48 protein-coding genes, 1 other RNA gene and 1 pseudogene (1 of these 50 only partly in view) are annotated in these 50,459 nt (G+C 46.2%); 13 read left to right on the forward strand and 37 right to left on the reverse strand.

Annotation, left to right across the window (positions count from 1 at the left end; all coding sequences use genetic code 11):
• The 6 genes from ACO03U_RS09430 to ACO03U_RS09455 form a co-directional block, all read right to left on the reverse strand.
• On the reverse strand, positions 1-27 hold the 5' end (the start) of the coding sequence (locus ACO03U_RS09430; RefSeq protein ID WP_204686748.1) for a gluconate:proton symporter. Its footprint begins 1,257 nt before the window's first position; only the first 27 of its 1,284 coding nucleotides appear in the window; the start codon lies at positions 25-27; the stop codon falls past the left edge of the window.
• A 259-nt stretch (positions 28-286) separates the two neighbouring features.
• Entirely contained in the window at positions 287-835 is a 549-nt protein-coding gene (gene hxlB, locus ACO03U_RS09435) for a 6-phospho-3-hexuloisomerase (RefSeq protein WP_423104650.1), read from the reverse strand.
• Positions 832-1,452, reverse strand: a complete 621-nt coding sequence (locus tag ACO03U_RS09440; protein ID WP_204686747.1) for an orotidine 5'-phosphate decarboxylase / HUMPS family protein — start codon at positions 1,450-1,452, stop codon at positions 832-834. The genes hxlB and ACO03U_RS09440 overlap by 4 nt, the downstream gene beginning before the upstream one ends.
• The gene (locus tag ACO03U_RS09445; RefSeq protein WP_204686746.1) at positions 1,453-2,418 is read right to left on the reverse strand and encodes a sugar kinase; all 966 of its coding nucleotides are present in this window, start codon (positions 2,416-2,418) and stop codon (positions 1,453-1,455) included.
• Positions 2,419-2,477: 59 nt separating this feature from the next.
• Positions 2,478-3,212: a TIM barrel protein gene (locus tag ACO03U_RS09450; RefSeq protein WP_204686745.1), complete on the reverse strand. Its 735-nt coding sequence runs from the start codon at positions 3,210-3,212 to the stop codon at positions 2,478-2,480.
• 128 nt (positions 3,213-3,340) lie between these two features.
• The gene (locus ACO03U_RS09455) at positions 3,341-4,321 is read right to left on the reverse strand and encodes a LacI family DNA-binding transcriptional regulator (protein ID WP_204686744.1); all 981 of its coding nucleotides are present in this window, start codon (positions 4,319-4,321) and stop codon (positions 3,341-3,343) included.
• Between the two features lie 321 nt (positions 4,322-4,642).
• On the opposite strand from ACO03U_RS09455, the gene ACO03U_RS09460 reads away from it, so the two are divergent.
• A complete protein-coding gene (locus ACO03U_RS09460) occupies positions 4,643-7,312 on the forward strand; it encodes a serine hydrolase (protein ID WP_204686743.1) in 2,670 nt (889 codons plus the stop codon).
• A gap of 153 nt (positions 7,313-7,465) precedes the next feature.
• On the opposite strand, the gene ACO03U_RS09465 is transcribed toward ACO03U_RS09460, so the two are convergent.
• Positions 7,466-8,416, reverse strand: coding sequence for an AraC family transcriptional regulator (locus tag ACO03U_RS09465; protein ID WP_204686742.1), 951 nt, complete (start codon positions 8,414-8,416; stop codon positions 7,466-7,468).
• A 148-nt stretch (positions 8,417-8,564) separates the two neighbouring features.
• Positions 8,565-10,487: a right-handed parallel beta-helix repeat-containing protein gene (locus tag ACO03U_RS09470; protein WP_204686741.1), complete on the reverse strand. Its 1,923-nt coding sequence runs from the start codon at positions 10,485-10,487 to the stop codon at positions 8,565-8,567.
• A gap of 135 nt (positions 10,488-10,622) precedes the next feature.
• Here ACO03U_RS09470 and ACO03U_RS09475 point away from each other — a divergent pair, with 135 nt between their 5' ends.
• Positions 10,623-11,378 carry a helix-turn-helix transcriptional regulator gene (locus ACO03U_RS09475; protein ID WP_204686740.1) on the forward strand — a complete coding sequence of 252 codons (756 nt, stop codon included), beginning with the start codon at positions 10,623-10,625 and terminating at the stop codon, positions 11,376-11,378.
• A gap of 90 nt (positions 11,379-11,468) precedes the next feature.
• On the opposite strand, the gene ACO03U_RS09480 is transcribed toward ACO03U_RS09475, so the two are convergent.
• The 6 genes from ACO03U_RS09480 to ACO03U_RS09505 form a co-directional block, all read right to left on the reverse strand.
• A complete protein-coding gene (locus ACO03U_RS09480) occupies positions 11,469-12,080 on the reverse strand; it encodes a metallophosphoesterase (RefSeq protein ID WP_161870714.1) in 612 nt (203 codons plus the stop codon).
• 40 nt (positions 12,081-12,120) lie between these two features.
• A complete protein-coding gene (locus ACO03U_RS09485) occupies positions 12,121-12,969 on the reverse strand; it encodes an aldo/keto reductase (RefSeq protein ID WP_204686739.1) in 849 nt (282 codons plus the stop codon).
• A 220-nt stretch (positions 12,970-13,189) separates the two neighbouring features.
• On the reverse strand, positions 13,190-13,534 hold the full coding sequence (locus tag ACO03U_RS09490; protein ID WP_161870712.1) for a DUF1831 domain-containing protein: 345 nt from the start codon (positions 13,532-13,534) through the stop codon (positions 13,190-13,192).
• A 116-nt stretch (positions 13,535-13,650) separates the two neighbouring features.
• A complete protein-coding gene (locus ACO03U_RS09495) occupies positions 13,651-14,793 on the reverse strand; it encodes a cysteine desulfurase family protein (RefSeq protein ID WP_161870711.1) in 1,143 nt (380 codons plus the stop codon).
• Positions 14,794-14,982: 189 nt separating this feature from the next.
• On the reverse strand, positions 14,983-15,420 hold the full coding sequence (locus tag ACO03U_RS09500) for a universal stress protein (RefSeq protein WP_161870710.1): 438 nt from the start codon (positions 15,418-15,420) through the stop codon (positions 14,983-14,985).
• A 33-nt stretch (positions 15,421-15,453) separates the two neighbouring features.
• Positions 15,454-16,452, reverse strand: coding sequence for a YeiH family protein (locus tag ACO03U_RS09505; protein ID WP_161870709.1), 999 nt, complete (start codon positions 16,450-16,452; stop codon positions 15,454-15,456).
• A gap of 375 nt (positions 16,453-16,827) precedes the next feature.
• Here ACO03U_RS09505 and ACO03U_RS09510 point away from each other — a divergent pair, with 375 nt between their 5' ends.
• The 3 genes from ACO03U_RS09510 (at position 16,828) to ACO03U_RS09520 (ending at position 20,650) form a co-directional block, all read left to right on the forward strand.
• Positions 16,828-17,379 carry a hypothetical protein gene (locus tag ACO03U_RS09510; protein WP_204686738.1) on the forward strand — a complete coding sequence of 184 codons (552 nt, stop codon included), beginning with the start codon at positions 16,828-16,830 and terminating at the stop codon, positions 17,377-17,379.
• Between the two features lie 83 nt (positions 17,380-17,462).
• Positions 17,463-18,434: a ribose-phosphate diphosphokinase gene (locus ACO03U_RS09515; protein ID WP_161870707.1), complete on the forward strand. Its 972-nt coding sequence runs from the start codon at positions 17,463-17,465 to the stop codon at positions 18,432-18,434.
• Positions 18,435-18,745: 311 nt separating this feature from the next.
• Positions 18,746-20,650, forward strand: coding sequence for a M13 family metallopeptidase (locus ACO03U_RS09520; RefSeq protein WP_204686737.1), 1,905 nt, complete (start codon positions 18,746-18,748; stop codon positions 20,648-20,650).
• Positions 20,651-20,803: 153 nt separating this feature from the next.
• On the opposite strand, the gene ACO03U_RS09525 is transcribed toward ACO03U_RS09520, so the two are convergent.
• The 5 genes from ACO03U_RS09525 to ACO03U_RS09545 all read right to left on the reverse strand — a co-directional run bounded on the left by ACO03U_RS09525 (position 20,804) and on the right by ACO03U_RS09545 (position 23,679).
• Positions 20,804-21,109: a hypothetical protein gene (locus ACO03U_RS09525; RefSeq protein ID WP_161870705.1), complete on the reverse strand. Its 306-nt coding sequence runs from the start codon at positions 21,107-21,109 to the stop codon at positions 20,804-20,806.
• A gap of 149 nt (positions 21,110-21,258) precedes the next feature.
• Positions 21,259-21,804 (reverse strand): cysteine hydrolase family protein, encoded by a 546-nt coding sequence (locus tag ACO03U_RS09530; RefSeq protein ID WP_204686736.1) that lies wholly within the window; start codon positions 21,802-21,804, stop codon positions 21,259-21,261.
• Between the two features lie 184 nt (positions 21,805-21,988).
• Entirely contained in the window at positions 21,989-22,684 is a 696-nt protein-coding gene (locus tag ACO03U_RS09535; RefSeq protein ID WP_204686735.1) for a 5'-methylthioadenosine/adenosylhomocysteine nucleosidase, read from the reverse strand.
• Between the two features lie 49 nt (positions 22,685-22,733).
• The gene (macP, locus tag ACO03U_RS09540; protein ID WP_204686734.1) at positions 22,734-23,108 is read right to left on the reverse strand and encodes a cell wall synthase accessory phosphoprotein MacP; all 375 of its coding nucleotides are present in this window, start codon (positions 23,106-23,108) and stop codon (positions 22,734-22,736) included.
• A complete protein-coding gene (locus ACO03U_RS09545; RefSeq protein ID WP_161870701.1) occupies positions 23,101-23,679 on the reverse strand; it encodes an NUDIX hydrolase in 579 nt (192 codons plus the stop codon). The genes macP and ACO03U_RS09545 overlap by 8 nt, the downstream gene beginning before the upstream one ends.
• 386 nt (positions 23,680-24,065) lie before the next feature.
• Here ACO03U_RS09545 and ACO03U_RS09550 point away from each other — a divergent pair, with 386 nt between their 5' ends.
• The 3 genes from ACO03U_RS09550 (at position 24,066) to ACO03U_RS09560 (ending at position 26,975) form a co-directional block, all read left to right on the forward strand.
• Complete coding sequence (locus tag ACO03U_RS09550; protein WP_161870700.1) at positions 24,066-24,743, forward strand: 5-bromo-4-chloroindolyl phosphate hydrolysis family protein; 678 nt, start codon at positions 24,066-24,068, stop codon at positions 24,741-24,743.
• 157 nt (positions 24,744-24,900) lie between these two features.
• Positions 24,901-26,115, forward strand: coding sequence for a toxic anion resistance protein (locus tag ACO03U_RS09555; protein ID WP_423104658.1), 1,215 nt, complete (start codon positions 24,901-24,903; stop codon positions 26,113-26,115).
• Between the two features lie 233 nt (positions 26,116-26,348).
• Positions 26,349-26,975 (forward strand): sugar O-acetyltransferase, encoded by a 627-nt coding sequence (locus ACO03U_RS09560; RefSeq protein WP_204686789.1) that lies wholly within the window; start codon positions 26,349-26,351, stop codon positions 26,973-26,975.
• Between the two features lie 102 nt (positions 26,976-27,077).
• Here the strand turns inward: ACO03U_RS09560 and ACO03U_RS09565 are convergent, their stop codons facing one another.
• Positions 27,078-27,560 carry a DUF2798 domain-containing protein gene (locus tag ACO03U_RS09565; RefSeq protein ID WP_161870698.1) on the reverse strand — a complete coding sequence of 161 codons (483 nt, stop codon included), beginning with the start codon at positions 27,558-27,560 and terminating at the stop codon, positions 27,078-27,080.
• Positions 27,561-27,849: 289 nt separating this feature from the next.
• Between ACO03U_RS09565 and ACO03U_RS09570 the strand changes: the two are divergent.
• Both ACO03U_RS09570 and ACO03U_RS09575 read left to right on the forward strand, forming a co-directional pair.
• Positions 27,850-28,661, forward strand: a pseudogene (locus tag ACO03U_RS09570) (ABC transporter ATP-binding protein).
• 107 nt (positions 28,662-28,768) lie between these two features.
• Entirely contained in the window at positions 28,769-29,350 is a 582-nt protein-coding gene (locus ACO03U_RS09575; RefSeq protein ID WP_204686733.1) for a helix-turn-helix transcriptional regulator, read from the forward strand.
• Between the two features lie 52 nt (positions 29,351-29,402).
• Here ACO03U_RS09575 and ACO03U_RS09580 read toward each other — a convergent pair whose 3' ends face one another.
• From ACO03U_RS09580 to sapR, 4 genes are all read right to left on the reverse strand, one after another.
• Positions 29,403-30,779: an APC family permease gene (locus ACO03U_RS09580; protein ID WP_204686788.1), complete on the reverse strand. Its 1,377-nt coding sequence runs from the start codon at positions 30,777-30,779 to the stop codon at positions 29,403-29,405.
• Between the two features lie 55 nt (positions 30,780-30,834).
• Positions 30,835-31,707 carry a GRP family sugar transporter gene (locus ACO03U_RS09585; protein WP_161870695.1) on the reverse strand — a complete coding sequence of 291 codons (873 nt, stop codon included), beginning with the start codon at positions 31,705-31,707 and terminating at the stop codon, positions 30,835-30,837.
• Between the two features lie 793 nt (positions 31,708-32,500).
• The gene (gene sapS / locus ACO03U_RS09590; protein WP_204686732.1) at positions 32,501-33,526 is read right to left on the reverse strand and encodes a two-component system sensor histidine kinase SapS; all 1,026 of its coding nucleotides are present in this window, start codon (positions 33,524-33,526) and stop codon (positions 32,501-32,503) included.
• Between the two features lie 36 nt (positions 33,527-33,562).
• Entirely contained in the window at positions 33,563-34,237 is a 675-nt protein-coding gene (gene sapR / locus ACO03U_RS09595; RefSeq protein WP_161870693.1) for a two-component system response regulator SapR, read from the reverse strand.
• A 282-nt stretch (positions 34,238-34,519) separates the two neighbouring features.
• On the opposite strand from sapR, the gene ACO03U_RS09600 reads away from it, so the two are divergent.
• Positions 34,520-36,100, forward strand: a complete 1,581-nt coding sequence (locus ACO03U_RS09600) for a DUF4097 family beta strand repeat-containing protein (RefSeq protein WP_204686731.1) — start codon at positions 34,520-34,522, stop codon at positions 36,098-36,100.
• A gap of 268 nt (positions 36,101-36,368) precedes the next feature.
• Here ACO03U_RS09600 and ACO03U_RS09605 read toward each other — a convergent pair whose 3' ends face one another.
• From ACO03U_RS09605 to ACO03U_RS09660, 12 genes are all read right to left on the reverse strand, one after another.
• Positions 36,369-36,608, reverse strand: a complete 240-nt coding sequence (locus ACO03U_RS09605) for a hypothetical protein (protein ID WP_204686730.1) — start codon at positions 36,606-36,608, stop codon at positions 36,369-36,371.
• A gap of 342 nt (positions 36,609-36,950) precedes the next feature.
• Complete coding sequence (locus tag ACO03U_RS09610) at positions 36,951-38,600, reverse strand: phosphoenolpyruvate carboxykinase (ATP) (protein ID WP_204686729.1); 1,650 nt, start codon at positions 38,598-38,600, stop codon at positions 36,951-36,953.
• A 109-nt stretch (positions 38,601-38,709) separates the two neighbouring features.
• The gene (locus ACO03U_RS09615) at positions 38,710-39,231 is read right to left on the reverse strand and encodes a methylated-DNA--[protein]-cysteine S-methyltransferase (protein WP_423104661.1); all 522 of its coding nucleotides are present in this window, start codon (positions 39,229-39,231) and stop codon (positions 38,710-38,712) included.
• A gap of 77 nt (positions 39,232-39,308) precedes the next feature.
• Complete coding sequence (locus ACO03U_RS09620; RefSeq protein WP_204686728.1) at positions 39,309-40,796, reverse strand: PH domain-containing protein; 1,488 nt, start codon at positions 40,794-40,796, stop codon at positions 39,309-39,311.
• Positions 40,789-41,280 carry a PH domain-containing protein gene (locus ACO03U_RS09625; protein ID WP_204686727.1) on the reverse strand — a complete coding sequence of 164 codons (492 nt, stop codon included), beginning with the start codon at positions 41,278-41,280 and terminating at the stop codon, positions 40,789-40,791. Before ACO03U_RS09625 ends, ACO03U_RS09620 begins: the two co-directional genes overlap by 8 nt.
• 417 nt (positions 41,281-41,697) lie before the next feature.
• On the reverse strand, positions 41,698-42,150 hold the full coding sequence (gene dtd, locus ACO03U_RS09630) for a D-aminoacyl-tRNA deacylase (RefSeq protein ID WP_161870687.1): 453 nt from the start codon (positions 42,148-42,150) through the stop codon (positions 41,698-41,700).
• A 3-nt stretch (positions 42,151-42,153) separates the two neighbouring features.
• Positions 42,154-44,364 carry a RelA/SpoT family protein gene (locus ACO03U_RS09635; protein WP_161870686.1) on the reverse strand — a complete coding sequence of 737 codons (2,211 nt, stop codon included), beginning with the start codon at positions 44,362-44,364 and terminating at the stop codon, positions 42,154-42,156.
• Positions 44,365-44,693: 329 nt separating this feature from the next.
• On the reverse strand, positions 44,694-45,365 hold the full coding sequence (locus ACO03U_RS09640) for a deoxyribose-phosphate aldolase (RefSeq protein ID WP_204686726.1): 672 nt from the start codon (positions 45,363-45,365) through the stop codon (positions 44,694-44,696).
• Positions 45,366-45,398: 33 nt separating this feature from the next.
• On the reverse strand, positions 45,399-46,154 hold the full coding sequence (locus ACO03U_RS09645; protein WP_204686725.1) for a 16S rRNA (uracil(1498)-N(3))-methyltransferase: 756 nt from the start codon (positions 46,152-46,154) through the stop codon (positions 45,399-45,401).
• A 37-nt stretch (positions 46,155-46,191) separates the two neighbouring features.
• Entirely contained in the window at positions 46,192-47,166 is a 975-nt protein-coding gene (gene prmA / locus ACO03U_RS09650) for a 50S ribosomal protein L11 methyltransferase (protein ID WP_161870683.1), read from the reverse strand.
• Positions 47,167-47,249: 83 nt separating this feature from the next.
• Positions 47,250-47,738, reverse strand: coding sequence for a DUF3013 family protein (locus ACO03U_RS09655; protein WP_204686724.1), 489 nt, complete (start codon positions 47,736-47,738; stop codon positions 47,250-47,252).
• Positions 47,739-47,791: 53 nt separating this feature from the next.
• On the reverse strand, positions 47,792-48,433 hold the full coding sequence (locus ACO03U_RS09660; RefSeq protein ID WP_204686723.1) for a DNA-3-methyladenine glycosylase: 642 nt from the start codon (positions 48,431-48,433) through the stop codon (positions 47,792-47,794).
• 178 nt (positions 48,434-48,611) lie between these two features.
• Between ACO03U_RS09660 and ACO03U_RS09665 the strand changes: the two genes are divergently transcribed.
• Both ACO03U_RS09665 and ssrS read left to right on the forward strand, forming a co-directional pair.
• Positions 48,612-49,907: a replication-associated recombination protein A gene (locus tag ACO03U_RS09665; protein WP_161870680.1), complete on the forward strand. Its 1,296-nt coding sequence runs from the start codon at positions 48,612-48,614 to the stop codon at positions 49,905-49,907.
• 111 nt (positions 49,908-50,018) lie between these two features.
• Positions 50,019-50,213: non-coding RNA, 6S RNA (gene ssrS / locus ACO03U_RS09670), on the forward strand.
• Positions 50,214-50,240: 27 nt separating this feature from the next.
• Here the strand turns inward: ssrS and ACO03U_RS09675 are convergent.
• A partial coding sequence (locus ACO03U_RS09675) for a hypothetical protein (RefSeq protein WP_423104666.1) occupies positions 50,241-50,459 on the reverse strand: 219 nt, incomplete at its 5' end.

Here is a 50,459-nt window from a genome sequence, read left to right on the forward strand (position 1 = left end):
TAAAATGATACCAATTGCAAAATCCATTAGTGTTTCCTCCTTTTTTTAAAGCCTGTCAATAGGAATTTGATTGCAGTAAGTTGTTTAGATAACGCTTTAACGGTGCCAAAAGTTGTAAGGAAGTGCTCAGTCGGAACAGCTTGCGCCTTACCAGCCCCCCTTTACCCCCTGTCCCCAAATCGGTAGGCTTTTCTGCCTCTGATTGTTTCACCAAACAGTGAATCGCTTACATTTAGCGGAAAGTTGACAACCGCCTAAGTGTTAGCGTCTGTCTTTGAATCTGCCTTTACTCCATATTGCTGTGTTGCGCTTTGGCACGTTCATTTGAAATCGCCAATTTTTGACTCAAATCCAGGCAGACATAATCCAAAACGATGTGCAAAGTCTGATCAAACAACGAGCTCAACAACTGAATCGAATGAAGACCATCCCCTGTTTTCGTTGCTCCGGGAATGATGACTTTGTTTTCCGTCACTTGGGCGAGAGGGGAAGCAGGCGAACTCGTCACTGCTACCACCGTCACGTCATTACCCGCAGCTTTTTGGGCTAGCGTCAAGACTTGACCCGTTTTGCCAGAACCAGAGATGGCTACCAGCACATCGCCAGCTTGAATCGATGGTGTGATGGTTTCGCCAATGACGTAAACCTCGCGACCGATATGCATCAAGCGCATAGCAAAACCTTTTCCTTGTAAGCCACTGCGCCCTTCTCCTAAAACAAAGATGCGCTTGTCTTGGGCCAGGATATCCACCAAAGCAGTCAGCTGTGATTCGTCCACTCCGTCGATGACTTGATTGATTTCCCCTAAAATAGTAGTGATCATCTGATTTTTCATTGTGCTTCCTCCATAAAGTTTTGCAAGGCTTGAGCGGGGTCTTCAGCTCCGGTGATTCCTGAGCCCACGATGGCGATTTCCAAACCCGCTGCTTTCAAAGCAGGGATATCGGCGAGTTGTAACCCGCCAGCCAAGGCGACTCGCTGAATTTCCGGAAACTGTTGCCGAAATGCGGCTACTTGTCCTGCCACATCAGCTACCCGTCCAGCATCTTTGGCAAAGTGCATCCCGTAGATGGCGTTGGGATAAGCACCGGCAATCGTGGCAATCCGTTCTTCGCTACATTCCAATAAATCAATCAGCATCTCTTTGCCAAATTCTTCTGCCACTTGATAGCAGACATCCAAGGTTGCTTTGGCGCCGGCTCCCATCACCGTGAGAATATCCGCTCCCGCTTCAAAATAGCGACGAAACTCATACTCCCCTTCATCGATGGTTTTGATATCCACCAACAATTGACCTGCCCGCGGAATCCCTCTAGTCTGGACTAAACATGCCAAACCAAAATCCTTCGACAATGATGTCCCCAACTCGATAATGTCAGCTGCAGCAAGTTCTTCAATTAACGTCACCGCTTTTTCCAAGGGTACCCGATCGATGGCCGCTTGGATTTTCATCTACTCCCCACTCCCTTCATAAGCTGCGATAAACTCTGCCAAACGCTGAGGCGTCGGCAAGTTCTCATTGTCAGAAATGTGACTGACTTGGATCGCGCCAATGGCATTGGCCCGTTTTAGGATTGCAGGCCATTCTAAGCCTTCCAACAATCCAGTGATGACCCCTACTGCAAAGCCATCGCCAGCCCCGACGGTATCCACGACTTCTTTTAATTTAAAGCCAGGAATGACTTCTTCCACCAAACCCGCTGCCGTTTTCACTTTGACATAAGCGCCAGCTGGGCCCAACTTGATGATGACCCCTTGCGACCCTTGCCCCAAGTAAAAATCGGCAATTTCTTCTTTGGTTTCTTTCCCGGTCAAACGTTGTCCTTCTGAAAGACCAGGCAACACGTAATCCGCCAAAGCCGCCATTTCATTGATGCGAGCCACCATGGTTGCTTCATCCGGCCAAAGCGTCGGTCGCAAGTTGGGATCAAAGGTAACGAGGGCACCGGCTTGTTTGGCATCGGCAATCAACTGTTTCACATAAGCGTAGGTATTTTCATTAAGCGCCATGAAAATCCCCGTCACATGTAACAAATCCACCTCACTAAAATCAATCGTCGGCGTCGGTGCATCCCCTAAATGGGAAGCCGCTGAACCTTTGCGGAAGTACACCACTTCCGGATCGTTTTCTTGATCTTTGGCTTTTAATTGGAAGCCTGTGGGAAAGGCCTCGCTTGTAAAAACTTGATCCGTGTTGATTTTTTCTGCCGCGATAAACTCTTTGATGTACGCGCCAAAGGGATCATTGCCTACTTGCGTGATATACGTCATATCATGTCCCAAGCGTTTCACTCCGATAGACACATTGATTTCCGCCCCGGCGATAAACCGATCATAGGCTGCTACGTCTTTCAAGGGGCCTTCTGTCTGGGCCACAAACATAATCATCGGTTCCCCAATCGTCACTACTTTTGCCATACTTTGCTGCCTCGCTTTCTTTGTTTTCACTCTCTTTTGGGAAAGATTCTTACCTGCTTTTATCGCAGGGCTTGCCGGAGTTTTGCTACTTCCGCTGCAATCTCAGCAAAAGCCATCGGGTACTCCAACACCACCGGAATCTCGGGTAATAAATACGACTGCCACTGCACACTGCCTTCATCCAACAAGGTGGTTTGCCCAGCATCATCGATATTTTTCAAATGCAACACCGTCGTCTGAGGAGCCAAGGTTTCATAAGCCTGTGCTAAATCTTCTTTCATCACCAACCAATTGCCCACATCAAAGGTATAACCCAAAGGTAACTCCGCTGCTTTGACTGCTGCCAAGGCCTCAGCTACTGGTTTGTAGCGACCATTGGCTTCGGTTTGATCATTTTCGATGGTCAAGTTAACTTGGTAACGTTGCAACAGCGCCAATAACTGCTCTTTATTGGCCAGCGGGATTCCCGCCAAATCACCAATATTCACTTTGACATTTTTCGCATGAAAAGCGGCTGCTTCTTGTAGCCATTCTTCCAACGACGGATTCAAGCCCGTCGCCGTAAAAAGGCTTTGCGGAACCGAATAGAAATACTGCCACTGTTTATGTGTACCGGTTTCTAAAAGTTCCAAAAAAAAGGTTTGCCGTTCTTCTGCCGCTACTGGCAGAAGCTCTTGTCGCAATTCCACCCCATCGATTGTCACAGAAGCCTGCGCCAGTTCTTGCACGAAACGTCGCTGATCGAAAGCCGGCTCTCCTAGCATGACGATGGTGTTAATTAAAATAGGCTGCATGTCATTTCGACTCCTTTTCGTATCCCTCGATTGCTTTTTAAGTCGGATACCATTGGACTAGTTCACACTTCCAAGTCCAATCGGTATCCTTTACGACTTAGTCCACCAATTACAAATGAATCCTGGGCTTAAATTGACTTGCCTTGAAAAATCGATGCCGCAATCTCCAGCCGTCCCGCAAAGGCCTCGCCATTGATAGCTTCTAGTAAATACTCTAGCGATTGACGGCCAATCTCAGCAGGTTGTTGGTGAATACTAGTCACCGTGGGGGTCAATAAGTCGGCCCAAAACCAATCATCAAATCCAGTGAGTCCGATTTCTTCTGGATAGCGAATCTCACCTTTTTTGCAGGCAGTTACCAACTCCTGCAAAACATTCCCGTTGGCGCCAAAAAACATCGTCCGGCCGTTGATTTCTTGGCGAATTTCCTCTGGTGTGATGCCACGCCCAATCGGTGATTCGATCAACTTCAGCTCCATCTTAGCTTCAAAGGCCGTCAGCATCATGGCATCGTAGCGGTGTTGCCGCACGGTTTGTCCACATAAAGGATGGGTGACATGCACTAGCTTGTCATAGCCTGCTGCCGCGATTTGCTGCCCTAAGCGACGCGTCACGGTAAAGTTATCCGTCACCACACTTGGCAAAGGGACCGTTTCTAAATAACGGTCAATCAAGACTACCGGCACTTGCAACGTGGTCAAAATCTCATAAGGAGAATCCGCTCGTCCCACCGGTTGCAAAATCAATCCGGCGATATCCTGACCAGCCAATTCCTTCAAAGCATGGGTCTCTTTTTCTAAAGAGTTATCCGTGCTCATCACCACTAGCTGGTACTTGGTATCGGACAGGGCATCTTGCACGGCTTTGATCAAATACATGGTATAGACATTTCCGATATCGGCTACGATCAAGCCGATCAAATACCCCTGCTTAGACTTTAGGGAACGAGCCTGCTTGCTTGGTACATACTCAAGCTCAGCGATTACTTGCTCAATTTTATTACGCGTCTCTTCTGACATGTACTGGTACTTTCCATTTAAAAAGCGCGAAACTGTCGTCTTGGAAACCCCTGCCGCCATTGCCACATCTTGAATCGTAATATTATTCATCAGGGCACTCCTTCTCTCGGCAACGAATGACGAAGCGCAAGAATAATAAGCGTTCGTTTTAGAAACCGATTAACTAACTATATAGTAAACGCTTACAGACGATGTGTCAATAGAAAACCGATAAAAATGCTAATTTTTTTCACGAGCATTGACCGTATTCCGATTCTAAAGCATTTTTCGATGTGTACCGGTTACTACACTTTTTATCATTACAGGAAAGAAGGCTTATCTGACAGTTCTCATACCGTGTTTTCTCATATTCTTTGTTATAATAAAAGTAAACACTAATTTGTCGATTCAGTTTCGACCTAGGAGGAAAATATGAAAAAGTTGGTTCTTTTTTCGGTAGGCTTGTTGCTTACCATGTCTAGCACCCCGTTGGTCACGGTGGCTGCGACAACAAACACAAGCACGGCAGAAACCGTAGTCGCTTCTCCTTTGACAGCTAATCCCTTAGCCACCTCTTCAGCAACTACGGAAGACATCAGTGAGGACAGTGACTTGGCGCCAGAGGACACACAAACAACAACTGCCACCAAAGAAAACCCACCCGCCTCAGAAAGTAGCTCCAGTTCCTCAGATTCTACAAGCGCCACGACGCCAAGCTCCGAAGCGGACGCCAAGGATACGCCACCTACAACAGCGGCTGAGCCCTCTGATACAAGCGTGGATTCCACAACAGCCACCGATCCTAGTGATACCGGCAATACCAGCAATACCGGCGCGTCCACTACTGGCACAGAGCCATCAGCAGCTGACACGACTGACTCAGCAGACGCCTCAGCGACTCCTACTACGCTAACCCCTAGCAGCACTAGTACTAGCGATTCGCCCGCTACGACAGCGCCACAGCTGACTTGGAATGAACGTCAGGACTACCTCACTGTCACCCAAGCCGACCAACTCTGGCAAGATGTCGCAATGACACAAGTCGCCACGGGTATCAGCGCTGGTACCACCTTGAAGATTCTGCGTAGTACCCAGCTACCCGATCAAGCCCAGCCACTCCTAGAACTTAGGACTGCCAAAGGTCAACTGCTTTATGGTTGGGAAACTTGTGGCAAGCTAGCCCCTGATGCATTTGGTGCCGCCACTGCTCAAACAGGTTATTTGGTGATTACCAACAGTAGCGCCCGTATTTTGCAACAAGCAGCTGGTAGTAAATTCCTACCAGCAAAATCTTACCTCAACGCTACCTTAACCATCAAAGCGCAGGCTCGTCATTATGATGGCACTGACTATTATCAAGTAGCAAATAGCCACAAAATATTGGGCTGGCTTCCCAAAAAGGCTGCTAAACTCACCAACGCTCAAGGAACATTCCGTGAGATGCATCGTTACTTACACCTAAAAAATAGCAAAAGCACCCTTTACACTGGCTTCACCTTTAAAACCAAAAGCAACCAGAGCTACTTAAACCGCACCCTCCTAGCCAAAGGTGCTTATTACCACGCCAATGGCAAAAAATATCTCAGTCTCTACGAAAAGCGCAACACGCAAGAAGTCTGGGTAGGCTATGCCTTAGAAACAGCCGTCAGTTATAGCAGTGGCGCCCAAGGAAATTACCTGACAGACGGCCGCTATGCTACCATCAAAAGTGGCAACTACAGCATCTGGAGCAGTTTCAAATGGACCCAAAAACGCACCTCGAAATCCGTTCTCGGCAAAACCTATCGGGCACGGGGCCGCTATCGCCATTATAGCGGTGCCACTTACCTCAGCCTTTACGACAACAAAGGCGTCTGGATTGGCTACATCAATGCGACCGCCGTCAATTTAAAAAACGGGCCTCAAGGTAGCTGGCAAGCCTACAACAAATACGTCACCGTCACCAGCAAAGGCTACAATCTCTGGAGCAATTTCAACTGGTCGGTCAAGCAATCCGCCAGCCAGCTCAAAGGCAAAACCTACCTCGTCAAAGGCTTGTATCGCCACTACAACGGTGCCACCTATTACAGCCTTCACGATAAAAACGGCAAATGGCAAGGTTACCTCAATGCCGGCGCTGCCAAAGTCGCTAAAGGCAAACAAGGCATCTGGCAAAAAAGCGGACAACAAGTGATTTTAACCAAGCAAAACCAACCCCTTTGGCAAAACTTCAGCTGGCAGAAAAAAGCTAGCAGTACCCAATACCGGAGCAAACTCTTCACCGTCAAAGGCTACTACCAACATTACAACGGCTCCCGCTACCTTTCGTTACACGACAGCAACGGCAAATGGTACGGCTATATCAACGCCTCAGCCACCAAAAAAGCCGCCTCTTCAGCTGCTAAGCTGAAAGAAGTCCAAGCCTTGCTAAATAAGAAATACAAAAATGCCAATATCGGCGTCCACGTCATGAGCCTGACAGACGGCCAAACCGCCCAAGTCAACGGCAGTAAAACCTTCATGGCCGCCAGCACCGGTAAGCTGCCTGTCTTGTATTACACGCAAAAACTGATCAATGAGAAAAAACTTGATCCCAATAAAAAATATACCTACACGGACAAAATCAATACCATGAGCCTCTCCTATATGCGTGGAGGCGCGGGGATCCTGCAAGGCAAAGCATACGGCAATAAATACAGTCTCGACACCATCATGAAATGGACTTGCCAATACTCCGATAATCAAGGCGCAAACTTCCTTGGCTATTACGCTGCCAACAAATACGATCAAAAGATGAAAAATGAAATCAGCCGTATCTTAGGGCGCAAGTGGGATCGCTTCCGCTATGTCACCGCCAAAGAAAACACCCTCTTACTAAAAGAGATGTATCACAACGGCGGCCAAGTGCTAAACTATCTCTCCCACACCACCTACGACAGCCAGCGCCTACCGAAATACCTGCCCGTCCGAGTCGCCCACAAAATTGGCGACCTCTACGGCTACGCCCACGACTGCGGAATCGTTTATACGAAAGAACCTTATGTGATTTCGGTGATGACCAATCAAATCGGCTATGAAACGATTTCTAAGATTTCCAAAGACGTGTATGAGATTATGAAGTGAGAAAAGTGCCACCCTCGGTAAGTTGGATGACCGAGGCGTGGCACTTTTCTGTTACTAATAATCCCATATATTCGTATGATAAAATAAAAGATTTCAATGCTTGAATTTCAAGATAAAAACTTTACGTTGAATACGACTATACAGCTTTATGGGTCAGTTTCTCTCTTTTTCCCCCGCCCCCATCCGAATCCAATGCCAATCCTGTTCCAAACGGTATTGCCCACCTGAGTCATCCATCTTTTTTTCCCCTTGATGTAACTTGCGGTAATCCCGTGGCGTCATGTCGAAAAATTTGCGGAAAGTACCAGCAAAGTGTTGGCGACTATTAAAGCCACATTGGAGGGCGATTTCGACTAAGGGCAGATCACTCGTGGTTAACAAATAACAGGACAGTTTGATGCGTTCCCGATTGATATAGTCATTGACGGTAATATTTAGCTGCTTGGAAAATAGCAAGTGTAGGTAGGATTTATTGATGCCAATCGCTTCGGCAATCTGCTGCACTCGCAAGTTTTCCGTCAAGTGCTCCCGGATGTACTTCAAGGCAGCATTCAAGTGTTGACTACCCTGGGGTTTTTCATCACTATTTAGACAATGACACAGCTCCAATAACATGCGATTAAATAACAGCTCTCCAGTATAAGCCGTCTCCTCATCCCAACCGGCTTGAGGTGGATAGGTGGTCAGCAGATGGATCAGCGCCTTGAGGCTACTGCTCAAACTACGGCTGTCTTTTGCCACTAGGGGATATTTTTCCGGGTGACGACAAAGCTGTTGAAAACTCTCGGAAACCTCAGTCGCCCGGCAAATCGATAGACTGTCTGAGGCAAGATTTGGTGTAGGCAAGAACTCAAGATTCAAAAGATTGCAAGGCTCGGTTTCCTTGATGGTCAGCTGGTGTCGGATATTTTGGTCAAGAAAGACAAACTCATTGGGATGCAGCTCGACTTCGGTTTCCCCTACCAACACCTGGCAGTGGCCTTTCGTCACCAACATAATCTCACAAGCCTCATGATGATGAGGCGCCATGGAAAATTCTCTCAATGAAATCGCATAAAAAGCCGTGATGCGAACACTTTCTTGTTGTGGTGTAAAGAGGGTCATCTTTTTTCCTTTCTCTCACAAACAGATACGATGGTTTACAGTTGTCATTTTACTAAGGCGAGGATTCTTTCCTTAGTTTACCACTGGAAAAATCAATAAAACACTATAAAAAATAGACGTCAGATAAGTTTCTGGCGTCTATTTTCAGCTACTTCCAAATCGTCACATGGTTTTCCCCACCTTGCAAGTGTTGCAAAGGCCCACAAATTTGTTGAAAGGCTTGGTCCAAAAGGTCGGTGTCGATGACTACTGGACGACCATCGGGATTTTCGTATTCCCCATCTGTCAGACGAGTGCGGGGCAAACTAGCGCTTGTTTGCCTTTCGACTTGGTGTTGGCGGAAGTTTTCTGGCAAAGTAACCGACAGTTGAACAGTCCCTTCATCGTCTCGGCAAATCTCCAGTTTAGTAGCAAAGTCCGTCATCAATACAGGCTCCGTTTCCTTCTCAAAGGCCGTGGCTCCAGCCAAATAAAGGTTATTGCCAATGTAGACCGGTTCTTTGATTTGTTGGAAACGTTCCACATCCACTGGACCATAGGATTGGACCTCATCGATAAAGGCTTGCAAAGAAGTGGGATGGCCGTCGTATTTACTTGTCCCTACATAATCAGCATCCGGGCGTCCAATGAAGAGGTTATTATACCAGCGATCATCCCCACCATAAACCACGGCATAGCCTTTGACTTTGGTGCTGTGGGGCAGATGATAAGGCGTAGCTCGATCCCGTACATCCTCCCAATCGATGTTGCCGGCGATCAAATTATTGACATAGGCTCCCCCTTGAGAGAAATTCCGCAGAGCAAAGCGCGAACCGAAGACATTATTAGCCACTAAGTAGGGACCGTGACTGACTTCTACAAAGAAATCCAGCCCATTATCGTAGTAGATATTTTTGGTAATCTGGGTACCTTGCGTTTGCCAATCCAACCAAGTGCCGCAAGAACAATCATGGATATGGTTGTGGCAAATTTCTACGTCAATCGCGGCATGAAGCTTGATTCCTGCGATTTCCCAGCCACGGTACTCCCGTTTCATGGAAATATCGTGGATGTGGTTGTCATAGATTTTCGAGAAAACACAGCCTAAGTGACCGACAATCCCATTTTGACCGCAATCGTAAATCTCGTTACGGCGGATAGTATGGCTGCCGATACGCTCTTTGCTCCAGCCTTGGTCTTCGGCGGTAAAGACGGATTCCAACTGATAGGTGTAACCCGGTTTATCTTTCCGACGACTGTAGTAATTATCCCCGGATTCCGCAACTTTCCCGAGACTGATGGCCGAACATTTGGCATCATGAAGCAGGTTATCCTCCATCAGCCACCCGCGACTCCAACGCGGTCCCACCATTCCCGGTTGATCACCAGAAGGAGGGGCCCATTTGCAGGCAGCTTGACTGATTTCAAAGCCTCGCAGGACGATATAATCCATGCCATTGGTTTCTGGATAGAAACACGCTGGTCGCACATTGATTTCCACGAGGGCTTCGGCAGGATTCACCTCTTGAAAATTAGCGTAAATCGTCGTGTTATCCTCATCCACCTCGGCATACCAGGTGTATTGAAGCCTTTCGGGATAGCGCTCGGCCACATCCACAAAGACGAAAAATTCTTCCACCGTTGCTCGTGAGACAGGCGTGTGGACACCCGCCAGACTAGTGGCTTCGTACATCGCTTGGCCGTTGAGGTAGACCTCTCCCAGATGGGCGGCGCGGGTGGTTTCCGTCATCCAGTCACCCCAGACTACTTCTTTATATGGATTGAACTCGCCAAAGAAGGTGTTGGGGATGACTGCTTGATAGACACTCCCTGTGACTTGTTCCCATTGGCTAATGATTTCTGAGCCTTTGATCTGCACTTTTTCGCCGGGAGCCGCTTGATAAGTAATGGGCCGAAACTCGCTGATTCCCGCTTGCCGAGGCCGGACCCATTCCCGGTAGATGCCTTCGTGAACCAAGACAGTGTCTCCTGCTTGAGCGACTTCTGCCGCTTGTTGAATCGTCAAAAACGGGGCCGCCGAGGTACCTGGATTGGACAACCTGCCATTTTTCGCAACATGATAAGTTTGCATAGGATCTTCCTCTTTTCGTCTAAACATGATTTTGCTAGTCTTATTTTACGAAGAAAGCGGTATAATAAACAGGGTAAAAATCGTTCTCCACTAGACACTATTCGTCATTTGGACAGTTGAAAAAAGGAGGAGCTTATGCATTTCTTTCAAAATTTTGGTTTGGAACCCAACATCTTGTATCACCAACTCCATCTCACCGGTGAAAGTTTTCCTTCCCATTTCCATCGAGCTTATGAAATCTTGGTGGTACAAGCCGGTACCCTAGCATTGACGGTAGAAGAACACACAGAACAGCTTGTCCCGGGGGATTGTGGCTTTATCTTTAGCAATCAAATCCATAGTTTTCAAGCACAACCGGACACCGAGCTGGCCGTCTTGATCCTTTCTCCTGAACTACTGCCAGACTTTCATCAACAAGTACAACAGCAAGTCCCCCTGACCAATCGCCTGCCAGCTGTTGCCCGAAAGCGCCAATTGCCTGCTGCCATGAGCTTATTTCAAATGAAAGCCTGGGCCTATGATCTGTGTCATCAGCTGCTGACCACCTGTGAGTTCAAGCCCGCTCTCACCACCACTAGCGGGGAATTATTGCCCCAGATGCTAAGCTGGCTGATGGCCCATTATCAAGAACCGGTCACTTTGCAACAGCTCGCCCTTCAGCTTAATTATGATTATAAATACCTCTCGAAACTGTTCATCCAAAAAACTGGCATGGGATTCAATGACTATCTGAATTACCTGCGCATCAGTCAGGCGCGGGATTTATTGGCTAACACCCAGCTAGCGATTGCCGAAATTGCTCACCAATGTGGCTACGAGTCTTTGCGGACCTTTAATCGCAATTATCGAAAAGTTTGTGGTCAGCCCCCTTCTGCCCAGCGTCAATCCTAACTGCAAAAAGCTACCGATCCCCTAATTTTCTAGGAGTTCGGTAGCTTTTTGGTAGGTCTTTCCAAACTTATTCGCTTAGCTGGTCCTTTTTTACATGCGCAATTTCGCTAGTTCCTCCGCCTTGGCTTTGGCAATGATTCCGATTTGATTTTCCGAAATCGGTGCGCCAAAAGGTTGTGGCTCCGGTAGATACGCCAACTCTGGCGCATCCACGCCGACATTTAAGTCTTCTTTAATCGGGACACTGGCGTGGTGAATATGCCCATGAAGGTTGCGGATATTTTTCGTGATGCCTAAAAGCATTGGATAATGGGTCAAATAATACTGATGGTGGTCAAACTTCAACAAGACCCCCACATCATGAAAGAAAAACTTGGGGCGGCCTGCCTTGACTCCTCCTGGATCATGGGCGGCCAAGTATTTGAGAAAAGCTCGATTATCATGATTTCCTTTGACAAAGTGAATTTCCCCATTCAGACGAGTCAACAAGTCCAAAATAGCGGGAAAGCCCTGCTCGTAGTCAGGATGCATAGCGATATCCCCCAGATGATAGACGATGTCGGTGACTTTCACCACCTGATTCCAATGGGTAACGATAGTCTCGTTCATTTCCATCACCGTCTTGAAGGGGCGTGGCGCGAAATCGTGACTTCCCAAGAGGTCTTCATGAAAGAAATGGGTATCTGACGTAAAAAATTTCATCGGTTGGACCTCCTTATGGTTGTCGATGATTGGCTGCCGATTAAAGCATGGCTAACGATTGTTTTTGGGTCGGTTTTGGATAGGCTTTGGCAAGGGCCTGCCACTCTGCTTCGGTCAATACCAAATCCGCTGCTTTTAGATTGTCCAAAACATGGTCCGCGCTGCCGGATTGGGGAATCGCCAAAGTTTGACCCTCGCGAATACACCAGGCCAGCAACAATTGAAAAATCGAGACGTGATGTGCGGCTGCGATATCTTGCAACAATTTATTCGCCAAAAAATCATCTCCCAAACTATCCCCTTGAGCAATGGGAGAATAGGCAATCACAGGAAGCTGTTGCCGTTGCATCCAAGGTTTGAGATCATACTCGATCCCCCGCGACCCCAAGTTATACAGGACTTCATTCGTCACACACCGATCACCACCAGGAATCCGCCACAAAGCTTCCATATCGGCCGTATCAAAATTGGAAACACCCCAGTCACGAATTTTTCCCGCCGCTTTCGCCGTCTCTAACGCCAGCACTGTTTCTTCCAAAGGGACGTCGCCAGACCAATGCAACAAATACAAATCCAAATAATCGGTTCCTAAGCGTTTCAGGCTATAATCCAAACTGATGGGTAGTTGCGTTTTTGAAGCATTCCAAGGATAAACCTTCGAAATCAAGTACAAATCCTCTCGTTTAAAAGGCTGTATCGCCTCTCCTACCAAACTTTCTGAGCGTCCTTCCCCATACATCTCCGCCGTATCAATCACAGTGATTCCCGCGTCTAATCCCGTTTGCAACGCCTTGATTTCTTGACTTCGGATTTGTGGCTGGTCCCCCATATGCCACGTTCCTAAGCCAATCGGTCCCACCTGCCGGTCACCAATTGTCACTGGTTTCATCTGCTCACTCCTGTATCTTCATTCTTGCTGTTCTTTACTTTAAGTATAGAGGAGGCTGACAGCGGTGACAAACGTTTTGTCAAAAAATTGGCCGACACATTGCTCTAATAAGAAAGCAAGGCAAACGCGTTCAGCGCTCGAGAATGAAGGCGGAACTGACACATGAGGTTCTTTATCATAAAAAAACACCCCGAGAAAACTCTCGCGGTGTTCATTTGCTTTAGTCTACTTTGACAAACAAGCCCCGGCTAATAAAGCCATCCATCAAGAAATAAAACTTATCTTGCAGCATTTTGTGACTGTCATCTTTGAAGATATTGACGGATTTCAAACCGTTGGCAGTGGTGATAGACATTTTTAAAGTCTTGATGTCTTGGTCCACTGTAATTTTTAGTTTAAAGCCTTCTTTACTTTGAGGCGTTGCTTCTAAGGGACGAATCAGTTGGTAATTGCGGCCGTTGGTTTCCGTAAAGCCGTTGTCTCTTAGGGTATAGCGCTTTGCCTCTGGTGCCAGTTGGTAGTTGACGGGGCAACCTAATACTGTTGCCTTTTCTTGAAATGCCATTGTTTTCACCTCGTGTATGTTCTAGCTAACAGCTTTGCTTTGCACAAGCTTGCAAGCGATTTAGTTGCTTACTGATAATTATATAAGTTGCTAGTGATTTTTGCTAGCCAAAATCGCTAGTTTTGGACATCCAAGACTAGTTTCACGAGATTGTCAGCCAACTCTAGCACCGCTTCTTCCGTGTTGCCATAGCCAAAGCTGATACGAATGGATTCTTTGGTAACTTGACTCTTTTCACCATGCATCGCCTCTAGCACGTGAGACGGTTCGACATTGCCGGCGGTACAAGCTGAACCTGTAGAAATCGCCATCCCCAGCAAATCCAGTTTCATCAGCAACAAATCATTGCTGACACCAGGAAAATGCAGATTCAATGTCTGGGGTAATTTATGTTCAAAATCACCATTTAACGCCCATTTCACACCAGCTTCGGTCAAACGATTGGTCAATAGCTTACCAAAATGGTCATAGGTTGCCCAATTTTCCTCTTGTACAGCGGGTGTCAAATAGCTAACAGCCTTAGCCATCCCGCAAATTCCCGGCAAGTTTTCGGTACCCGCGCGGCGTTTTTCTTCCTGCTCGCCACCATGAAGCAGCGCCGGTAACATCGTCTGATCACTTTTATACAGGAAACCCACGCCTTTTGGTCCGTTGATTTTGTGGGCGGAAACACTCAACAAATCAATTCCTAGCTCTTTGGGTGCAATCGCGACTTTGCCATAAGCCTGCACCGCATCAGTGTGGAAGACCGCTGGATGATCTTTTAACAACTGGCCGATTTCTGAGATAGGTAGTAAATTGCCTGTTTCGTTGTTGGCATACATGATGGAAACAAGGGTCGTATCTGGTCGCAAGGCTTGTGCCAAATCTGATACTTGCAGCTGACCTTTTTCATCCACAGGCAAATAGGTCACTTCAAAGCCCCGCGTCTCTAGATAATGCATCGTTTCTAGCACTGCCGGATGCTCGATAGCGGTGGTGATCAAATGACGACCTTGTTGACGATGGGCTTCTGCCACACCGATGATTGCCGTATTGTCCCCTTCTGTCCCGCCACTGGTAAAAATAATTTCATGGGATTTTACCCCCAATGAGTGACTGATGACATCCCGCGCCAGCTCCAGTTCCATGGCCGCTTGTCGTCCGTAGCCATGGATACTTGAGGGATTGCCAAAAACCTCAGTCAAAATCCGTTGCATCTCAGTGATGACTTCTGGCCGTAGTGGCGTCGTTGCCCCGTGATCAAAATAACCGTTCATGTTTACGTCCCCTTTTTGCCCCTGTCGTGAGCCCTTGATCTGGTTACTAAAACTAGTGTTACTTTCTTAATCATTCTAGCATAGGGGAAAAGTTCTTGGCAAAATATTGGTGGTTTGAGCAGGTGCTTATGGTAACAAAAAGGGCCTACAATGACAGTCGTCATCGTAAGCCTCTTTTTTTGCTTACACTTATACTTCACCCTTCAAAATCAGCAAATCGCAAGGCAAATGTTTTGCCAAGTAAGCTGCCACCGAACCATGAGACAACAAATATTCTAAGTTCGAGTATTGATGGCTACCACTAATCACTAGCTCCGCATTTAACCGTTTGGCCTCATCGATAATCTTGCGTTTGGGATTACCGGTTTGAAGACTAGCTTCAATCGCCACCTCTGGATAGCGGGTTTGCAGTTGGGCCAAAAGTGCTTCTAGCGCTGCTTCTTTGGATTTTTCCAGGGCTGGCAAGAAATCGTCATCTTGCGCCTCAGCTAGTTCCAATTCAGCTGTATCCAAAATATCCAGCAACAAGACGTTTTCTCCTTGCAATTTTTGGATCATTTCAAAGCTTTTTTCCAAATAGCTGGTCACACCAGCTAACGAATCTAACGTCAGTAAAATCGTTGACATGACAATTGCTCCTTTCTCGTAGTAAACACTTTATTAAAAGAACAAGTAGGCACCGGCTCCGGCTAACAACAATAAGCAAACCGAACCCAAAAATGATGCGATAAAGACGTTGCGGCCGCGAGCGATGATGACTTTGAAGTTGACACTCATCCCCAAGGCAGCCATCGCCATCCCCAAGAAAATGTATGCCAAAGCGACGAGTTGATCGATCACGCCTTGTGACAAAGGACCAAAACTTCCAAAGGCGCTGGTCAACAAGAAGCCCACCATAAACCAAGGAATTGGTAATTTTTGCTTTTCATCGGTGTCCTTTTTATGACGTTTTTGATAGAGGGCACCGACAATCATAGCAGCTGGGGCTAACAACAAAACCCGCGATAATTTCATGATGATGGCATTGTCCAAAGCCACCGTCCCACCGGCCCCACCAGCAGCCACGGCATGGGCGATTTCATGCAAGGAGGCACCGTTCAAAATCCCAAATTGGACATCCGTAAAAGGCAAGACTTTTAATAACGCTACCTCGACTAAAGTAAAGACCGTACCCATGATACAAACGACTGCCACCGCCAGTACGGAGTTGTCCTTGTCGGCTTTGACTTGTGGGGAAATCCCCATAACCGCAGCGGCGCCACAGATGGCACAACCAAAGCTAGCTAAGAAACTCAATTCTTTGTCCACCTTCAACAAGCGACAGAAAAAGTAAACCACGGCAATCGTAAATGACACGACGACAAACGCCATGACGATGGTTTTGATCCCGGATTCCGCTAAGGATACCAGATTTAAACGAAACCCTAATAAAATAATACCAAGACGCAAAAACTTATTAGAAATAAAGCCAATCCCATCCACACTGGCATAAATCAATGGTGAACTAATTTGGCACAACATCCCGATTAACAAAGCAATAACCAATGCGCCAATCAGGCTCAACCCAGGAAGTAAGGATAAATATTTTCCTAGCAAGGAACAAACCAACGTGCTAGCAAAGGCAATCCAAAATCCCCTCTTTTTAAAAATTTCAAACATACAAGTGCTCTCCTCCTTCTAAATGGCTGAAGACTTACAGAAAAAAGCAGTGCCAATAACTCATAGCTTACCTTCTACTCCGATGGCACGCCTCTGTTTTTAGTCAGCCACAATCAGTGTAGAGCAAGGCTTTCCCCTCTGTACAATGAATTAATTCAATAGCTGGTATTAGCTTTCTAAATACCTCGCCATTTTTGCACAAGCTTTTTTCCCAAAAACAAAAAGGCCTTAGTAAGCCACCTCATAGGAAATAAATAGCAAGAAAGTCGTTTGCCAAGCCTTTGATTTCAGCTAAAGGCCTTTGATATCGGTTTTCTATGATTTCCGCTATAATAGAAATAACTTGAAGTTCCAAAGCCAAAGGAGGCCTTGACTGTGACTACGAACTATCCAAAAGATCAATGGATTGGGATTGATGAACAGCTTTTTAAACCTTATAAAGATTGGATTACCCATGCTGGTTATTTGTGTGGGACCCATGCCACGGCGGTTTTGTTGGCCTATTATCAAGATCATGTGGAGGAAAGCATGATTCCCTCCACCCTTCGCAAAAAAGGTGAGCCAGATGGCAAGACTTTGTCAGAGTTTCTGCGGATTTTGATACAGCCCCACGAAATGCCGACAATTGCTTATCAAGTTGCTCATGGCCTTTCGAAATATTTTAGTTATTTTCATCTACCCTATCGTCCCCGCGCCACCATGGTAGGTAGCTGGTATCGTACCACCAAACGCCTGCAACAAGGCAAGCCTGTCGTCGTGGGTTTACTCAAAGCAAAAGGCTCCACCTATGGCAATCATTGGGTCACTGCCTACGCATTTATGGAAACAACAGCAGGCAAACGCTATTACAAAGTCCATGACAATTGGGGCAATTACCGCAAAGTGATTCCCGCTGATTGGGGCAATGGCACCGTTTCCTTACCTTAATTACGAAAGTTTCAACACATTTTCAGGTTATTTTGTGTTAGAATAAAGAAAATTCACGATTATTTGGGAGGACGATTGACAAAATGGGCGTTAATTACGAAGAAAAGCCACTGAAAATTTTTAGCTTAAATGGGAATACCCCGTTAGCTGAAAAGATTGCTGCGACTTTTGGGGTCAAGCTAGGGGATTGTGCCATCAAACAATTTTCAGATGGCGAGATTTCCATCAGTATTGAAGAAACGGTACGGGGGGTTCACGTCTATCTCGTGCAAGCCACTAACCAACCCGTCAACGACTATTACATGGAACTATTGATCATGATCGATGCATTGAAACGGGCCAGTGCCAAGACAATCAATGTCGTTTTGCCCTACTACGCCTATGCCCGCCAAGACCGCACAGCCAAACCTCACGAACCGATCACAGCTAAATTGATCGCCAATCTCCTCCAAGAAGCTGGTGCGACTCGGGTCTTGACCCTCGACCTCCATACCGTCCAAGTCCAAGGATTTTTCGATATTCCAGTGGACAACCTCTTCACCATGCCGTTATTTGCGCGCTACTACCGCGATCAAAAGATGACCGGTGATGACTATGTTGTGGTGTCACCGAAAAACTCCGGTGTTCAACGCGCTCGTAGTCTCGGGGAATACTTAAATACCACCCTGGCGATCGTTGACCAAGAAGAAAGCGATCCAAATGGCGGCTACGTCATCGGGGATGTCAAAGGCAAGACTTGTATCATGGTGGATGATATTTTAAACACCGGGGCGACTTTAGCTAAAGCCGCCAAGTTTTTGAAAGATGCTGGTGCCAAAGAAGTCTACGCTTGTGCCTCCCACGCTTTGTTGTCCCCACCTGCCAAAGAACTGATCGAAAACTCCGAGATCAAAACCTTATGTGTCACCGATTCTTGTTTGACGGCTGAAGAACGCCACCCAAGCAACATGGAATACATCAGCTGTGGCGAATTGATGGGGGACGCAGTCAAAGTCATCCACGAAAACAAACCCATGAGTCCGTTGTTTAAACTAGAAGAAAAATGTTTCGATTGATTGCTACTAAATAAAAAGTAGAGCCAGCAAGATGATCCACAAAAACACCAATCCTTCCGATGTGTCTAATCTCTCATCGAAAGGATTGGTGTTTTTGATTTGGTTAGTTTTTTCGCGTATTTTTCTGTTTGATGCCACTAGTTGCTCCAGCAAACTACCGCAACCATCATTTAGCAGAAACAGCAAAATCTTTGTAGAATAATGAAACCTGTACGATAATGGGGGTAATTGGCACAGGAGCTGGCGCTTATCCGACTTCCGAGGAATAATCACAAGCTCGCGTGTGAGCAAACAAGAAAGAAGGAATTTCCATGACTTCATTACAAAAACAAGATTTTTACGAATATGTCAACGGTGACTGGCTGAAAACCGCTGAAATCCCGGCAGACAAACCGGCGACTGGCGGCTTTCAAGATTTGGTGGATGGTATCGATGAACAATTGATGGCGGAGTTTGACCATTTTGTCGCCCATCCAGAAACAATCCCCGCTGGTCGAATGCAAGACGCCATCGCTTATTACCAACTGGCTAACGACTACGAGATGCGGGATCAATTGGGAGCCACCCCGATTCAACCACTATTAGACCGGGTTGTGAGCCTGTCAAATTTAGCCGATTTAGATGGGCAACTGGCTGATTGGGTCTTATCCGGCCTGCCTTTACCTTTTGCGGTAGAGGTCGACCAAGACATGAAAAACACCAAGTTTAACACGTTTTTTGCTGCACCAGCTGGGACGATTTTGCCAGATAAAACTTACTATGAAGCTGACCATCCCCAAGGCCAAAACTTAATGGAGGTCTTCTCTGAGATGACGGTCCAAGTGCTAAACAAGATGGGCTATGAGATAGCAGAAGCCAAAAAAATCATGGCAGATGCGCAAGCTTTCGATGCCTTGATTGTCCCCCATGTACGCAGTTCTGAAGAAAATGCCGACTATAGCAAAAACTACAATCCTCGAAGCTTTGGCGAATTTCGTGCCTACTCTAGTCAATTGGATTTAGGCAAACTCACCGAAACCCTAGTCGGCACCCAACCAGAAAAAATCATCATCACTGAACCGGAGTATTTTAAAGCCTTGGACAGCATCGTGACGCCAGAAAACTTTGTATTACTTAAACATTGGATGCTGATGCAAGTCGCTCTTGGCTATACTGGCTATCTAAGTGAAGAGTTGCGCCAACTTGGTGGTACCTATGGCCGTTATCTCTCTGGTATCACTGAAGCCAAAGCACCTAAAAAAGCCGCCTTTTACTTAGCAAATGGGCGCTTCAGTCAGGTGGTGGGCAGTTATTATGGTCGCAAATATTTTGGACCAAAAGCCAAAGCCGATGTCGAACATATGGTGCACACCATGATTAGGATCTATCAAGAACGTCTGGAAAAAAATACTTGGCTTTCTTATGAGACCCGTCAAAAAGCCATCACAAAACTAAACACGCTAGGCATTCATGTGGGGTATCCCGAAAAGATTCCCGCTTATTATGACAAGTTCATCACCAAAACCAAAGAAGCTGGCGGCACGCTGATCGAAAACGCCCTGGCTTTTTCTCGGATCGTGCGAGAAGACAACTTTAGCAAATATGGTCAAGAAAAAGACCGGGATGAGTGGGAAATGAGCGCCGCTACCGTCAATGCCTACTATCATCCCTTCTTAAACGTCATCGTCTTTCCGGCAGCGATTCTGCAAGCACCCTTTTATAGTTTGGAACAATCCGCTAGCGCCAACTACGGCGGAATCGGTGCCGTTATCGCCCACGAAATCTCCCATGCCTTTGACAACAATGGCGCCAAATTTGATGAGTTTGGCAATATGAACAACTGGTGGACTGAAGCTGATTTGCGCCACTTTGAAGAACTATCAAAAGGCATGATTGCCGAGTTTGATGGGATCGAATTTGCAGGTGGCAAAGTCAACGGGACCTTGACCGTTTCAGAAAATATCGCTGATGCTGGCGGTTTGAGCTGTGCCCTAGCAGCTGCCAAACGCGACGGCGATGTTTCCTTAGATGATTTCTTCACCAACTGGGCCAAAATCTGGCGCACCAAAGCGCGGGAGCAATACCAACAACTCCTCTTGGCCATCGATGTCCACGCTCCGGCTAAGTTGCGAGCCAACGTCCAACTGGCAAATATTGACGATTTCTACAGCACCTACCAAATCGAACCAACGGATAAAATGTACTTGCCACCAGAAAAACGCGTGCATATCTGGTAAACTAGCAGCTGGCTACCAACTAGCTGGCAATATACGAAATAGCCTCTCAACTCAGACCCTTGTATCAAGGCTAGGTTGAAAGGCTATTTTTCAAGCGATAAAAAACGTCTCTCAACTAAGGGATTACCAACAGTTGAGAGACGTTTATTCGTCTTATTTCTTTTGCAACGCAGCTTTGACCATTTCCGCCATATCAGAAAATTGACTGTTTTCATCAACAACTTTGTCTGCTTCTGCTTTTTTCGATTTGTCTTGCAACAATTCGGTAATTTGGCTAGCATCGCTAATGCCTAATTTGCCAAGCATATCACCCATATTTGAAAAGTTGGTGAATTGTTTCAAGAAATCGCCACTCATCAAAGAACCTAAATCTACGCCACCATCTTTTTGTAAATCACTGATAATACCTGGGATATCAGACATATCAAAGCCGTCTTTCAAACGATCAAAAATACCCATGTTTTTTCCTCCTCTTTGGCATGAGATTCCTTGCCACAAACCGTGGCCGCAGCGTCTCACCCTCTGTCCTGAGTATAGCTAAAAAACTAGCGTTTGGCGAAAGATATGTCCTTTTAAAATATCAGATGTTTTATTTGATTTTTTGACAATTACAGGATTTCCGCGCTCAAAGTATTGGCAAAATGCTGCAAGGCCCACTTATGCCCCACCGGATCAAAGCTAGCGACCGCCGATTGCAAGACATGAATCCGATAGCCTAAATTATAAGCATCGACTGCCGTATGCAACACGCAAATATCTGTACAAACCCCAGTCAAATAAATATCCGTAATCCCCCGTTCCCGCAAACGAATATCCAAATCCGTGCCACTAAAGGCAGAATAATGACGCTTATCAATCCAGTAGACGTTTTTATCTCCTTGATGCGCCTCATATAAAGGGGCCAAACTGCCATACAGCTGACGGCCACTGGTCCCAATCACATTGTGGGGTGGAAACAGCTTATTTTCTGGGTGAAAATCATCGGTAGGGTCATGGGCATCGATGGCAAACACCACAAAATCACCGGCTGCGATAAACTCTTTAGTAGTTTGCACGAGAGCTGCCTCGATGGCTTGCCCGTCAGCACCAGTAGTCAGTTTGCCGTCGGTGGCAACAAAATCATAAGTATAATCAATAGAAAGTAAGGCTTTCATTCAGCTTCCTCCTGTCAACTGGCAGTGCAATAGTGGTACACTCTCGCATTACCAGAACATTTTCTCCTAGTATACCAAGTTTTTGTGGGTATTTCGAACAGAAGTGTCTTGACAGATAAAAAAATCCCGACCTTTTCCAGTATTCAATAAAAAAAGGTCAGGATTTCACTTCTAACTCAATAGATTAAACCAAATGGCGCACAAATGCCAAAACCATTTCAGCCGAGCGTTTACCAGCTTCGTCGATAAACTCATCGAAGGTCATGGCTGCATCGTGATCCGCCGTATCGCTGATGGCCCGCACGACTAAGAAAGGAATCTTAAACAAGAAGGCAGTTTGCGCTACGGCAGCTCCTTCCATTTCATTGGCTAAAGCATCTGGAAAATGAGTTTTGATTTCAGCTACTTTGGCGGGATTATTGACAAAAGTATCGCCGGTCACGATCAATCCTTTACGAACTTGGTGATTCGTAGCTTCAGCGGCTTTGGTCATTTCGCTGATTAAATACTTGCTAGCTTCAAAATACAGCGGCATCCCTGCTGGCAACTGGCCATATTCATAGCCAAACCCAGTGACATCCACATCAAAATAAGCTAGTTTTTCAGAAATTACGAGATCGCCTACTTGTAGGCCTTCACCGATGCCACCAGCAGAACCCGTATTGATGACCATATTGACGCCATATTTTTGAATCAAAAGGCTCGTGATGGTACTCGCCGCCACTTTGCCAATGCCCGAGCGCACTAAGATGATTTCATGGCGACCAATGCCACCAGATACAAACAATGCCCCCACCCGTTCCCACGAGACGGGATTTTCCATCTGTTCTTTGAGGATTTTGATTTCCTGATCCATCGCGCCGATAATTCCAATTTTCATAATTATCCTCCATTCACCGGAAAACTTTCACCGGTAATTTTCTTGATTTTTATAAGAAGAAGGTGGCCAACATTACCACGACAATCAATAGAGAAACCACGATGATAGCCCCGGTCAAAAAACCATTTAAATCCCGTGAGCGTTGGTTTTCCAGGCTACGAGATTTTTTTAGAGGCTTGGTCTTCTTCTTTTCTTTTCGATAAAAGTTGTCGATTTGCTTTTCCGCTTGTGCCAATTCTTTTTTTGCTTGCTTATCAGTGATTTTTTGAGTAGGCACTGACTGTTTGCGCGAGATGTGGAAGGTTTGTTGGCTCCGTTCTGCTACTTGATTTTCGGTATCAAACAGCGCAGATTCCTCCTGCTCAGAAAGCTGTTTTTTGCGAGAACGCAAAGCCGAGCGGGTAATCAAAGGCTTCTTACTCATAAGCATCACGTCCTTTAGCCAGGGCCAGTTCCCAATATTGGATGGCATACAATGTCTTGGCATCACAGATCTCCCCAGTGGCCACCGCGGCTTTGGCTTCGTCTAGGGTCAATTGCAAGACTTCGATCACTTCGTCTTCGTCCATTGCCCGGGGATTTTCCACTTTTACCATGTCCAAGGCTTGATAGATATGGAGCATTTCATTGGAAAAACCTGGGGACAGATACATGGAAGCCACGTGCACCAACTCGCCGGGGCGATAGCCAGTTTCTTCTTCTAGCTCCCGCGAACCGGTTACTTCAGGATGCTGACCTTCACCGGGATCGATTTTGCCCGCAGGAATTTCTAAACTAACCTGTTCCAATGGTTTACGAAACTGCCGGACAAGCAATAGTTTGTTTTCAGGCGTTATCGCCAAAATGCCGACACCGCCATGGTGAAAGACTAGCTCACGTTGGGCGGTTCCTCCCATCGGCAAGGCGACATCATCGAGGACCACATCAATAATCTTGCCATGAAAAAGTTCTTGGCGTTTAATCGTTTTTTCTTCAAAGTCTTCAAACGAAAGCATTTCACTCCCACTTTCTGTTTTGTTATTCTATCTAAAAGAGACAGTTTGCCACTGCCAGATTTCCAACACACAGGTCATGAAAAATCTTTTGGGCAGGCGCTTTGACTGTTAGTATACACGTTTTTCTGAAAATGTGCCGTTAAAATCGTCATAAGAAATCTTATGTTTTTACTAAATTGGAAAAATCAACCCTTAGTCTGATTTTTTTTGTCCTAGCTGCGTGCTAAAATGATTTTGTAGTCAACAAGAGACGGCTAAGCTTTACTCGCTATACAAGATAACCACGAGGACACCCCTCGTCACCGAGCTTCTCCCATGATGATGGCAAATTTGATGTTGCCTCCTCATTGACAAGGAGTCGGTACCACATTCAGGAGGATATCCCTATGAAAAAAGTTGTTTTATATTCTATCGTTGGCGTCCCCATTGCCCTTTTATTATGGGACATGCTGCGTTATTCCAACAACTCGTTGCCCTTTCTTTTAGTCATCGGCGGCGTCTTGTTAGTAGTTTTGGGGCTGAAAGGTTCGGCACCGAAAAAGGTGGTACCCAAAAGTGTCGTCCCACTGCTTTCAAAAGAAAAAGAGCAGCACTACTTGGACAGTGGCATGAGTACCAGTGAGATTGATTTTTTCCGGGATACTATGAGCCAAACCAAGGTCCAAATTCAACAACTCCAAGACAATATCAATAAAAGTGCTAAGTTGAAAGCCATCGACTTGCGCCACGATACTTTACGGGCCTCCAAAGCACTGTTTAAGGAATTGGTGAAGGAACCACAAAAACTTCATTGTGCCAACCATTTCTTGTACACTCATCTACCAAACATGGTGGAACTGACGGACAAGTTTATCGAGATTAACAGCCACGAGATCAAGAGCAAAGAGACTTACGAAAAGATTGAAGAAAGCTCCCAGATTATCGACCAAATGGCTTCCTTAATCGCCCAAGACTACCAACAGTTTGTGGCAGATGATTTAGAAGATATGGATATTGAGCTTTCCATTGCCAAACAGAGCCTAAAACGGGATAATATAAATAGCACAACGGTGGAAAAAGTCTAGCCTCTGCGCTAGCTTTTTTCGAATCAGCGCTTCTCCTAAGTCGGGAGGGCGTCATCCTTTCTCATAACAATTAGCAAATTGATAGCCAAAGCAACGTATTTGAGTGAAACTGGCCTACAGGATCTTTTCCACTAGTAGCGCCCATACCATTGGAGGAATGAACATGACAGAAAACAATGTACCCCAACAACCCACACAAAACGTGGATTCGACTTTGGAGGACTTACTAAATAGCCCCTTCACTACACCAGTCGGCTCTTTGACAGAAACCCAAAAAACAGAAATCAACGCCCTACAAGAACAACAAAAAGCCGACCGTCTCGTGGATAAATTGCCACCAGAACGCCAAGCTCAAGCCAAAGAACTAGCCGCAAAAATCGATGCCACCGACCAACAAGGGGTCATCACCTATGGGGCTGTTGCTCAACAAAAACTCAGCGAATTTTCCCAATCCATGTTAAACCATGTCCAAGCCAATGATATTGGACCTGTGGGAGATAGTTTGACCGAATTGATGTATCGCCTAAACGAAGCCAACCCTGATGAGTTACGGGCTGGGGAAGGTAGTCTTTTCAAGCGGATGTTTGGCAAAGTTAAACAATCCATCTATGAGATCACTGCCAAATACCAAAAAATGGGCGCGCAAATCGATAAAATCGCCGTTAAATTAGACAAAGAAAAAGACGGCTTGTTAAAAGACAACCTGATGTTGGAACAGCTTTACCACAAAAATAAAGACTACTTCGATGCACTGAATATCTATATCGCTGCTGGAGAATTGAAAGCCGAAGAACTAAAAACGACGATCATTCCCGAAGCCATGAAAAAAGCCGAAACTTCCGGCGACCAGATGGACGTCCAAATCGTCAATGACTACGGCCAATTTTTGGATCGTTTGGACAAACGGACCCACGATTTGCGGTTGGCACGGCAAATCACGATCCAACAAGCCCCACAAATTCGCTTGATTCAAAACACCAACCAAGCCTTGGCCGAAAAAATCCAAGCCTCCATCAACACGGCGATTCCATTGTGGAAAAACCAAGTGGTGATTGCCCTCACCTTGTTACGCCAAAAAGACGCAGTGACTGCTCAGCGCCAAGTTTCAGAGACCACCAACGATCTCTTGAAGAAAAACTCGGAAATGTTGAAAGTCTCTGCTATCGAAACTGCTAAAGAAAATGAACGGGGCATCGTGGATATCGAAACCTTGCAAAAGACCCAAAACGACTTAGTGGAAACCCTCCAAGAAACCTTGCGTATCCAACAAGAAGGTAAGGAAAAACGCCGGGCTGCCGAAATCGAATTGGGCACCATGGAAGAAGATCTCAAAAACAAACTCTTAGAACTGACTTCCAACAACGGCCGTTAACTCCACAAGCTCTCCTCCCTACGCCAAAATGGTGTAGGGCTTTTTTTGTGCTCGTATCTTAAAAGCAGAAGGCGTATAATAAGACGTCGAGTCAGAAAGCGGCTACATAAAAAGCTGGCTTGCGGCAAACCTTGCCTCACTCCAGCAAAAGCAAGCCTTCTTGCCACAGGTTGCTTTTCTGACAGTTAAAAATTCTAGGAGGTTCTCCCTTGAAAAATTTTGATTATGAACAAATGATGGCTGGCAAACTATACCTGGCCTCAGACTTGCCCCCTGAACAGTCCGTCCTTCCCGGGATTGGCGATATGCGGGGCAAGTTATTAACCCAGCAAATCAACCAAGTTCCCCTCAACGATTTTGACGAAATTGTCCGTCTAGAAGGCGAGTTGGTGGGCTCTCACGGCAAAAGCTATTTCATCCATCCCCCTCTCTACGTGGATTTTGGTAGCCATCTTCATCTAGGCGAAAATTTCTATTGCAATGTCGATCCGATTTTCATCGATGTCAACACCATTACATTTGGCGACAACGTCATGATTGGACCCCGGGTGGGCTTTTATACTGCCGGCCACCCCACTGATGCCGCGATTCGCAATTCAGGACTAGAATTTGGCCTGCCTATCACAGTCGGTGACAATGTTTGGATTTGCGCCCAAGCTACGATTCTCCCTGGTGTAACCATCGGTAAGAATAGTATCGTCGCTGCTGGTGCCGTCGTTACCAAAGATGTGCCAGAAAACGTCCTTGTCGGTGGCAATCCCGCTCGTGTCATCCGCGAACTTGGTGAAGCTGACAAACAAAAATGGTCCGCCCAACAAGCTGCCTACCATAAAGCGAAAGAACAGTTTCAAGGAAAATAATTGTCTACTATTTAGATGCGAAAAGAAGCCTCTCCCAATTTTGGGAGAAGCTTTTTTAGTTGCCGAAGTCGGTCATTAAGACGCCTATCTACAATCTATAGCTCATGCCAAAACTTTCCCCTCTGGAAAAGCTGTTCGGAAAAGCTTGCGGACGATAGGCCCTGCGATCAACAGTTGCAAAGGCAAAGCCATGATCAGATTGATGGGAATATTGGTCAACCACATCATTAAGAGCTTGGACCATTGCTGAGTCGTAACTGCCACTTCCAATGCGCCATAAAGGGACATGATGAAAACCATCGGCAACACCATACAACAAGAAACCGTGATGACTTTGCGAAGATCGCCATGGTGAGGTTTCAACAACTTGCCAAAAGCCACACCTTTTGCCGGACCCGAAACCACAAACCAGTCACAAAACATCGCTACGACAAAACCAATCGGAAAGCCCAACCAGGCTTCTTCTACCACTTGCCAACTCAGCTCACCATTATGCAAAGCAACATTATAAATGCTCATCCACAGCACCATAAAGGCACACATCAATACAGTATAAATCAAACTTTCTCTTTTGTTACGGGGCATTACTCTTCCTCCAATTCTTTTCTTACCAGAAAAACCCATAAGACGCAAAAAAGCCGTGGTGGTCATTCCATCAACTCGTTACGACCTCCACTGCTGTGTACATCTCACTGCGTTATTTTTGGTTTACTGATAAATTTACCATAGCAGATTTTTTTCTTTCTCGTAAGTACTTTTTTACTTTTTCTGAAAACTTTCATCAGATTCTAAACTTCAGAAATCGGCAAATTTTTGAATCCCTGCGCTTTTTTCTGCTACTATAAAGAAAAAGCTGACCTTTAGGAGGCGCGCCATGACTATTCTATCCTTTGAACACATCAACTTGTCCAAAGGCGGCACCCCGCTTTTGACTGATATTAACTGGCAAATCCACTCCGGTGAAGACTGGGGGCTTCTCGGCCTCAACGGTGCTGGCAAAACCTTAATGCTCCAGATGATTGCCGGTAATCTTTGGCCTTCTAGTGGTAAGTTAACCGTACTCGGTGAAGTTTTCGGCAAGACCAATATTCCTGATTTGACCAAACGCATCGGCTGGGTTTCTAATATCTTGCAGCACAAGTTTTATCAAAATGATGTTGCCGAAGAAATCGCCTCTCAGGAAAGTTTGCCTCGATTGGTATTTGGCAGGCTTATCCCGCAGCCGATCTGCGTACCGCTCGAGAGTTGTTGGCTTCACTAGGAGGAGCATCCTTACTGGGTAAAAGCTATCAAGTCCTCTCTCAAGGGGAAAAGCAGCTGGTCTTGATTGCCCGAGCACTGATGGCTAAACCAGAATTATTGATTTTGGATGAACCTTGTAACGGTCTGGATCTTTTTGCTAGAGAAGATTTACTCGCCCGTATCCAACAGATCAAAGCCCAACCCAACGCTCCCACCGTCTTAATGGTAACGCATCACACGGAAGAAATTCCAGACTTCATTAGCCATGTCTTGATGATTCGTGACGGTCAGATTGTTCGGCAAGGACCCCGCGCTGAGTTGATGACCCCAGAGGTTTTGACAGCATTTTATCAAAAGCCGATTGCGATTCACCCTTACACTAATGGACGCGTGATTGTTCAACCTCGTCTACCAAAAACGAATTTTCAAGGGATAAAAGACTGATTTATCAAGGATGCAAGCAACTATTGCGAGAATTTTTACCCCAAGCAACCAGGCCTTTCTCGTCTTTTTTGGGGGATTCAGCTACACTAGTCTCAGGAGGACATATCATGTTAGCAGAGATACTCAAACAACGACGAACCGAGCTAGGACTGACTCAGCAGATTGTAGCTGAACACCTGAATGTGACCCGACAAGCCATTTCAAGTTGGGAGACTGGCAAAAGCTTTCCAGACATTCCGACACTGGTTAAACTATCCGATTATTACCAACTTTCTTTGGATCGGATGCTCAAAGGAGATGCGGCCTATATGCAAAAAATCGAAGCCGATAAACGCGATCTCACCTATCTAAAGCGTAAACTTGCCAACAGTATGGCACCCTTTATCATTCTATTGGGTTTGTTAATTTTGCTAGAGCTTACCCAACATGATTTTAAAGAACAGCTTTGGGATTGGCTCTATCTATTTACGCGTTGGGGGGTGTTGCTTTATTCCCTATGGCTTTATTGGATTATTCGCCAAGCCAAACGCTTAAATCTGTGGCTATCAGCAAGCTTCATACTCATATTCTTAACCCTGACCTTGCGTTTTGCTGAGCCCCTTTTCACCCTACCTTACGCTGGCCTTATCTACTGGGTCTTACAAGTGGCCGCCTTGGCGGGTATCGTCATCAGCCTCCGATACAAATAATAAAAAAACGATGGCGGAAGGATTCTCCTACTCGAAAATCCTTCCCCATCGTTTATTTTTGATGCAAGGCACTATTTTTATAACCATATCCAAAATAAATCAACGCACCGATTAACAAGGTTATGGCGAAAACCAGCCATGTCACAGCTTCTAAACGAGTTATCAAGAAAAGACAGCTGGCCACGGATAAAACTGGCAAGACTGGCACAAAAGGCACCTTAAACTCGCCTTTTTTCGGTGGTCCCATCATTTTCCGTAGTTTCAAGACTCCCAAAGCCATCAAGGCCAGATAAGACAAGGCCACGATATTGGTAAGCTCTGCCAAGATATTCAACGGAAAAGCCGCTGCGAAGAACAAGGCAAAGGCCCCGGCTACCCAAGTGGCCTTCTTTGGCGTATGGTGCTTTGGATCGATTTCTTGCATGAATTTAGGGAGTAACCCATCTTTACTGATGGCATAGAGTAGTCGTGCCAACGAATACATCATCGAAATCGTCACCGTCAGTAAAGTCAAAATCGCACCGATAGAAATCACGCTACCTAAAAAATTATGGCCGACATACCGCATAGCAAAAGCCACTGGATCGCTAACATTGAGCTTCTCAAAAGGAACAATCCCCGATAAAATCAACGTCACGATGATGTACAAAATCGTTGCAATGGCAATCGAGCCGACGATTCCCCGCGGCACATCTCGCTGAGGATTTTTCACTTCTTCGGCTGCCATGGAGACCGCGTCAAAGCCCAGAAAAGCAAAGAACACCAGCGCGGCACCGTCAAAAATCCCTTTGGCACCAAAAGGCGTAAAGGGCTGCCAGTTCCCCGGTTTGACGAAGAAAATCCCCACTAGAATAAACAATAAGATAATGGCGAATTTCACCCAAACCATCGCGTTGTTTAAGCGCAGCGCTTTTTTGGCTTCTTGAGTCACCCAGAAAGTCACAAAAACCACCACGATTGCCGCAATTAAATCAATATACGTCCCTTTTTCCGGATTGTAGCCTGCCGTCAAAGCCGTGGGCAAATCAATGCCGATACTACTCAAGAACCCCTGCAGATAACCCGACCAGCCGGATGCCACCGATGAGACGGCCAACATAAATTCACAAATTAAAAACCAACCGGCAAACCAAGCCACCACTTCACCAAATACAACATAGAGGTAGGCGTAAGGGCCACCAAGAATCGGAACCCGTGAGGCAAATTCGGCAAAGCACAAGCCCGATAAGATAACAACTACTGCCGCTACCACAAATGAAAGTGACAACGCTGGACCGGCGTACAAAGCGGTGGCTTGACCGGTGATCACAAAAATCCCAGTACCGATAATCGCGCCAATCCCTAGCATGATCAAATCTTTCAATGTCAAAGTGCGGTTCATATCGCCACGAGCAGCAGTTTCAAAGGTCTTTTTACGAAACAAATCCATACTTTTTTTCACCATTCCTCCAAGGTCAAACACTCCTTAAAGGCCTTTTCATCTATTAGATACTCTTCATATATCCTAAAAGAATACCACCACAGATAACAAAAAAGCAACCTAAAATAACATAAACCAGTTCTTTTTTGGTTTTGCGTTCACCCAATAAGAAAATGCCCCCCAAAGTGGAAATGATGATCCCCATCTGAGACAAAGAGAAGCTAACCGCTAGCCCTAGGGATTGAATTCCTGCCAACATACAGATATTCCCAATCCCCCATAACAAACCAGCCGTCATATTCTTAACAACAAAGCGATTATACTGAATATCCTTCAATGTAAATAACAAGGCACCGACAACCATCCCCACGCTTTGTGGCAAGATCACGGCAGCTGGATCCAAATTGGCCCAAGTGATAATAATCGTATAAACCCCATATCCCAAAGTCGAAATCAATAAGGCCCGGGATCCTTTACCAAAATCAAACATCTTCTGGTCTTCTGGCAAATTTTTCATCCGATCTGGGTCCCGTCGAGAAGTATAGTAAGAGCCCAAGACTAATAAGGCCAACGCGATTCCCCCCAAAAGGAAATCACCGCCTTTACGCCATTCACCGAACAACACCGCTCCCGCAATCGTATTCAAAAATAACTGCATCCCGGTAGACAACGGCAAGCCGACAGAAATTCCCATGTAGTGCATTCCTTGAAACTGCCCTTTTTGGCCGATACTCCAAAAAATCCCTGATAAAAAACCAAAGACGATGACCGCCGTCGACATCGTGGGTTGCATCACGAAAAACACCACTAAAGAAAATAACAGGGCCCCAATCGTCATCCCCAATGTTTGTTGGTTGGCTGAACCACCCATTTTACCGCTAACCAATGCAATACTTCCCCACGCCACCATGGGCACCAAGGCAATCAATAATTCCATACTAAAACGCTCCCTTTAAAATTGTCTTGTTGTCTTTTTTGGTACTCTTGTCGAGCCCTTTTCAAAAGCCTACAAATCAAGCGGATTAACCCGGATTCATCAGCGAAAAATATCTTTGAAAAACCTTTCTTTAAGACATACTTTGGTAGTGTAACAGTGAAATCGTTTTACCCACAAGTATATTTTTCTGGAATTTTCCTGAAATCATTCTTGAAAAAGACCTATTTAATAAATTCTTAAAGATTCTTCATGAAAAGAAGACCACCCCGACTATCGTCTCCACTAGCGTTTTTATGCGAACCAAGAGTCTTCAGATGGTCTATCCAAAAATGCATGACACAAGAAAACTTGGCAGAATTGCTTCCGGAGAATGCCTCGAGTTGTAGCGGGACTGGCAAATGCCAAACTGGTTGTCAATCCGCCAAAAACCAAGGGGATAGCAACCAATAATCTGCTAGCTCACCTTAGTGATTGCCGCTTAGGTGAACTGTATGGGATATACTTCTTTAGTCCTCAGACATCCTTAACACTACAACTCGAGAGATGCTCCTCTGGCAAGTCCACCCTGTTTTGTTGATAATCGATTGATTCCCTTGGCTTCGTAAATTCAACAAATTCCTTTCTCGTAAGGTCCCATGTGTCCCGTGAAAAAGAGAAAATTTAGCGGAATAGCATTGGATTGATAGTCACTTTAAATGTGCCTATACAAAAAAACCAAACATCAGCAAATTCGCCAAAGTTTGGTTTCAAAAACGTCTCATTTTCTGTTAATTGTCGGCAAGCAGGCCAAAAATCATTTCTGCTCTTGATAAAAGGCGAGGTAAGGGAAGTACAAACTCATCGTGGTGCCTGCCCCCACTACCGATTTAGCTGTCAGTTCCAAACCGAGCTGGTTGGCGAGGTTGCGCGCCAGATACAAGCCCAAACCCGTGGCGTGGGTTTCTGAAAAGCGCCCATTTTGCCCGGTAAAACCTTTGTCAAAGATTCGTCCCAAGTCTTCAGAGGGAATGCCGATACCGGTATCTTTCACTAAGAGTTGGACCCCTTTCGCCTTTTTTTCAATGGTCAGGGTGATTGTGCCCTCAGAAGGTGTGTATTTGATAGCGTTACTCACTAGTTGCTGCAAAATAAAGCCGAGCCATTTGCCATCAGTCAGCACACTTTGATCCTCTCCCAAGACTTCATAGCGAATCTTTCGTTGGATAAAGTAGTTGGCGTTACTTCGCAAAACCGGCAGTAATACCTCTTTTAATGAGGTATCCTTGATCAAATAATCCTTTGAAAAATTATCCAAACGAGAAAAATACAAGACTTGTTCCACATAGCCATCGATCTTTCCCAATTCATTTTCCAACATCATGTATTTGTCATCCGGAATATCAAACTCTAGCGACCGCAGCAACAGCTGAGAAGCCGCTAGCGGTACTTTGATTTCATGGACCCAAGAATCAATATAATCTTTTTGTTCCTCTTGACCGGCTACGATTTCTTGCATCATGGACTGGTGTTCTCTGATTACTTGATTGATGTACTCTTGTTGCAGCTGTTCATCTTCCCGCCGTGCCCCGGTCAAATAATTTTGCATCGCACTTTGTTCTTTATGCAACGCCAGCTTTTGCCACCAAACTCGCCGGGAAAAATAGTGATACACCAATAATACTATCAACAAGACGCCTTCGATTAGTGCTAAATAACCTACCGTCCCCCAGTCTAAGGGCAACCCTGGCGATAACCAAATGACAAAAACAGTCAACAGCACAAATAACAGCCAGCCCGCTGCCACTAGTTTTTGATCCTTCAAAAAACGCCAAAAGCTCATCTTGTCACCACCATTCCCCTGTGCTCCAGATTTTGATTAGGGAATCAAGTACCCTTGGCCGACTTTCGTTTCGATATAACCAGTCAAACCAGCTTGATCGATTTTTCGCCGCAAACGGTTGATATTCACCGTCAAGGTATTGTCATCCACAAAGCGTTCATCATCCCATAACGCCCGCAGCAATTTTTCCCGAGAAAGAATCTTTCCTTGATTTTTCAATAATATATATAAGAGCCGGTATTCATTTTTGGAAAGATCAATCACTGTCTCTGCCACTTCAGCTGTGCTATTGTCCACATTGAGGGTCAGGCCGTTGTGACTCAAGGTCTCAGTCGTACCACTGGAATAGTTATAGGAACGCCGCAGTAAAGCATTGATTTTGGCAATCAGCACATCGATTTCAAAGGGTTTCGTCACAAAATCGTCTGCCCCCATGTTCATGGCCATGATCATATCCATGTTGGTATTGCGACTGGAGATGAAAATGATCGGCACCTGAGAAACCTCGCGAATTTTACGACACCAATAATACCCATCAAACACCGGCAAATTGATATCCAACAAAATCAACTGGGGTTCTTGTGTTTGGAAATCCTCGAAGACCTCCTGAAAATCGGTTGTACCAAAAACCTCAAATTGCCATTTTTTCAACTCTTCCATTAATAATTGGCGAATGACGCCCTCGTCTTCCACCACCATGATTTTTGCCATGATCATCCCTCCTCACGAGATTCATCTGCTTGTGGAGGAAAATGCCACAAGCCAACTTTTTACTAACTAACCCTAACGAACGTAACCGCAAAAGTCATCCGGCTTTCGGCTGATTTTGCTCCTGACCCAAGAGTATCAAAAAAACACCGGAAACGCTACTGACCACCTTTTTTCCTCTGGTAATTTCCTCAAACTAAGATTTCAGTCTCAAGCATGAGGTCTTTTGCGACCAAGCTTGGTACTATAAAAGAAAGACTTGTCACAAAGGAAAGGTGGTAGCTTATGGCTAGCCAAACAGAACAACAGATTCCCCAACGTTTAGACAATATTTTCCAAGATTATGAAAGTAATTCAGCTACGGAAGCTTATTATCAAACAATTGCTGCCCAACTAAAAACCAAGGTGTTGGAAGAACTCGTAGCCGGTGCTGATTTTGCAGATGCCATCGCAATGGCTTTTGCTGATGAAGCCAAAATCAAGACCGTTTTGGCCACCATCACTAACAAGAAGCCCCCAGTCTACACCTATACCGGTGACCCCTTCTTTCAAAAAACTGATGAGGCTGTCGCAAAACTAGCTGCTTCTCTGACTAATTCAGAAACCGGCCCTCATGAGGAACCACAAAACCCACCGCCAGCTGAGGAAACGACCGAAGCTTTCGCTACTGAACGCGACCTTCCCCCACAAGCGAGTACCGGCAACTGGAAGGAGCTAGGCCAACAGCTTTTAGAGAAGATGCCCCCATTAAAAGATGAACTTCTAGGACTAGTAGGAGCAGCTTTTGGTGAGCCGCTGCTTGTCCATGCTCATCTCGAAAATACCGCCAGCTTAGAAGATGCTTGGTGGGCTACCCAGGAGAAGAAAAACTGGACTCCCCTCCAGTATGACCTCCCCGGCGCCAATGTCAAAAGCGTGGTATTCGATGGGTTTACCGATAGCAACCTCGCTCTATTTGCGGGAACAGACGAAGACTTTCATATTATCGAGCAACTGGCACTGGACAATGGGGATCTCTTTAGTCGTTATCAGCTAGGGGGACAACTGCGCTTTACAGAAGGCCCCCGACCGGCTGTAGCTAAAGGCATGAAGAGCTACCTCACCGTCTATTTTCCGGTGAATTTTACCGGCCAATTGCAAGTCGTAAATAACAGTGGCCGTCTTCTTTTGGGTGGTTTGACCGACTTGACGACTTGCCAACTGCATTTGAAATCGGGGGCATTGATTGCTCGGGAAATCAGTAGCCAGACACTGACGGCTAGCGCGACCAGTGGCAGTTTAGATATCGCCCATCTCTCCAGCAACTCCGCTACCCTCACTACAAAATCGGGAGCCCTAAGAGTCACCGACAGCGATAGCGAACTTCTAAAAGCTAGCACAACAAGCGGTAGTTTACGCCTGACAAACGGCGCTTATCATGAAGTGGTGACTTCAGCTAAAAGCGGTAGTTTGAAATTGAACCAGCTTACTGCACACCGACTGGCAGGACACACCAAGTCTGGCAATCTCATCCTCAAAAACAGCCAATGTCCGGCAATCTATGGTGAAACTAAAAGTGGTTCTCTGCATTTTCAACAGCTTCAAGGTGGGGGCCTTTTAAAAACCAAATCCGGAACGATTCGTGGCACTGGCCTAAGCTTAACTCAACCACTGGAAATGACCACCAAAGACGGCAATATCGCGGTTGGATTCACCCCTGAAGCAAGCTATCACTTCGATCTTCACACCATCAACGGTCAGGTGAAACACTTGGGGGACTATACTAAGAAAATCAGCCACAGCAACCATCTGGTAGGCAGCATAGGCAGCCGCCCCCTCTATGAATTGCTAGCCACCAGCAAAAATGGCAACCTCACCATCGAATAAACCTAGTGAAACCACGTCTTAGTCCAAGTTCCGTCACTGATTGCTCAAACATATCGAGTTAGCAACTAGCTTCTCTAGCACGCCTGACTGGCTAAACGCTGTTCTTCTGGTTGAATGGATTTCGTTTTAGTAGTCCTTGCGCCCTTACGCTATGTTTGAAGCCCAATGGTAAAAACGAACACGCTTTTCGTTGGTATTCGCCAATCTAGAGACCAGCGACATATAAAAACTGCACCTAGCGTTTCTGCTAGGTGCAGTTTTTTCTTAATTAAGGCCGTCTGCCATCTAATGGATTATTATTGATCAATCCGGCAGCAGGGGTTTCTTCAATGACTTTTTCAATAACCGTTTTCTTATCTTCAGGTTTATCTTCGTTGTCGGAGTCTTCGGTATCAGACTCCTCATCCAAATTCAGTTCTTTTTCCAATTCATCAATCTTTTTAAAGGAATCATTGTCCTTGGCTTCTTCTGCCAATTTCTTCAATTTGTCGTCTTGATCGTCTACCATTTTTGAAAGCCTCCTTAATTGATGTCTTACCAACATAAAAACCATTTAAGATACAAACGTCGAAACTCCGGTTTTGCTAAAAGGCGCCCCTTCACTTCGACTTTATCTACATTAAGCCTACCATGTTTTAGCAGATAAAGCGAAGAATCTGCCGGTTTTTGACTGTTATCTTGTCGAAAAAAGCCAGATAGCCCTCCCCTGCTATATCAATCTGCTCCTGTAATAAGAGGGATTTGTTGCCGATCATCGTCGTTTAGGTGAAATGTCCTAACCGTCATTCTTAAAATTTAGCAAATATCTTCGCAAAATCTGACTGTCAGCCGAGTGTTTGACACCACAAAATTAGGTCAAGTCGTTGATTACTTTTTGCATCAACTCTGCGGCTTCCTCTGGCAAAGCGTTGTAACCAGCCATCGCCGTTTTTTGTTCCAAGATAAAGTCTAGCCGGCTTTGCATCCGGGTCCGCAAGGCTGCGACATACTCAGGATCATCGAAGTCCACATCGAAGCCTGCCACTGGCAAGTAGCTCATGCCTTTTAGTGGGCCAAATGGAACAAATTCGGCTGCGTTTTCCACGATTTTTTCGATGGACCCCAGCGTATCGGCAGGTTTGACTTTTTTGCCTTTGTAAAAACCAGTATTCAGGATATAGCAAGCGGTGTGATTTTGCTCAAATAAATCTTTGAAATCCGCAAAATCTTGGCCCAGCGGATAGACCCGGAATGGATTGGCATAAGGTTCAATCACCAATTTATCCATATCCACATTACCTACCACGTTTTCGGCAGTTGTCCGTTTCGTCGCCAAGGTCAAACCAAAGACCGCAGCTAGCGTTGGGTCATCTAGTTTCACCACTGGTGGCAAGCTGTCATCTTTCATAATCCAAAAAATCGCATCAATGGCGGAGCGTAAATGATCCACCCGGTTTGGGGTCACATAGCGAGATTTCACCGTCCGACCATTGCCATTGCGGATATCTTGGGTGACGATGACTTTCTTGCCTTCGTCGTCCAAAGTCACCCCGACATTTTGACAGGTGATGAAGTAAGCCACCGCCGGATCAGTCAATGGATAATCCTGGGTTTTATCGAAGTAAGCCGGTTCCAAAGCCGTAGTAGAGCCATCTTCTTTGTTGATCACAAAGGCGTCATCATGAAGGACTTTCACTTGGTACTTGTCCCCATGTTTCGCCAAAGTAATGGTGGATTTCCCTGATCCAGAAAGACCAAAAGCCGCCATGGTGAATTTTTTATCCGGCAATTGATACTGTTTCATGCCTCCGTGACAAGCGACATAGCCATTGCGATGAGCCGTCGCCCAAGCCAAGGTCAAGGTGGCTTTTTTCATTTCCCCAAAGTAATTCAAGCCCAAAACCGCAGCCACATTGTGCTCGGGATCAAACAAGGCCAACCCATGAGGAAAATCCGGGTGACGCCAATCCGGATCCACATACAAAAAGATATCATTTTCTGGATAAGCTTTGGAATTTTGGTAATCAGACAACCACTCCTTAGTAGCGATCTGGAAGTTTAGCAAATAAGAATAGAAATTGGTTTCATAGTGCTCTGGTAACAGCACATGGGCTTTTACCATAAAGTCCCTATCCAAACCGACAACCACTTCACCCCGATAAAACTTCTTATGGGTACCTTGTAACAGCGCATCCCGTAACACGCCTTCATAAAGCGTTTTCTCGATACCCGGCTGTCCAATAACACGGCGCGCTGCCGCTGTCCGCCCAGTAACTTTGCCATCGTTAAAAACGATGACCTTCGCATCAGCAGGTAAGGCCAAGTCTTCGGTGTGAGCCACAGGCATATCCGTAACGACTGCCCCTGGTGCAGTTTTTGCCAACTCATAAGCCGTCTTTAAATCTGCCACCAATTCGACATTATTGCCGTAAAAAGCCGACTCGACCAACGTCTTAAAGCTAGAAAAGAGTTTGTTGTCTGGAGTGATGTCCCCATGGGAAAAAGTACCGACAGTTGCCATATAATGATTCCTCCATTCGATTATTAAATGTATAGCGTTTACAATCTAACAATTTCATTATAATACAACTGACTTTTTCTGTCTCACCTTTTTCATACTTTACTGGCTATTATCTGTATTCCGATAATCCTTCTCTAATCAATAACGACCGTTTATTTTCAATTCCTCCCCGGTAGCCGGTTAATTCCCCGTTTTTTCCTACCACTCGATGACAAGGCACGACAATCATCAAGGGATTGCGCCCCACGGCATTGGCTACTGCTCGTACAGCGGTAGGGCGTCCCAGTTGTTGCGCCAGAGCACTATAAGTAGTCAGCTGACCATAGGGTTGTTGGAGGAGCAGTTGCCATACTTGTTGCTGAAAGTCCGTGCCGATAAAATGAAGAGGCAGTTGAAATTGTTGGCGAATACCAGCATCGTAGTCCAAGAGTTGTTGCCGCGCTTCTGCTAAAAGCACCGCAGCTGATTCACTAGCTGCCTCTGACAAAAACTGGTAGTCAGGAAAATAGTGTGCCATTTCCTCTGGATTTACGCGACTGATATAGAGCAGTGCCTCAGCTGTTGCTCCGATGCGCAAAGTCAGCGCCAGTTTTGGCAAGGTAACTTCTTGGTAGTACATGGTCTTATTCATAAGACACGCCTCCTTTTGGTTCCATTATACAAAAAGACCCACCCTAGCTATACGCTTGGGGTAGATCTTTGAAAAACTTATTTTCTTCTAAAGAAATGCTTTAGTTCTTCAACGGCAGCATAATCGATAAATCTCAGATGCAGCTGCAAATTCCCTGTGCCTTCTTTGACAGTCAGCGCCACGTGGCCAATCTGTTTTGGGTACAGCCAGATGCTACTCTTTTCCGCAAAAGCTTGGATTTTCGGACGTTCCACAAAGGTCAAAGTTTTCGTGATCACCGCGAAATTCTGGATACACAAGCGCTTTTCCGATTGCAGGCTATATCCTTGGTAATGACAATCAAGAAAACTGGCAACCAACGCCACGACCGTCACCAGTGTCATCACCCCACCAGCTGCAGGATGGACAAAAAAAGCTGCGAGGGTCGCTGGTACCATGATCAAAACGGGCCAACGCCAAAAGTAAAACAGCTTCCCGCGGGATACATACTGGATAGCGGGCTGATTAAAATCCCAATCTGGCAACAAAAAGTCTAAAACCCCATAGAGTTCTTTCTCCTGGATAATCGGCAAAAAATACAAGGCTTTGCTTTCTCCAGATTCCCCCTCAGTTTCTTGCCCCCCAGCTAGTAAAAGTTGCACCGAAGACAAACCTAAGACTTTTCGCAGCAGTTGTTGATTGATTTTGATTCCCTGCAATTTTGCTAGAGGAATTTTTTGAACTCGCCGCTCTAGTAAGCCGCTTTCGATCGTCAATGTATCCCCTGTGCGACTAACTTGAAAATTGTAGTACTGCAGGAAGTTTTTCACCAAAGAGAAGACCATCAAGATTAGCAAAATGACGGCTCCAAAAGCTAAAGCCATCAACCAGCCCGCTTTCAGCAAATTGACAGAGAGATCCGCTGCCCGATCAATCCAGCCTTCTGGAACCAGTTCTTGGATGAAAACAAGGATGGTAAATGCAGCAAAAAGCATACTCAAATCCGTGATCCCAAACCAAAAAATCTGTTGGTTTGTTACCTGGTAGATATATTCCGGCGATTTGGTTGTAGCAACAACTGGTGTCTGAGAATCCACCCTATCGTTATCCTCCGCCAATTCAGCCACTAAAGCCTCATTTCCCCCCTGCTTAGATACAGAATTGCGGTAACCTTCGATTTGCGACAACAGGGCTTCCGGCACTGCCACCAAGGAGGCCTCCGCCTTATTTGCTCCCCCACCCGCGGTTTCAATCAGCACTTGAGTCACATGAAATGGTTGGAAAAAGAACCACTGGCGTTCCTTGATGGTCTGCATCCGCTCATAAAAAATATCCGTCTCCGATTTACGGAATACCCCTTTGTAAATCACGACTTTTTCAGGGGAAATCTGATAGTATTCGCTAAAATAGCGCACCATCGCAAAAATAGTGAGCACCAAAGCAAGGCCACCAATCAATAGCCAGCTCACCCCTTCACCAATTTTGGTCTGAAAAAAGAGGGCGATAAAGATAAAAAAGAAGGCTTTGATATTGTTAAATAGATAAATAACTAAGGCCAGTGGATGAAAGCGGCGTTTTTCAGACATCTTCTTTCGCCACCTTTACCATATCGATGATTTGTTGCCGCAACGCCATGGCTTCCTCCATATCCAGACCCGCCAGATGATGGTCTGTCGCTGCCGTGTGAATCACGATTTCCATCAGATTCTCCTTGCGCAAAAATGGTCCCTGCTCAGTCTCTACGTGTTGGATACGATTGATGGGCACATAAGTTATGCTGCGAAACAGATACCCTTCCTGAAATGCCAAATCTTCAGGAGTAATCTCATAGCGATGAAAATAATAACGATAAGGAATCAAGACTTGCCGTATAATAAACAAAAGCAAAACCAACAAAAAGTAACCGATAATCAACCAAAGCGGCACCCCTTTAAAGTGGTCCGTCGCTACAAGAATTCCCATCACGACGGCTCCAATGATAACAAAGATCCCTGTTGCTAATAGATTGCTCTTTTGCCATACTTTCTTGATTCGCGCTGGCATCTGTTTCGGTAAAATCGGATATTCCATGACTTCAACCTCCAACTTTTTTCATTTCTTTTTCCTTCTGTGTGGCTTACACCTTCCTTGCATCTTATCCAATGCGCACGACTGGGTCAAGGTTAAATAACAAACTTTTCGATAAATATCCGGATAAGAATAAGAGTGCCCGGCTGTTTCACGAAAGTTACCGGCTACCATCAACCCAAGTCCTCGAAGCTAAAATTCACCATTTTCATGTCATCGAAAAATTAGAAATTTCTCGATACCCCTTGGTAAAACGGGATTTTAGAGAGGCTAAAACTTCTAAGAGCTTAGCGTAAAATAAAAACCGCTCCGCCGATTATCGTTTTGATAATCAACGAAACGGTTTTGCTTCACAGCTACTAAGTGATTGCTACAACAGAACAAATTGCATTTTTTAAAGAATTAGCTTTTAGCTAAGGTTTACTTTTCCCGCGTATCAATAATGATCGTAACCGGCCCATCGTTCACCAAGGCAACTTTCATATCTGCACCAAATTCCCCTGTCGCCACGGTCAAGCCGGCATCTCGCAACTTTTGATTGAAGGCTTCATAAAGTGGAATGGCAACTTCCGGGCGGGCAGCTTTGACAAAACTTGGCCGATTGCCTTTTTTCGTATCAGCATACAAGGTGAACTGAGAGATGCTCAAGATTGCCCCGCCATCTGCTAAAGAGGCCAACGACCGGTTCATCTTGCCTTCATCGTCTTCAAAAACCCGCATCATGCTGATTTTGCGGACCAGATAGCTGACATCTTCCAGCCCATCTTCTTCGTGAATGCCTAATAGCACCACGAAGCCTTGACCGATTTCCCCCACCACGGCACCATCAATGGTGACACGGGCTTCTGAAACTCGTTGAATCACTGCGCGCATGGTTTACCCCCGAGTACGCCGGACACTATAAACTTCCGGTATTTGCTTAATTTTATCGACAATTGATTTCAAATGGTTCAAGTTTTGGATGCTGACTGTCAGGCGAATAGTCGCCATCTTGTCTTTATTGGACTTGGCTTCGACGCTTTGCAGTCGCTTGGTCATGGCATTGACCGTCATCAAGACATCATTGAGTAAGCCACTGCGATCATAGCCGTAGATTTCCAAATCCGCATCATATTCCTTCGAGCTGTTCCCTGCATCTTCCCATTCCACTTCAATCAGACGAGGTTGAGCGGCCGCCCCGCGAACATTGGGACAATCTGCTCGGTGAATCGAAATCCCCCGCCCTTTCGTGATATAGCCGACGATGGCATCCCCTGGCACCGGATTGCAACAACGGCTGATCCGGATCAATAGGTTGTCCACCCCTTCGATGACGATGCCTCCTTCATGGCGCACCTTCATCTTTTCTTTTTTCTCTTGGGGTTGGTTCACTAACTCTTGGACTTGTTGTTCTTTTTTCTCTTTTTCCCGTTGCTTCCGCTCTTCCACCGTCAGACGATTGGCAAGAGAGGTGGCCGACAACTCGCCATAGCCTACCGCCGCATAAAGGTCATCTTCTTCTTGGTAGTTGAAATGCTCGCAAGCCTCTTTTAACTTGTCTTTGGTCAACATCTCTTTGGGTAAAAATTCCATCTCCATCAAGGTGCGGTATAAGGTATCATGCCCTTTTTGGATGTTACTTTCCCGATCTTGCGTCTTGAAGAAGCGTTTGATTTTATTTTTCGCTTTGCTGGTAGTGACTAGCTTCAACCAATCCCGACTTGGGCCAAAGGAGTTCGGCGAGGTTAAGATTTCGATGATGTCACCATTTTTCAGCTTATAATCCAGCTGTACCATCTTGCCGTTGACCTTGGCCCCCGTGGTTTTATTGCCGATATCAGTATGGATATTGTAGGCAAAATCCAGCGGTCCCGAGCCTTTTGGTAACTCGGAAACATCACCTTTAGGAGTGAAGACATACACCTTATCAGAGAAAATATCGCCTTTGACCCCTTCCATAAACTCAGGGGCATCATAGGCATCATCTTGCAGTTCCAAAATTTCTTGGAACCATCCTACTTGTTTGCGAGGAATGGCTTCTTCGGTGACTTTTTCCGTCCGGCCTTCCTTATACGCCCAGTGTGCTGCCACCCCAAATTCGGCAATCTCATGCATTTCATGGGTCCGAATTTGGATTTCGACTGGGTTGCCTTTAGGACCGATGACTGTCGTATGCAGCGACTGGTACATATTGGCTTTTGGCATCGCGATGTAGTCTTTAAAACGTCCCGGCATCGGTTTCCATTTGGTATGAATCGTTCCCAAAACGGCATAACAATCCTTGATGGAGTCTACGATGACGCGAATCGCTAACAAGTCATAAATCTCATCGAATTTCTTTTTCTGATCCACCATTTTACGATAAATGGAATAAATATGTTTCGGGCGACCGTAGATTTCGGCAAAAATATCCAGCTCTTCTGTCGCCACACGGATTTCTTCGACAGCTTCAGCTACATAAGCCTCCCGCTCGGTCCGCTTGGATTGCATCAAATGAACGATGCGATAATACTGTTTCGGATTAAGATAACGCAAGGCGGTATCTTCCAATTCCCATTTGATACGGCTAATCCCTAATCGATGAGCCAAAGGAGCGTAAATTTCAATCGTTTCTTTGGCGATGCGGCGTTGCTTGTCTTCTCGCAAATGCTTCAACGTCCGCATATTGTGAAGGCGGTCTGCCAATTTCACCATGATGACCCGCAAATCTTGTGCCATGGCCAACAACATCTTGCGGTGATTTTCTGCCAATTGCTCTTCGTGGGACTTGTATTTAATCTTGCGCAACTTGGTGACGCCATCCACCAACATAGCCACATCTTCGCCAAACTCAGCGGTTAAATCTTGCAGCGTCACATCCGTGTCCTCCACCACATCATGCAAAAAACCAGTGGCGACGGTGTGGGGATCCATGTGTAATTCTGCCAAAATCCCCGCTACTTGAATCGGATGGATGATATACGGTTCGCCAGATTTACGAAATTGGCCATCATGGGCAGCAGTCGCATAATTCAACGCCTTTTCGACAAAGGCCACATGCTCGGGACTCATGTAGCCCTGCACCAATTTGATGACGCCGGGGCCGGTCAATACGATTTCTTTACTCACGCTGCAGTCCCTCCTTCTTGATTTTGAGGAGAAGGAGGACACTTATTGCCTCGCTACTCCTCAAAGCCTGCATAAAATAAGAAAGGCCGAACGAACATCTCCAGTTCTCGAGACTGAAGGCGGAACCGCCACATGAAGCTTTTGCTCATGCGTCAGTGCCGCCTTCAGTCCGAAATAAGCTAGTTCGTGAAGCCAGACATTGTTAGATTGGTATGATAAAAGATTAGCTTGATAATTTGATCTTTTTTGTCTATCAAAAAGTACTACTGTATCCCAAGCAGTACTCTCTGAAATGATTGTCATTATTATACACGGTGGTAGCGGCTTTTTCAATCAACCGGCCAGATCTGCCGCAGTTCTTGTTGCAAATTTAAGTCTTCGAAACGAGTAAGTCCTACCCGGGCCACGCCTCGGTTTACCAACTCTTGCAGGTCCTCAGGGGTGATCCTTTCCAGATTGATCTGTAGCTTCAGCTTGTCGCCACCTTCATAAGCAATCGTGGTGGCATCGTGAAGGGCATTTTCAATCGACGTCCCTTGTCCTAAAACCAGGCAAGGCCAGCCCCACTCTTTCATGGCGCGCCCCAGATAAATTTTAGTCAACTCCGTGATCTCACGGGAATCGACGCGGGTGCGGATTTCTCCCCAAGCACTGGCTAAAGGTGTCAACGCTCGCTCTAACTCTGCAGCCATTTCCGGTTGTTGCAACAAGGCATCCCCGTTGACCGTAAGCTCCAAAAAGTCAGCCCCTTCTTGAAAACTTTTTCCTACTTCAAAGGCTTTTTTAGCTACCGTTCCGCAACCTAGGGGATAATCAACAACCGCCCCCAGACGAATATCCGTACCTAGCAAAAGTTGCTTCGCCCGGCGTAAATGTACCGGTAATACCACAATTTCTTGCAAACCTGGCTGTTGCCTAGCGGCGGTTAAGGCATCTTTTAGCTCCCAATCTCGCATCGCCGGATCCAGTATCCGCAAACTAACCACATCACTGATTTTCACCAATTTCTCCTCCATCAACGAAATTCCAACCTTTTACTTTACCAATAACTCACGATAAAAACTAGCCGCACTCAATAGATACAACGGTGCCGTTTCCGTCCGTAAAATCCGCGGACCTAAACCACACAGCCGCCCGCCAGCAGCGGTGAGCTTTTCAATCTCAGCTGGCATAATGCCCCCTTCTGGCCCAAAGACTGCCAAAATCCGAGTACCTACTGCCGCTTCTTGTAAGACTTGTACCAATTGAGCACCTTCGCCGGCTTTGGCACTTTCTTCATAGGCAACGAGGATCACATCAAACTGCTCCAACAACTGGTACAACTGACCGCTGTTTTCCAATAATTTGACGGTAGGGGTCACTTGTCGTTGGGACTGTTCTGCCGCTTCTTGGGCGATTTTCTCCAAGCGTTGGGCTTTTTTCGCAAGTTTTTTACTATCCCATTTCACCACTGAGGCTTGCGCAGGAAAACCGATAAAGCCCGCTGCCCCCAACTCCGTCCCTTTTTGGACGATCCATTCCAACTTGTCGCCTTTTGGATAACCAGAAGCAATGGTGATCGCTAGGGGGAGTTCTTTTTCTTGCACCTCTTTGGCAACTTCTTTGACCAGCACTTGCTCTTCTCTTACTTCGGTGATTTCTGCGATGATGGTGGTCTGATCGCTAAATACCAGATAGACTCGCTCTGCCGGTTTCATGCGCATCACGCGAATCATGTGATGAAAAATTTCTCCTGTCAGGGAATAGTCTGCTTGCGGCTGATAATTCGACTGCATAAAATAACGTTGCATGGCAATTCACTTCCTCATCTCAAGTAGCCCCTTGTCCTCAACCAGCTGTCGGATCAAGGGCAGCATCGTCTTCCGTGGCTTTTTTCAAAATAATCGCATACCAGTCTCGTTGATTGAAGACTTGGTCCACTTGGAAACCGGCAGCAATCATCGCAGCGATAACCTGGTCTTTTTTCTCTTGAATAATCCCCGAAACGATCAAACGTCCAGTTGGTTTCAGCAGACGGTAAGCATCAGGAATCATCAATAAAATAATATCCGCTAAAATATTAGCGACAATCACGTCAGCTTCCAACTCCACACCGTTTAGCAAGTCATTGGCAGCCACTCGTACATCTGCAGCAACTGGGTTTAAATCCATATTGTCCCGTGCCGAGCGTACAGCGACTTCATCCAAATCATAGGCATGAACTAAGCCAGCACCGAGATGCTTGCTGGCAATGCTCAACACCCCAGAACCAGTCCCCACATCCAAGACCGTCTCCCCTCCTCGCAGCACTACTTCCAGCGCTTGCAAAGTCAGACGAGTCGTCGGATGAGTCCCGGTACCAAAGGCCATCCCCGGATCCAGACGAATAATTTTTTCGTCGGGGTGACTGGCTTCGTACTCCTCCCAGCTAGGGACGATGGTCAAATAACGACTGATGCCCACTGGATGATAGTATTTCTTCCAAGCTGTCGCCCAATCCCCATCGGAAACTTCTGTCACGGTGATTTCATTTTTCCCAAGGGCCAAACCAAACTCTGGCAGTTGGGCAATCGTCTCTTTCATAAAAGGCAAAATTTCCGGTAAAAAAATCGTCTCCGGAAAATAAGCAGCCACCCGAGCACCTTCTGTCAAATCGGTCAAGGCGCTGGTGTCAGCTATCTCACCAAAGGCATCACTCTGCCAATTTTGGGCATCCAATGCATCTTCAATCGCGACACCACTGGCCCCAGCTTCCATCAAAATATTGGCAACGGCTTCCACAGATTCGCTAGCCGTTTCAACTTTTACTTCATACCATTTCATGCGTTTGTCCTCTTTCTGGTTGTTACCTTATGCCAACCCTTTGGCAACTTTTTCTCGTTGCTTAATCGCTACTTTCTCACTGCTTAATAGGCAGGATAAGGCAGATAAGTCGTTAAGCCTTTTGCTTCATTTTCCCGCACCAACTCGGCAAACTGTTCTCGATCCCAGTGCAACTCGAAAACTTCCGCTGCATCCTCGTCATTTAAAAAGTCCATCAAATCACTTAAGCCCTCATCCATGACCTCTTTTAGGTAAGTGACTAAGGCGTCCAATTCCCCTTGGCGCAGACCTTTTTTCCCTTCGTAAGGATAAACGGCCAAGTAATCTGCCGCATCGTACTTGGACTTTTTCGGGTCCACCAATAAAATGCCATCTTCAAACTCGATAATTGCTTCTTCTGATGCCACGCCTTCTGCATCATCTAGATGAAGTTGCGCTGGATTTTCGGCAAACAAGCGAATCACCAACTCCACACTGTGATTTTTGACATCCCAATCGATGGCCACATCGTAATCCGGCAGTTGTTTGGTTAATTGCTCATCTAAATAAGTTAACATGGTTGCTTTTGCCATTGTTTTTTCCTCCATTTTTGAGAGTCTATACTTTTCTAAAAGCAGCTCCCGGTTTATTGCCAGCCGTGATCAGCAGCCACGTCAGCTTTTTTCTGTTTGGTTACATACGGATTGCCCTCACAGACGAAACGCAGTGGCAGCTGCGTCCACTTGCCTTTGTTGGGAATTCCGATTCTCGGCAGCTCCAAAATTTTCCGCGGTTGGCGCTTTTTCTCTGGACAAATATGTAAGTCACTAGAAAAAATCGATTGCCCATAGAAGTCGGGCGTCACCCCTAACGCTTCAATCAGTTTTCCCGGTCCATCTGAAATCGCTGCACCCGTTTTGCCCCCACGATTTCCACTCATTTGGGCTAAAGAAGCCGGATCCGGTTCTAACCCCCGAATCATCACTCCTTGAGGATGGCCGGCAGGTTGTGTCACCATATTCAAAATCAGATGGGTGTGCATTTGATAGAGATAAATCGTCCCCGGCTCCTGATACATCGCCCGCACCCGTGGCGTCTGACGCATCCCATAACTATGAGCCGCCTCGTCTTCGGGGCCGAGATATGCTTCACAGTCCACGATCCAACCGCCAAGCTTACTGCCATCTGGCAAGCGATGTTCCAGATACATCCCCACCAAATAGCGAGCCACAGCCACTGTACTACTCGTGCCAAAGATTTTCTGGGCTTCTACTAAACTACTCGTCATCTTCCTCACCAAAGCCTATTCTACACGATTCAGGGATTCCTTACTAGCAAGGGGGATGGGATAAGTGGTAATTCCGCCAAATCAATACTTTTGGCTCAGAAAAAGAGGCCTTTCGTCGGCTCTTTGAAACTCCCGTGCTATACTGAAGGTAAAGCTCATCAAGAAAGGAGGAAAACAAGTGGAAAAACCTTTAGCCTTCCGGATGCGCCCTCGCAATCTGGATGAAGTGGTGGGACAACAGCACCTAGTCGGACCGGGAAAAATCATTCGTCGTATGGTGACCGCCAAGATGCTTTCCTCGATGATTCTCTACGGTCCTCCTGGCACAGGGAAAACCAGTATTGCCTCAGCGATTGCTGGTTCGACCCAATACGCCTTTCGGATGCTGAATGCCGCTACCGATACTAAAAAGGACCTGCAAATCGTCGCTGAAGAAGCCAAAATGAGCGGAACTGTGATTTTGCTATTAGATGAAGTCCATCGCTTGGACAAAACCAAACAAGATTTTCTCCTGCCTCACTTGGAATCAGGCCGGATCATCATGATCGGCGCCACGACGGAAAATCCCTATATTACCATCAATCCCGCAATCCGTAGCCGGACGCAAATTTTTGAAGTCAAACCTTTAACAGAAAGCGATATTTTGACTGCCGTCGACCAAGCCTTGGCAGATAAAGAACGCGGCTTAGGTAACTATCCGGTAGAAATCGAGGAAACGGCACGGCGGCACCTCTCTCGTGCCACCAACGGCGACCTGCGTAGTGCCTTAAACGGCCTTGAGCTGGCCGTTCGTTCGACACCTCCAGAAGCAGATGGCATCATTCATTTGACCTTAACCGTCATGGAAGAATGCCTCCAACGTAAAGCCTTGACCCATGACAAAGATGGTGATGCCCATTATGACGTCATCTCCGCCTTCCAAAAGTCCATCCGCGGCAGCGACGTTAACGCTGCCCTCCATTACCTTGCTCGCTTGGTGGAAGCCGGCGATTTGGCGATTATTTGTCGCCGCTTGATGGTTATCGGCTATGAAGACATCGGTCTGGCCAATCCTGCGGCAGCCGCTCGGACGGTCAATGCCGTTTTAGCTGCCGAACGCCTCGGTTTACCGGAAGCGCGGATTCCCTTAGCAGATACTGTCGTGGATCTCTGCCTGTCGCCAAAATCCAACTCCGCCTACGTAGCGGTGGATGCAGCGCTTGCTGATATCCGGGAAGGAAATGCTGGCGCTGTGCCAGATCATTTGCGGGACAGCCATTACCAAGGGGCCAAAGACCTCGGTCGGGGCATCGGCTATCAGTACCCCCATGATTTTGAAAACGCCTGGGTAGATCAGCAGTATTTACCAGACAAACTCAAGAACGCTTCCTACTACCAGCCAAAAGCCACTGGTAAATACGAGCAAGCGTTAGGACAACAGTATCAACGCATCCAACAATGGCGCCAACAGCACACCAATTCCAAGAAAAACTAGCGGCAAAGTACCTACAAACGGTTGACTCGTCTCGAAAATCAGCAAGTATCCGCTTTCAAAAATAGGAGTTTTTTATTGCAGACTTTCAAGGGACGTGCTACTATGTAAGTGGGAATTCTGTGATGTACGAGTTGTCTTTTCTGTGTGTTGACCGAACATCTTTATTGATACCTCGGGATCCGTCTTGTGTGCAGACTGCTAGCATGCCTTATCATTTGGTAGCTTTAGGCCTTCACCGTGGAACCCACCTGCTGATCATTGCGGGATCAATACTATAAGACGAAGAACGGCATCGACGGATATTACCCATTCTAACTGAATGCGGCCTCTCACTTAGGTGGGAGGCTTTTTTTTGTTTTTCGTGGCGTATAAAAAGCGAGCGAGGATTGTCTGTTTTCGAGGAAGGACGTCTCGAAAACTTGATGTGTGGTGGATGGTGAAGGTAAAGCGTGGACGCCTTGCCACTGCTAAACTGGTTTTTCGTGGCGTATAAAAAGCGAGCGAGGATTGTCTGTTTTCGAGGAAGGACGTCTCGAAAACTTGATGTGTGGT

The organism is Enterococcus diestrammenae (assembly GCF_049384045.1).
Classification (GTDB): domain Bacteria; phylum Bacillota; class Bacilli; order Lactobacillales; family Enterococcaceae; genus Enterococcus_C; species Enterococcus_C diestrammenae.

Coding starts and splice junctions, on each gene's coding strand:
- hxlB (WP_423104650.1), bottom strand. CDS start 835: ATGAAAAATCAGATGATCACTACTATTTTAGGGGAAATCAATCAAGTC.
- ACO03U_RS09440 (WP_204686747.1), bottom strand. CDS start 1,452: ATGAAAATCCAAGCGGCCATCGATCGGGTACCCTTGGAAAAAGCGGTG.
- ACO03U_RS09445 (WP_204686746.1), bottom strand. CDS start 2,418: ATGGCAAAAGTAGTGACGATTGGGGAACCGATGATTATGTTTGTGGCC.
- ACO03U_RS09450 (WP_204686745.1), bottom strand. CDS start 3,212: ATGCAGCCTATTTTAATTAACACCATCGTCATGCTAGGAGAGCCGGCT.
- ACO03U_RS09455 (WP_204686744.1), bottom strand. CDS start 4,321: ATGAATAATATTACGATTCAAGATGTGGCAATGGCGGCAGGGGTTTCC.
- ACO03U_RS09460 (WP_204686743.1), top strand. CDS start 4,643: ATGAAAAAGTTGGTTCTTTTTTCGGTAGGCTTGTTGCTTACCATGTCT.
- ACO03U_RS09465 (WP_204686742.1), bottom strand. CDS start 8,416: ATGACCCTCTTTACACCACAACAAGAAAGTGTTCGCATCACGGCTTTT.
- ACO03U_RS09470 (WP_204686741.1), bottom strand. CDS start 10,487: ATGCAAACTTATCATGTTGCGAAAAATGGCAGGTTGTCCAATCCAGGT.
- ACO03U_RS09475 (WP_204686740.1), top strand. CDS start 10,623: ATGCATTTCTTTCAAAATTTTGGTTTGGAACCCAACATCTTGTATCAC.
- ACO03U_RS09480 (WP_161870714.1), bottom strand. CDS start 12,080: ATGAAATTTTTTACGTCAGATACCCATTTCTTTCATGAAGACCTCTTG.
- ACO03U_RS09485 (WP_204686739.1), bottom strand. CDS start 12,969: ATGAAACCAGTGACAATTGGTGACCGGCAGGTGGGACCGATTGGCTTA.
- ACO03U_RS09490 (WP_161870712.1), bottom strand. CDS start 13,534: ATGGCATTTCAAGAAAAGGCAACAGTATTAGGTTGCCCCGTCAACTAC.
- ACO03U_RS09495 (WP_161870711.1), bottom strand. CDS start 14,793: ATGAACGGTTATTTTGATCACGGGGCAACGACGCCACTACGGCCAGAA.
- ACO03U_RS09500 (WP_161870710.1), bottom strand. CDS start 15,420: ATGTCAACGATTTTACTGACGTTAGATTCGTTAGCTGGTGTGACCAGC.
- ACO03U_RS09505 (WP_161870709.1), bottom strand. CDS start 16,452: ATGTTTGAAATTTTTAAAAAGAGGGGATTTTGGATTGCCTTTGCTAGC.
- ACO03U_RS09515 (WP_161870707.1), top strand. CDS start 17,463: ATGGGCGTTAATTACGAAGAAAAGCCACTGAAAATTTTTAGCTTAAAT.
- ACO03U_RS09520 (WP_204686737.1), top strand. CDS start 18,746: ATGACTTCATTACAAAAACAAGATTTTTACGAATATGTCAACGGTGAC.
- ACO03U_RS09525 (WP_161870705.1), bottom strand. CDS start 21,109: ATGGGTATTTTTGATCGTTTGAAAGACGGCTTTGATATGTCTGATATC.
- ACO03U_RS09530 (WP_204686736.1), bottom strand. CDS start 21,804: ATGAAAGCCTTACTTTCTATTGATTATACTTATGATTTTGTTGCCACC.
- ACO03U_RS09535 (WP_204686735.1), bottom strand. CDS start 22,684: ATGAAAATTGGAATTATCGGCGCGATGGATCAGGAAATCAAAATCCTC.
- macP (WP_204686734.1), bottom strand. CDS start 23,108: ATGAGTAAGAAGCCTTTGATTACCCGCTCGGCTTTGCGTTCTCGCAAA.
- ACO03U_RS09545 (WP_161870701.1), bottom strand. CDS start 23,679: ATGCTTTCGTTTGAAGACTTTGAAGAAAAAACGATTAAACGCCAAGAA.
- ACO03U_RS09550 (WP_161870700.1), top strand. CDS start 24,066: ATGAAAAAAGTTGTTTTATATTCTATCGTTGGCGTCCCCATTGCCCTT.
- ACO03U_RS09555 (WP_423104658.1), top strand. CDS start 24,901: ATGAACATGACAGAAAACAATGTACCCCAACAACCCACACAAAACGTG.
- ACO03U_RS09560 (WP_204686789.1), top strand. CDS start 26,349: ATGATGGCTGGCAAACTATACCTGGCCTCAGACTTGCCCCCTGAACAG.
- ACO03U_RS09565 (WP_161870698.1), bottom strand. CDS start 27,560: ATGCCCCGTAACAAAAGAGAAAGTTTGATTTATACTGTATTGATGTGT.
- ACO03U_RS09575 (WP_204686733.1), top strand. CDS start 28,769: ATGTTAGCAGAGATACTCAAACAACGACGAACCGAGCTAGGACTGACT.
- ACO03U_RS09580 (WP_204686788.1), bottom strand. CDS start 30,779: ATGGATTTGTTTCGTAAAAAGACCTTTGAAACTGCTGCTCGTGGCGAT.
- ACO03U_RS09585 (WP_161870695.1), bottom strand. CDS start 31,707: ATGGAATTATTGATTGCCTTGGTGCCCATGGTGGCGTGGGGAAGTATT.
- sapS (WP_204686732.1), bottom strand. CDS start 33,526: ATGAGCTTTTGGCGTTTTTTGAAGGATCAAAAACTAGTGGCAGCGGGC.
- sapR (WP_161870693.1), bottom strand. CDS start 34,237: ATGGCAAAAATCATGGTGGTGGAAGACGAGGGCGTCATTCGCCAATTA.
- ACO03U_RS09600 (WP_204686731.1), top strand. CDS start 34,520: ATGGCTAGCCAAACAGAACAACAGATTCCCCAACGTTTAGACAATATT.
- ACO03U_RS09605 (WP_204686730.1), bottom strand. CDS start 36,608: ATGGTAGACGATCAAGACGACAAATTGAAGAAATTGGCAGAAGAAGCC.
- ACO03U_RS09610 (WP_204686729.1), bottom strand. CDS start 38,600: ATGGCAACTGTCGGTACTTTTTCCCATGGGGACATCACTCCAGACAAC.
- ACO03U_RS09615 (WP_423104661.1), bottom strand. CDS start 39,231: ATGAATAAGACCATGTACTACCAAGAAGTTACCTTGCCAAAACTGGCG.
- ACO03U_RS09620 (WP_204686728.1), bottom strand. CDS start 40,796: ATGTCTGAAAAACGCCGCTTTCATCCACTGGCCTTAGTTATTTATCTA.
- ACO03U_RS09625 (WP_204686727.1), bottom strand. CDS start 41,280: ATGGAATATCCGATTTTACCGAAACAGATGCCAGCGCGAATCAAGAAA.
- dtd (WP_161870687.1), bottom strand. CDS start 42,150: ATGCGCGCAGTGATTCAACGAGTTTCAGAAGCCCGTGTCACCATTGAT.
- ACO03U_RS09645 (WP_204686725.1), bottom strand. CDS start 46,154: ATGCAACGTTATTTTATGCAGTCGAATTATCAGCCGCAAGCAGACTAT.
- prmA (WP_161870683.1), bottom strand. CDS start 47,166: ATGAAATGGTATGAAGTAAAAGTTGAAACGGCTAGCGAATCTGTGGAA.
- ACO03U_RS09655 (WP_204686724.1), bottom strand. CDS start 47,738: ATGGCAAAAGCAACCATGTTAACTTATTTAGATGAGCAATTAACCAAA.
- ACO03U_RS09660 (WP_204686723.1), bottom strand. CDS start 48,433: ATGACGAGTAGTTTAGTAGAAGCCCAGAAAATCTTTGGCACGAGTAGT.